Source organism: Nonomuraea fuscirosea (assembly GCF_003001935.1).
In the GTDB taxonomy this organism is placed as follows: Bacteria; Actinomycetota; Actinomycetes; order Streptosporangiales; family Streptosporangiaceae; genus Nonomuraea; species Nonomuraea fuscirosea.
This window is the reverse complement of record NZ_PVNG01000034.1, coordinates 56,749-97,641: the sequence shown is the minus strand read 5'-3', so window position 1 is coordinate 97,641 and position 40,893 is coordinate 56,749. Positions and strand designations below refer to the sequence as shown.

39 protein-coding genes and 1 pseudogene (1 of these 40 only partly in view) are annotated in these 40,893 nt (G+C 69.8%); 17 read left to right on the top strand and 23 right to left on the bottom strand.

The features are described 5' to 3' along the window. Positions 1-329 precede the first annotated feature (329 nt). The gene (locus B0I32_RS51270) at positions 330-1,514 is read left to right on the top strand and encodes a cytochrome P450 (protein ID WP_106252258.1); all 1,185 of its coding nucleotides are present in this window, start codon (positions 330-332) and stop codon (positions 1,512-1,514) included. 35 nt (positions 1,515-1,549) lie between these two features. Here B0I32_RS51270 and B0I32_RS51265 read toward each other — a convergent pair whose 3' ends face one another. Beyond that, positions 1,550-2,662 carry an endonuclease domain-containing protein gene (locus tag B0I32_RS51265; RefSeq protein WP_106252257.1) on the bottom strand — a complete coding sequence of 371 codons (1,113 nt, stop codon included), beginning with the start codon at positions 2,660-2,662 and terminating at the stop codon, positions 1,550-1,552. Positions 2,663-3,382: 720 nt separating this feature from the next. On the opposite strand from B0I32_RS51265, the pseudogene B0I32_RS51260 reads away from it, so the two are divergent. Further along, positions 3,383-3,694 (top strand): annotated as a pseudogene (locus B0I32_RS51260) (methyltransferase family protein); the annotation flags it as partial. A 53-nt stretch (positions 3,695-3,747) separates the two neighbouring features. Here the strand turns inward: B0I32_RS51260 and B0I32_RS51255 are convergent. From B0I32_RS51255 to B0I32_RS51245, 3 genes are read right to left on the bottom strand one after another with little or no spacing between them, the layout of a single operon-like run. Next, the gene (locus B0I32_RS51255; protein ID WP_106252274.1) at positions 3,748-4,158 is read right to left on the bottom strand and encodes a DUF2000 domain-containing protein; all 411 of its coding nucleotides are present in this window, start codon (positions 4,156-4,158) and stop codon (positions 3,748-3,750) included. A 51-nt stretch (positions 4,159-4,209) separates the two neighbouring features. Further along, complete coding sequence (locus tag B0I32_RS51250) at positions 4,210-5,052, bottom strand: SRPBCC family protein (RefSeq protein WP_106252254.1); 843 nt, start codon at positions 5,050-5,052, stop codon at positions 4,210-4,212. Then, positions 5,045-5,620: an ArsR/SmtB family transcription factor gene (locus tag B0I32_RS51245; protein WP_106252252.1), complete on the bottom strand. Its 576-nt coding sequence runs from the start codon at positions 5,618-5,620 to the stop codon at positions 5,045-5,047. Before B0I32_RS51245 ends, B0I32_RS51250 begins: the two co-directional genes overlap by 8 nt. 53 nt (positions 5,621-5,673) lie before the next feature. Between B0I32_RS51245 and B0I32_RS51240 the strand changes: the two genes are divergently transcribed. Beyond that, positions 5,674-6,513: an AraC family transcriptional regulator gene (locus B0I32_RS51240; RefSeq protein ID WP_106252250.1), complete on the top strand. Its 840-nt coding sequence runs from the start codon at positions 5,674-5,676 to the stop codon at positions 6,511-6,513. Between the two features lie 31 nt (positions 6,514-6,544). Here B0I32_RS51240 and B0I32_RS51235 read toward each other — a convergent pair whose 3' ends face one another. Next, positions 6,545-7,567 (bottom strand): GDP-mannose 4,6-dehydratase, encoded by a 1,023-nt coding sequence (locus tag B0I32_RS51235; protein WP_106252248.1) that lies wholly within the window; start codon positions 7,565-7,567, stop codon positions 6,545-6,547. A 251-nt stretch (positions 7,568-7,818) separates the two neighbouring features. Between B0I32_RS51235 and B0I32_RS51230 the strand changes: the two genes are divergently transcribed. From B0I32_RS51230 to B0I32_RS51215, 4 genes are all read left to right on the top strand, one after another. After that, positions 7,819-9,066: a glycosyltransferase family 4 protein gene (locus tag B0I32_RS51230; protein ID WP_106252246.1), complete on the top strand. Its 1,248-nt coding sequence runs from the start codon at positions 7,819-7,821 to the stop codon at positions 9,064-9,066. A 3-nt stretch (positions 9,067-9,069) separates the two neighbouring features. Then, complete coding sequence (locus tag B0I32_RS51225) at positions 9,070-9,780, top strand: class I SAM-dependent methyltransferase (protein ID WP_181308710.1); 711 nt, start codon at positions 9,070-9,072, stop codon at positions 9,778-9,780. Then, complete coding sequence (locus B0I32_RS51220; protein WP_181308708.1) at positions 9,777-10,838, top strand: glycoside hydrolase family 15 protein; 1,062 nt, start codon at positions 9,777-9,779, stop codon at positions 10,836-10,838. The genes B0I32_RS51225 and B0I32_RS51220 overlap by 4 nt, the downstream gene beginning before the upstream one ends. A 118-nt stretch (positions 10,839-10,956) precedes the next feature. Then, entirely contained in the window at positions 10,957-11,964 is a 1,008-nt protein-coding gene (locus B0I32_RS51215; protein ID WP_342751849.1) for a DUF1702 family protein, read from the top strand. 14 nt (positions 11,965-11,978) lie between these two features. Here B0I32_RS51215 and B0I32_RS51210 read toward each other — a convergent pair whose 3' ends face one another. Further along, positions 11,979-12,608 (bottom strand): class I SAM-dependent methyltransferase, encoded by a 630-nt coding sequence (locus B0I32_RS51210; protein WP_181308714.1) that lies wholly within the window; start codon positions 12,606-12,608, stop codon positions 11,979-11,981. Positions 12,609-12,693: 85 nt separating this feature from the next. Here B0I32_RS51210 and B0I32_RS51205 point away from each other — a divergent pair, with 85 nt between their 5' ends. From B0I32_RS51205 to B0I32_RS51195, 3 genes are read left to right on the top strand one after another with little or no spacing between them, the layout of a single operon-like run. Beyond that, complete coding sequence (locus tag B0I32_RS51205; RefSeq protein WP_106252241.1) at positions 12,694-13,146, top strand: pyridoxamine 5'-phosphate oxidase family protein; 453 nt, start codon at positions 12,694-12,696, stop codon at positions 13,144-13,146. After that, positions 13,143-13,334: a ferredoxin gene (locus B0I32_RS51200; RefSeq protein ID WP_106252239.1), complete on the top strand. Its 192-nt coding sequence runs from the start codon at positions 13,143-13,145 to the stop codon at positions 13,332-13,334. The genes B0I32_RS51205 and B0I32_RS51200 overlap by 4 nt, the downstream gene beginning before the upstream one ends. A gap of 22 nt (positions 13,335-13,356) precedes the next feature. Continuing rightward, entirely contained in the window at positions 13,357-14,445 is a 1,089-nt protein-coding gene (locus tag B0I32_RS51195) for a Zn-dependent alcohol dehydrogenase (RefSeq protein WP_106252237.1), read from the top strand. Between the two features lie 107 nt (positions 14,446-14,552). On the opposite strand, the gene B0I32_RS51190 is transcribed toward B0I32_RS51195, so the two are convergent. The 9 genes from B0I32_RS51190 to B0I32_RS51150 form a co-directional block, all read right to left on the bottom strand. Beyond that, positions 14,553-15,848 (bottom strand): Fic family protein, encoded by a 1,296-nt coding sequence (locus tag B0I32_RS51190; RefSeq protein ID WP_106252236.1) that lies wholly within the window; start codon positions 15,846-15,848, stop codon positions 14,553-14,555. Positions 15,849-15,984: 136 nt separating this feature from the next. Continuing rightward, positions 15,985-16,992 (bottom strand): sugar phosphate isomerase/epimerase family protein, encoded by a 1,008-nt coding sequence (locus B0I32_RS51185; protein WP_106252234.1) that lies wholly within the window; start codon positions 16,990-16,992, stop codon positions 15,985-15,987. Then, positions 16,989-18,140 (bottom strand): Gfo/Idh/MocA family protein, encoded by a 1,152-nt coding sequence (locus B0I32_RS51180; protein ID WP_106252232.1) that lies wholly within the window; start codon positions 18,138-18,140, stop codon positions 16,989-16,991. The genes B0I32_RS51185 and B0I32_RS51180 overlap by 4 nt, the downstream gene beginning before the upstream one ends. A 17-nt stretch (positions 18,141-18,157) precedes the next feature. After that, a complete protein-coding gene (locus B0I32_RS51175) occupies positions 18,158-19,213 on the bottom strand; it encodes an ABC transporter substrate-binding protein (protein WP_106252231.1) in 1,056 nt (351 codons plus the stop codon). Next, entirely contained in the window at positions 19,210-20,217 is a 1,008-nt protein-coding gene (locus B0I32_RS51170) for an ABC transporter permease (protein ID WP_106252229.1), read from the bottom strand. The genes B0I32_RS51175 and B0I32_RS51170 overlap by 4 nt, the downstream gene beginning before the upstream one ends. After that, positions 20,217-21,701, bottom strand: coding sequence for a sugar ABC transporter ATP-binding protein (locus tag B0I32_RS51165; protein WP_219912441.1), 1,485 nt, complete (start codon positions 21,699-21,701; stop codon positions 20,217-20,219). The genes B0I32_RS51170 and B0I32_RS51165 overlap by 1 nt, the downstream gene beginning before the upstream one ends. A gap of 11 nt (positions 21,702-21,712) precedes the next feature. Continuing rightward, the gene (locus B0I32_RS51160) at positions 21,713-22,870 is read right to left on the bottom strand and encodes an ROK family transcriptional regulator (RefSeq protein ID WP_106252228.1); all 1,158 of its coding nucleotides are present in this window, start codon (positions 22,868-22,870) and stop codon (positions 21,713-21,715) included. A gap of 386 nt (positions 22,871-23,256) precedes the next feature. Continuing rightward, positions 23,257-24,129 (bottom strand): SDR family oxidoreductase, encoded by an 873-nt coding sequence (locus tag B0I32_RS51155; RefSeq protein WP_106252226.1) that lies wholly within the window; start codon positions 24,127-24,129, stop codon positions 23,257-23,259. Positions 24,130-24,180: 51 nt separating this feature from the next. Further along, entirely contained in the window at positions 24,181-25,239 is a 1,059-nt protein-coding gene (locus B0I32_RS51150) for an MBL fold metallo-hydrolase (protein ID WP_245956661.1), read from the bottom strand. A 45-nt stretch (positions 25,240-25,284) separates the two neighbouring features. Between B0I32_RS51150 and B0I32_RS51145 the strand changes: the two genes are divergently transcribed. After that, positions 25,285-26,130: a glutathione S-transferase family protein gene (locus B0I32_RS51145; RefSeq protein ID WP_106252223.1), complete on the top strand. Its 846-nt coding sequence runs from the start codon at positions 25,285-25,287 to the stop codon at positions 26,128-26,130. Here B0I32_RS51145 and B0I32_RS51140 read toward each other — a convergent pair. Next, the gene (locus B0I32_RS51140; RefSeq protein ID WP_106252221.1) at positions 26,078-27,394 is read right to left on the bottom strand and encodes an MFS transporter; all 1,317 of its coding nucleotides are present in this window, start codon (positions 27,392-27,394) and stop codon (positions 26,078-26,080) included. The genes B0I32_RS51145 and B0I32_RS51140 overlap by 53 nt on opposite strands. Beyond that, positions 27,391-27,957 (bottom strand): winged helix-turn-helix domain-containing protein, encoded by a 567-nt coding sequence (locus B0I32_RS51135; protein WP_106252267.1) that lies wholly within the window; start codon positions 27,955-27,957, stop codon positions 27,391-27,393. The genes B0I32_RS51140 and B0I32_RS51135 overlap by 4 nt, the downstream gene beginning before the upstream one ends. 87 nt (positions 27,958-28,044) lie before the next feature. On the opposite strand from B0I32_RS51135, the gene B0I32_RS51130 reads away from it, so the two are divergent. The 5 genes from B0I32_RS51130 (at position 28,045) to B0I32_RS51115 (ending at position 34,524) form a co-directional block, all read left to right on the top strand. Beyond that, positions 28,045-28,689 carry a B3/B4 domain-containing protein gene (locus B0I32_RS51130; protein ID WP_106252219.1) on the top strand — a complete coding sequence of 215 codons (645 nt, stop codon included), beginning with the start codon at positions 28,045-28,047 and terminating at the stop codon, positions 28,687-28,689. A gap of 204 nt (positions 28,690-28,893) precedes the next feature. Then, entirely contained in the window at positions 28,894-32,541 is a 3,648-nt protein-coding gene (locus tag B0I32_RS51125) for a multifunctional oxoglutarate decarboxylase/oxoglutarate dehydrogenase thiamine pyrophosphate-binding subunit/dihydrolipoyllysine-residue succinyltransferase subunit (RefSeq protein WP_106252265.1), read from the top strand. Between the two features lie 94 nt (positions 32,542-32,635). Continuing rightward, entirely contained in the window at positions 32,636-32,812 is a 177-nt protein-coding gene (locus B0I32_RS58450; RefSeq protein WP_181308704.1) for a DUF6104 family protein, read from the top strand. A 159-nt stretch (positions 32,813-32,971) separates the two neighbouring features. Continuing rightward, entirely contained in the window at positions 32,972-33,775 is an 804-nt protein-coding gene (locus B0I32_RS51120) for a DUF4097 family beta strand repeat-containing protein (RefSeq protein WP_106252218.1), read from the top strand. Continuing rightward, the gene (locus tag B0I32_RS51115; RefSeq protein ID WP_106252216.1) at positions 33,772-34,524 is read left to right on the top strand and encodes a PadR family transcriptional regulator; all 753 of its coding nucleotides are present in this window, start codon (positions 33,772-33,774) and stop codon (positions 34,522-34,524) included. Before B0I32_RS51120 ends, B0I32_RS51115 begins: the two co-directional genes overlap by 4 nt. A gap of 126 nt (positions 34,525-34,650) precedes the next feature. On the opposite strand, the gene B0I32_RS51110 is transcribed toward B0I32_RS51115, so the two are convergent. From B0I32_RS51110 to B0I32_RS51085, 6 genes are all read right to left on the bottom strand, one after another. Beyond that, positions 34,651-35,514: an oxygenase MpaB family protein gene (locus tag B0I32_RS51110; protein ID WP_245956660.1), complete on the bottom strand. Its 864-nt coding sequence runs from the start codon at positions 35,512-35,514 to the stop codon at positions 34,651-34,653. A gap of 73 nt (positions 35,515-35,587) precedes the next feature. Continuing rightward, a complete protein-coding gene (locus B0I32_RS51105) occupies positions 35,588-36,544 on the bottom strand; it encodes a zinc-binding dehydrogenase (protein ID WP_106252214.1) in 957 nt (318 codons plus the stop codon). A 603-nt stretch (positions 36,545-37,147) separates the two neighbouring features. Further along, positions 37,148-38,041, bottom strand: coding sequence for a hypothetical protein (locus B0I32_RS51100; protein ID WP_106252213.1), 894 nt, complete (start codon positions 38,039-38,041; stop codon positions 37,148-37,150). A 47-nt stretch (positions 38,042-38,088) separates the two neighbouring features. Continuing rightward, on the bottom strand, positions 38,089-38,517 hold the full coding sequence (locus B0I32_RS51095; protein ID WP_106252211.1) for a type II toxin-antitoxin system VapC family toxin: 429 nt from the start codon (positions 38,515-38,517) through the stop codon (positions 38,089-38,091). Further along, positions 38,504-38,782, bottom strand: a complete 279-nt coding sequence (locus B0I32_RS51090; protein ID WP_146178624.1) for a hypothetical protein — start codon at positions 38,780-38,782, stop codon at positions 38,504-38,506. Before B0I32_RS51090 ends, B0I32_RS51095 begins: the two co-directional genes overlap by 14 nt. A 96-nt stretch (positions 38,783-38,878) precedes the next feature. Continuing rightward, a complete protein-coding gene (locus tag B0I32_RS51085; protein WP_106252208.1) occupies positions 38,879-40,309 on the bottom strand; it encodes an acetyl-CoA synthetase in 1,431 nt (476 codons plus the stop codon). Positions 40,310-40,592: 283 nt separating this feature from the next. Between B0I32_RS51085 and B0I32_RS51080 the strand changes: the two genes are divergently transcribed. Then, on the top strand, positions 40,593-40,893 hold the beginning of the coding sequence (locus B0I32_RS51080) for a trypsin-like serine peptidase (RefSeq protein ID WP_106252206.1). Its footprint extends 821 nt past the window's final position; only the first 301 of its 1,122 coding nucleotides appear in the window; the start codon lies at positions 40,593-40,595; its stop codon lies beyond the right edge, outside the window.

Sequence of the window (40,893 nt, the reverse complement as noted above, 5' to 3'; positions counted from 1 at the left end):
TGGGCTGGAGAGATGGGGTTCCAGTGGGGGTGGGGAGCGGGGAGCGGGGAGCGGGGAGCGGGGAGCGGGGAGCGGGGAAGGGCGACATTGGGGTTGGTCGTGGGTTGGGGGTCGGGGAGGTACGGCGGGGTGTGATGTGAGGTGGGGGTCGGGGAGGTACGGCGGGGTGTGATGTGGGGTGGGTGGAGGCGACAGGGGGTGGCTTGGCGAGTGGGTTTGGCAGCGATGACCAGGAACGATCCATGACCCTCCTTGACGCCCTTGTGGTCTCGTAATAGAACACGTTTCAGTACCGCGATACCAAGCGCTTGATCAAGAGGTGAACCCGCGTGCGCATAGACCTAGTCGACAGGGACCTTTACGCGACTTCAGGACCACCCCACGCCCAACTGGCCTGGCTTCGCGCGAACTCCCCCGTCCACTGGCACGAGGGCGAGCCGGGGTTCTGGGCCGTGACCCGCTACGACGACGTCGTACACGTGTCGCGGCACTCCGATCTCTTCTCCTCCCACCGTAAGCTCGCCCTCTTCGACGACCTGGAAGAGGACCAGATCGCGCTGCAGCGCCTCATGATGCTCAACCAGGACCCACCCGAGCACACGAGGCGGCGCGCCCTGGTCAACCGGGGCTTCACCCCGCGGACGATCGGCGCGCTCGAACAGCACATCCGCGACATCTGTGACGACCTCCTCGACAAGCTGACCGGCGAGATCGACTTCGTCACCGAAGTCGCCGCGCCCCTGCCCCTCTACGTGATCTGCGAGCTCCTCGGCGCTCCCGTGGCGGACCGCGACAAGCTGTTCAACTGGTCGAACCGCATGATCGGCGCACAGGACCCCGACTACGCCGCCAACCCCGAAGATGGGTCGGGGGCCGCCATGGAGGTCTACGCGTACGCCAACCAGCTCGCCGCGCAACGCAGGGCGAACCCGAAGAACGACATCGTCACCAAGCTCCTCCAGCCCACCGAGAACGGCGAGACCCTCGGCGAGGACGAGTTCGACCTTTTCATCCTCCTTCTGGTGGTCGCCGGCAACGAGACCACCCGCAACGCGGCCTCCGGCGGCATGCTCGCCCTCTTCGAGCACCCCGACCAGTGGGACCGTCTCCTCGCCGATCCCACGCTGGCGAAGACCGCCGCCGACGAGATCGTCCGCTGGGTCTCCCCCGTCAACCTCTTCCGTCGCACCTCCACGGCCGACCAGGTGCTGGGCGGGCAGGAGATCAAGGAGAACGACAAGGTCGTCGTCTTCTACGCCTCCGCCAACCGCGACGCCTCCGTCTTCCCCGACGGCGAGACCTTCGACATCGGCCGCGACCCCAACCCGCACATCGGCTTCGGTGGTGGGGGCGCCCACTTCTGCCTGGGCAACCACCTGGCCAAGCTGGAGCTCCGCATCCTGTTCGAGCAGCTGGCCCGCCGCCGCCCCCGCCTGCGGCAGACGGGCGAGGCACGGCGACTGCGCTCCAATTTCATCAACGGCATCAAGGAACTTCCTGTGACCATCAGCTGACGGTGGGGAAAGTCCCCGTGACCATCAGCCGATGGTCACGGCGACAGGGCGATGCTGATGACACGCCACGGGATTGCCGCTGGTATGTGGGCTGCGTAGTCGCCATACCGGACGTCGGTGTGGCATCGGTAGTAGTGCTGGAGGCGGGCGGCGCATCGGATGAGCATCACCCCGTGGCCCTTCCCACGGCGGTCGGCCTGCGTGATGTTTCGGGTTGGTGGTTCTGGTTGTTCGGCGATGGCTGTGGGCTTGGTGGCCCGGTGGGTGGAGTGCCCCGGCGTGGTGGGGCGGGTGGGTAAGCGGAAGCGGGAGCTGCGGCGGGCCGCGCGGATGCGGCTGAGGATGCGGTTGGTGCCGTGTGGGCCCGGGCGCCAGCCGCGCTCGATCAGGGCGTCGGCCACGTGGTGCAGCAGGTCGGCGACGTGGCCGGGGATGACGTCGCGCCGGACGGCGATCACCCGCCAGCCGCGCCGTCGCAGCTCCTCCCGGCGGTCCGCGTCACGCTGCTGGTCGGCGGCCGAGGTGTGGTGTTGCCGCCCGTCGTACTCGACCGCGACCTTGAACTCCTCCCAGCCCATGTCGAGATAGGCGAACCGGTCTTCGGCCAGCGCGACCCGGATCTGCGTGGTGGGTCTGGGGAGGCCGCCGTCGATGAGGAGAACCCTGAGCCAGCTCTCCCTCGGCGAGGCCGCTCCCCGGTCGGCGAGACTGAGCGTGTCGCGCAGGCGCCAGCTGTTGAGCGGGCGATGCCACAGGGCTGCCAGGTCGATGCCCTTGCGGGCGAACTGGTCGACGATGGCGACGGCCTCCATACGGGGCAACCAGCGGGCGCAGTCGAGGGCGGTGCGTTCCATGGTGGTGATCCGCACGCCCTTGTGGTCGGTGATGTCTTCGTCGGGGAGGGGTGCGAGGTAGGTGACGCAACCGGGGATCACGAGGTGGCCGGGGGCGATCAGCTCGACGGGCCAGTCGGCCTCGGGGGCGGGGAGGACCTGCAGGCCCCAGATGTGCGCCGCCGTCTGGCGGCAGGCCACGACCTGGGGTACGGCGCGGGTGATGCGGGCGGCGCGCCGGGTCAGGGACGGCGGTCCGGGGTTGGTGCTCGACGGTGGTGTCTCTTGCGGGTGTCCGGGGCTTGGCTGGTTCATGGCGTAAGGATGCGCCGGCGGAGGTGGGTGCGAGGGAGCCGAACGGGATTCTGTGGATAACGAAGATGTGTTCGAGACCAGGGGCGGCCGGCTTCTGATTCTGTGGTTGATTGTGCCGTTTCGCGCCTTAGGTGGGGCGGTAGGCAGGTGGGACTGTGGGGACCGCGGGGCCGCGGGGCGGTGGGGCCGCGGGGCGGTGGGGCCGCGGGGCGGTGGGGCCGCGGGGCGGTGGGGCGGTGGCGTAGGTGGTCAGGAGGGCCAAGGAGCCAAGCGGGCTGGAGAGAAACCGGGCCCGGGGAGAGGCGGCGGGCGCGGGCCAACGCCAAGCGGGCTTGGGACTGGGGCAGGCGGGTCGGCACGGGCTGAGCGGGGCCAAGCGATCCGAGCGGGTAAGCAAGTGAGGTGGGGGAGGGTTGACGGGTGGTTGGTGGTCGCGGTGAGAATGCCGGGGTGACGATCACCAGCTGGCTCGCCGTCGCCGGTCTCCTCCTGTGGCTGGGGTACGAGGTCATGCTGCGTCGCCGTAGCGATGCCGGCGCCGCGAGCTCGGACGGCCGCGGCGCCGATCGAGGTAGTACGTTGCTCTGGTCGTCGCCTACAACCTGGCCATCGTGCTGATCATCGTTCTGGGCCTGGCCGGAGTGGGGCGGATGCCCGTGGGCGTGCGCTGAATCGGGCTGGCGATGATGGCCGCCGGGCTCGGGTTACGGGCTCGGGTTACGGGCCTGGGGCATGAGCGTGCTCGGCCGGTTCTACACGCGTACCCTGCACGTCACCGGCGACCAGCGGGTGGTCACCGCCGGGCCGTATCGGCTGATCCGCCATCCCGGGTACGCCGGTAGCCTGCTCGTCTGGACGGGCTACTGCGTGGGCAGCGGGAACTGGATCGCTCTCGTGGTCGTCGCCGCGCTGATGTTCGCCGCTTACGGGTGGCGGATCCGGTCGGAGGAGCTGCTGCTGATCGACACCTTCGGGGAGGAGTACACGGCCTACCAGCGCCGCACCAACCGGCTCGTCCCGCTGGTGTATTGACCGACGAGTGCGGCGCCCCGAGCCTCCTCGCCGCCCAGGACGGACGCGGAAGGTCAGGGGTGCAGGCGGAGGCCCTTCATGACCTTGTCCACCCCGTTCCTCCCCCCGTGCACCGCCACCCCCACCAGATCCAGCTCCTCAGCCCGAACCCCCGCCACAGCCGCCCGGTTGTCCTCGTCGTGACCGGTCTTGAACATCTCCTCGATGTAGACGGCCACGTCCATCCCCCGCCCCATCGCCTTCTCGCGGACCCCGCGCAGCGCCTCCAGGTCCCCCTCGTACACCAGCACGGGCTGCCGGAACAACGCCAGGTACGTGTTCCCCGACGCGTCCTGGTAAGGCTCTCCGACGGCCCCGGCGACCCCGCCGGCCAGGCCGCCGGCGAGGAAGGCGGTGACGTTGAGTCGTTGCCAGGCGGCCAGGTCCGCGCGCACCACGATGGCGATCTTGGTATCGAAACGCATGGCCACCACCCTCCAGCGTCTCCCCCGGCCGGGTCTTGAACGCTCGTGCGGCTACGCCTGGAGGATCGGCCGCCAGTCGGGCACCTCGTGGAAGCGCCGCAGCTCGGCGAGGCCCGACAGGAACCCGCCCCACGCCGCGTGCGGAGGATTCGACTGGTCGAAACCGCTCTGCAACAGCGTCAGCCGCGTCTTGCCCGCAGACCCCTCCAGCTCCCACGTGGCGACGCCGGTCTCGCCCCAGTCGACGCTGAGCTTGCGGCCGGCTTCGAGTTCCAGGACCTTCGCGGGGTCGGGGTTGTTCTCGAAGCCGCCCATCGCGTACCGGCCGCCCACGAACGGCTCGATCTCGATGGGATAGCCGAACCACTTCGTCACCGTCTCCGACGAGGTGATCGACTCGAACACCGCCTCGGGCGAGGCGTCGATGGAGACCTCGACCCGCATCTCCGGCGAGGTGAAGTCCTGCATGGGCGTGGGCTCGCGGCCCTCCAGGTGCTCGCCGAGGATGGTCAGCACCTGGCACCAGTACGTCTGCAGCACGCCCCGGACGCTCTTGCCGGTGATGACGTCCTGGAAGTCGAAGTGCGTCTGCGACACGGTCACCACTGTGCGCCGTTCGTCCGTCTCGTCCGGCGCCAGCGTCAGCTCGGTGGTGGTCTCCTCGCCGTCGAGCAGCCAGGCGAAGCGCAGCGTGCGCTCGTCGGCGTGCAGCAGCCGCTGGTGCGGCGCGTCGCCCTCCGGCGTCGTACGCCCCCAGAACGCGAACCGCTCGGGCAGCTCCACCTCCACGTGCTCGGCCAGCCAGATCCGCAGGACGCCGGGGTCGGTCAGCGCCCGGCGCACCTCCTCGACGGGCGCCGGGATGTTGGCACGCACGATCAGGGGCTCAGTCATCGTCTCGTTCTCCTTGTGCGGGCTCGGCCTGGGGGTAGCAGGCGACGGCCAGTTTGAAGGCGTCGCCCTCGGCGCCGCCGTACCGGGTGAAAAGGTCCTGCAACGTGCTCTGCAGGTCGTTCAGGAACTCCTGCCGCTGCTCCGGACGTACGCGGATCTCTCCGGACACTCCGATGGACGGCAGCTCGGGCGCGGCCCTGTCGAGGGCCGCGATGTCGGCCTGGACCTCCTCCATGAGGTCGAGCAGATAGCCGAGGCTCAGCTCGTCGCGAACCTTGCGCAGCCCGATCCGGCCGACCAGGCGCGGCGACAGCCAGTACGACCGCGCCCCGGCCTGGTAGATGCCCTCGTGGATGCCGCGCACCCTGCGCTCGGAAACCTGGTCCACCAGCCCGGCCTCGACCAGCCGTTTGACGTGGTAGTAGACCCGCTGCGGCGTCTGGCCGAGCCGTTCGGCGACCTCGGAGCAGGTGCGCGGCTCGGCCAGTTGCCGCAGCACCTCCACGCGCTGCGGCTTGAGCAGGGCCTCGGCCTGCTCGATCTCTTCCAGATACAGGACGTCTCTCATCGCAAAAACAATCTTTTACGTAAAAAATCTGCTTGTCAATAGAGAATGGAGGCATGACGCATGACTGGTCCCGCTACTGGCGGTCGCCCGACCTGCCGATCGAGGCCATGCACGCCCACTTCGAGCGGCACGTCTACCACCGGCACAGCCACGAGACCTACTCGTTCGGGCTGACCGAGACCGGCGCGCAGTCGTTCAGCTGCCGGGGCGCCGCGCACACGAGCGCGGCGGGCATGGTCATGGCCTTCAACCCGGACGACCCCCACGACGGCCACGCCGCGGACGCGCTCGGCTTCACCTACCGGATCGTCCACCTCGGTCCGGAACTGGTGGCCGACGCGCTGGCGGACGCGACCGGCCGCCGTACGGGCCTGCCGCTCTTCGACTCCCCCGTGGTGGACGATCCGGCGCTGGCGTACGCACTACGCGCCCTGCACGCGGCCCTGCTCGACGGCGGCACGACGGCGACGGCGCTGCGCCGCGAGGAGCTGCTGACGGCCGCGGTCGCGGGCATCGTCGGACGAGCGGCCACCAAGAAGGCCGGAGACGCCGCAGACGCCGGGAAGCGGGCCGCGCCGAAGATGGCCAGGCGGGCCAGGCAGGCGCTGCACGATCGTCCGATGGACGACCTGACGATCGACGACCTGGCGCGTGAGTGCGGCGCCAGCCGTTACGCCGTCTACCGCGCCTTCCACGCCGAGTACGGCCTGCCGCCCAGCGACTACCAGCGCCAGCTCCGCCTCAGGAGGGCCCGCGCGCTGATCGCCGCGGGCGAACCGATCGGCGAGGTGGCGGCGGCCACGGGCTTCGCCGACCAGAGCCATCTGACGCGCTGGTTCACCCGCTGCTTCGGCCTCACCCCTGGCGCCTACCGCCGCGCCGCCCAGGAGTAGCGCCGTCCGGGAACAGCACAGGGAATGACGATCAGGGCCAGGAGCCTTCGTCGTGCGGGTCGCCGCCGTCGGTGAGCAGCCGCAGATCGGCTTCGACCATCATCGCCACCAGCTCGTCGAACGGCACCCGCGGCTCCCACCCCAGCTGCGCCCGCGCCTTCTTGGGATCGGCGCACAGCAGGTCCACCTCGGCCGGCCGGTGCAGCGCCTGGTCGGTCACCACATACCGCTCCCAGTCCAGCCCGGCGGCGGTGAAGGCCGCCTCCACCAGCTCCCTGACCGACTTCATCCGCCCGGTGCCGATCACGTAGTCCTCGGGCTTGCCGGCCCGCAGCATGAGGTGCATGGCCTTGACGTAGTCGCCGGCGTACCCCCAGTCGCGCCGCGCCTCCAGGTTCCCCAGCCGCAGCTCGGTGGCGAGGCCCAGCTTGATGCGGGCCACCCCGAGCGAGACCTTCCTGGTGACGAACTCGGCTCCGCGGCGCGGCGACTCGTGGTTGAACAGGATCCCGGACACGGCGTACATCCCGTACGACTCGCGGTAGTTCTGGGTCAGGAAGTGCCCGTACGCCTTGGCCACCCCGTACGGCGAGCGCGGGTGGAAGGCGGTGCGCTCGGTCTGCGGCGTCTCGCTGACCTGACCGAACATCTCAGAGGACGAAGCCTGATAAAAGCGGATCTGTCCAGAGGCGGCCCCGCCCCGCGACACGCCCGAGCACACCCGGATCGCCTCGAGCATCCGCAGCACGCCCATCCCGGTCACCTCGGCCGTGAGCTCGGCCTGCTCCCACGACATGGGCACGAAGGAGATCGCCCCCAGGTTGTACACCTCGTCGGGCTGCACCCGCTCCACCGCCGAGATCAGCGACCCCTGGTCCAGCAGGTCGCCGCGCACCACCCGGACCTCGGTGAGCAGCTTGCGCATCCGGGACACGCGCGGGTTCGCCTGTCCTCTGACCAGCCCCCACACCTCGTACCCCTGCTCCAGCAGGTGCTCCGCCAGATAGGAACCGTCCTGGCCGGTGATGCCGGTGATCAGAGCGCGCCTGGCCAAGGGGTCCTCCAACTTTCGCCTACCCCATCCCTTTGGGACGGGAATGTACAGCTAAGCGCCTAGATAGCACATCCACCGACATAGAACACGTTCCACCGAACCACGCTCGGTTACAGCAACGTCGCAGTTCGCACGGCCTGTGGCGGCCGTTGTGAACAATTCCACCCGATCTACCGAATGGTAGCCTTCTCGGACTAAGGTCATCTTTCACGGTACACGCCCGCCTCAGGGCCATACCGGCGGCGAAAGGGGTGTCCGTGGAGCGAAGGCTGCGGATCGCGCTTCTGTCCTACCGCAGCAAGCCCACCTGCGGCGGCCAGGGAGTCTATCTCCGCCACCTCAGCAGGGAGCTGGTCGCGCTCGGCCACCACGTCGAGGTGTTCTCCGGTCAGCCCTATCCCGAGCTGGACGAGGGCGTCGTCCTGCGGGAGGTGCCCAGTCTCGACCTCTACCGCGACGAAGACCCGTTCAGAACGCCCAAGCTGCGCGAATACCGCGACTGGATCGACTGGCTGGAAGTCGGCACCATGTGGACGGCCGGCTTCCCCGAGCCGCTGACCTTCACCCTGCGCGCCCACCGCGAGCTGAAGAAGCGCGTCGGCGACTTCGACGTCGTCCAGGACAACCAGACCCTCGGCTACGGCCTGCTCGGCATCCAGAAGCTGTTCCCCGTGGTCGGCACCATCCACCACCCCATCAGCGTGGACCGGCGGATCGAGCTCGAAGCCGCCAAGGGCGCGAAGAAGCTGACCATGCGCCGCTGGTACGGCTTCGTGAAGATGCAGTCCCGCGTCGCGCCCCGGCTGAGCCCCATCCTGACCGTCAGCGAGTCGTCGCTGGCCGACATCCACCGCGACTTCAACGTCCCGCAGGCCAACATGCGCCTGATCCCGCTGGGTGTGGACACCCGCTACTTCCACCCGCGCCCGGACAAGCCGAAGCGCAAGGGCTCGATGGTCGCCGTGGCCAGCGCGGACTCGCCCATGAAGGGCGTCGCGACGCTGCTGCGGGCCGTGGCCAAGCTGGCCACCGAGCGCGAGGTGCACCTCACGGTCGTCAGCAGGCCCACCCCGGGCGGCCCGACGGAGCAGCTCGTGCAGGAGCTGTCGCTGCAGGAGCAGGTGCGTTTCGTGCACGGCATCTCCGACGACGAGCTCGGCGAGCTGATCGCCACCTCCGAGATCTCGGTCGTGCCCTCGCTGTACGAGGGCTTCTCGCTGCCGGCCGTCGAGCACATGGCCTGCGGCACACCCCTGGTCGCCAGCCGTACGGGCGCGCTGCCCGAGGTCGTCGGCGACGCGGCCGTGCAGGTGCCGCCCGGCGACCCCGAGGAGTTGGCCGCGGCGCTGCGCCGCCTGCTGGACTCGCCCGAGGAGCGCGAGCGGGTGGGCCAGGCGGGATACGACCGGGTCATGGAGCGTTACACCTGGCACGTCGTGGCCAAGAAGACCGTCGAGGCGTACCACGAGGCCATCGAGAACCACAAAAGGAGAGGCTGACCAGTGCTGACCGTGGACTTCGCCCGGCTGCCCGTGGGCCCCGGCGTGCGCGTGCTCGACCTCGGCTGCGGCGGCGGCCGGCACGCGTTCGAGGTGCTGCGCAGGGGCGCGGACGTGATCGCGTTCGACATGGACCAGTCGGAGCTCGACGGCGTGGCGTCCATGTTCGCGGCGATGGACAAGGCGGGCGAGGTGCCCGTGGGCGCCACCGGCGAGATCGTCCAGGGCACCGCCCTGGACATGCCGTTCGAGGACGGCTCCTTCGACCGGGTCATCGCGGCCGAGGTGCTGGAGCACATCCCCGACGACATGGCGGCCATGCGGGAGATCTTCCGCGTGCTCAAGCCGGGCGGCACCGCCGCGATCACCGTGCCGAGCTTCCTGCCCGAGCGGATCTGCTGGGCGCTGGACGAGGACTACCACACGGCCCCCGGCGGTCACGTGCGCATCTACACGCTGGCCGAACTGTCGGCCAAGCTCAAGTCGATCGGGTTCACCATCGGCCCGCACCACCACGCCCACGGCCTGCACGCCCCCTACTGGTGGATCAAGTGCGCGGTCGGGGTCAACAACGACGAGCACCCGCTCGCGAAGGCGTACCACGAGCTGCTGGTCTGGGACATCATGAAGCGCCCGGCCGCGACCAGGATCGCCGAGAGCCTGCTCAATCCGCTCATCGGCAAGAGCGTGGTCCTCTACGTCCGCAAGCCATGATCTCCCGCGAGGAGGTCGTGAAGACCGCGCTGAGCATCGCGGCGATCCAGCAGGACGACGGCGGCGTGCCGTGGCCCGAGGGCCACGTCGACGCGTGGAACCACGTCGAGTGCCTGATGGCGATGACCGTGGCGGGGTTGGACGAGCCGGTACGCCGCGGCTACGCCTGGCTGGCCCGCCACCAGCGCCCCGACGGCTCCTGGCCGATGAAGCTGGCCGGCGGCGTGCCCACGGAGCTGGGCGGCGAGACCAACCACGCCGCCTACGTCGCCGCCGGGGTGTGGCACCACCACCTCGTCACCGGCGACCGGCGCCACACCGAGGAGAGCTGGCCGATGGTCAAGGCCGCGCTCGACTACGTGGCGGGGCTGCAGACCGAACGCGGCGAGATCGTCTGGGAGCGGGACGCGCGGGGCAGGCCATCCACGTACGCGCTGCTCACCGGCTGCTCCTCCATCCACCAGGGGCTGCGCTGCGGCGTGCTGCTCGCCGACCACCTGGGCGACCCGCAGCCGCACTGGGAGCTGGCCGCCGACCGGCTCGCGCACGTGCTCGCCGCCCACCCCGAGGCGTTCGCCGACAAGAGCCGCTACTCCATGGACTGGTACTACCCCGTCCTCGGCGGCGCGGTGCGCGGGCGGCAGGCGGTACAGCTGCTGGACCGCGAGTGGGCCACGTTCGTGGTGCCCGGCCTCGGCATCAGGTGCGTCTCCGACCAGCCGTGGGTCACGGGGGCCGAGACGTGCGAGCTGGTGCTGGCGCTCGACGCGCTGGGCGACAGGGAACGGGCGCTGACGCTGTTCCAGGACATGCAGCACCTGCGGCACGAGGACGGCTCGTACTGGACCGGCTGGCAGTTCGCCAACCGCAAGCACTTCCCGCACGAGCGCTCCGGCTACACCGCCGCCGCCACCGTGCTCGCCGCCGACGCCCTGGCCGGGTATTCGGCGGGGGCGGGGCTGTTCCGCGACATCGCCGGGACCTCCGTGTTCGATCCTGACGTGTGCGGGTGCGCCGGCGTACGCGTGCCGCCGCAGGCGGCCGAAGAGGGTCTCTGAGCGGCGCACAAGGGCTTTTGCCGGTTCTTTGCCGGGGACAACCGGTGCGCCGCCGTCGAACGGCGCATTGGGGTTACTAGCTTCGTGTCTGGCCGTACGAGGCGTCTTCGGGGGAAGCGTGGGCGACACGGGCACAACATCGTTCTTGGACCAGGTCAGGACCCATCCGGCGGCTGAGCCGCAGGTGTCGCGAGCCAGAGGATTGCGAAGGTTTCTGGCCAAGGATCCGCTGGAATCCGATCTGGGCCGGCGCAGGTTCCGGTCCAGAGGCGGGCCTTCGCGGATGGTCTTCACGAAGGCCGAGAGCTCGTACGTCTTCGGCTACAACGCGGTGATGTCACGCGAGACAGAGAAGATCGAGGAGATCCCGCACGAGCAGCGGCCCTTCGGCTACGAGGGAGCGGCCGCCGCCTGCACCGTACTCGACCTGCTCACCCTGACCCGGGGCCGGCGCCTTCACGAGCTACTGGCCGGCCCCGCCCAGCATCACCGCCACGCCGCCTACCTGGGTGCCGGCCGGGGGTACGCGCTCGTCCGGCTGCGCCCGGTGTGGGGCGCGCGCCGGGCCCATCCGCTGCTGCGCTGGCTGGCGGTGGACGGGTTCGGCTTCCAGCTCGCCCTGACCAGGACCGATCGCCTGGTGGGCGAGCGGACCATGCCCGACCTGCTCACCAGGGCCCACTGCGCGGTCTTCGACCAAGGGCTCGGGCGGCTGCTGTGGTACCACGACGGCGCCTCCCCCGACGACGCGGCCACGCGGATCGGCGGATTCCCGGCGCCGCGGCGGGCCGACCTGTGGAGCGGGGTCGGGTTCGCGGCCACGTACACGGGCGGGGCCGAGGCCGACGAGCTGTGGTGGCTGACCGAGCACGCCGGGGCCGACGGGTTCCGCGCGTACTTGGCCCAGGGGTGCGCCTTCGCGGTCGCCGCGCGGCTGCGTTCGGGAGAGCTGCCCGCCCAGGTGGCGCGAGCCGTGCCGATCCTGGCCGGGACCGACCCGGAGGAGGCGGCCGCGTGGACGGACCAGGCGCTCATCGCGCTCGGGCACGAGGCGCACACGCACGAGGACTTCCAGCGCTGGCAGTCGCAGATCCGCCGCTCATGGAACCGCCGCCACCGCTGCTGACGCCGCGCGAAAGCTCAGATGCCCGGCCCGACCCGCTCCAGCACCCGCAGCGACCCCGTCACCGACACCTCCTCGAACGCCCCGGACGCCAGCGCCCGCCGGTAGACCTGGAAGGGCGCCTGCCCGCCGTCGGCCGGATCGGGATAGATGTCGTGGAAGACCAGCGCCCCGCCCGTCATGACGTGCGGGGCCCAGCCCTCGTAGTCGCGCGTCACCGGCTCCTCGGAGTGGCCGCCGTCGATGAACAGCATGGCCAGCGGCGTGCTCCAGAGCGCGGCGACCCGTTCCGACCTCCCGACGACGGCGATCACCTCGTCCTCCAGGCCGGCCGCGGCGATCGTGGTCCTGAACGTCGGCAGGGAGTCCATCTTGCCGAAGCGCGGGTCGACCAGCGTCGGATCGTGGTGCGCCCAGCCCGGCTGGATCTCCTCGGAGCCGCGGTGGTGGTCGACGGTGACGACCACGGAGCCGCACTGCCGGGCCGCCGCGCCGAGGTAGACGGCGGACTTGCCGCAGTAGGTGCCGATCTCGCAGATGGGGCCGAGCTCGCCGTACCGGCAGGCCGTCTCGAACAGGGCCAGGCCCTCGTCCAGCGGCATGAATCCCTTGGCGTGCTTGGCCGCGTGCAGCAGCTCTGACGGCATCGACATAGGCATGCACCCTAGCCGAACCGAATAACATTCCGGCGAGCTCTTGCCGGGCCGTTCTGCAACCTGTTCTACTTGGCACGTGAATCAGCGCGCACGCATCGCCATGTCGGACGACGACGTCACCGCCTTCCTGGAGAGCTCGCGGAAGCTGCAGCTGGCCACCATCAACGCAGACGGCACCCCCCACCTCGTGACCATGTTCTACGGCCTCGCCGACGGGGACATCGCCTTCTGGACCTACGCGAAGGCGCAGAAGGCCCGCAATCTGTCCCGCGACCCCCGGGTGAGCTGCCTGGTCGAGACCGGCGACGACTACGACCAGCTGCGCGGCGTCCTGGTGTACGGCACCGCCCGCCGGGTCGACGACCGCGACCGCGTCATGGACATCGGCATGACCATCGCCCGCAGGATGACGCCCGGCGTCCCGGACGATCTGCTCCGTCCGTACGTGGAGAAGACCGGGCTCAAACGGGTTGCGTACGTCGTCGAGCGCACCAAAGTGGTCTCATGGGATCACAGGAGGCTCACATGAAGGTCAAGCTGGACGAGCTGGTCTGCGAAGCCAACGCCGTGTGCACGGGGCTCGCGCCGGAGGTGTTCGAGCTGGACGACGACGACCAGCTGCACATCCTGCTCCCGGAACCACCCCCCGAGTCGCAGGACCGCGTCCGCCACGCGGTCAGGTCCTGCCCGAAAGCCGCTCTGTCCCTCGAGGAATAGCCCAGGCACGAGGAGGAACCCCATGCGCGCCGCGATCCTGCACGCCGTAGGCAACGACAAGCTCGACATCCGCGATGACGTCACCCTGGCCCCGGTCGGGCCGACCGACGTACGCGTACGGATCAGAGCCACGGGCGTCTGCCACTCGGACCTGTCGGCCATGACCGGCGTGCTGCCGCAACCCGTGCCGCTCATCCCGGGCCACGAGGGCGCCGGCGAGGTGGTCGAGGTGGGCGAGCACGTCAGCTCCGTCAAACCCGGCGACCACGTGGTCATCTCCTGGCGGCCGGCCTGCCAGGAGTGCGAGCTGTGCGTGGGCGGGCAGCCGTACCTGTGCATGAAGTACGTCATCGAGTCCTTCTCCAAGGGCAACTTCCGCCTCGGCGGCGACGACGCGACGGTCTTCGGGATGGCCGGGTGCGGCACCTGGGCGGAGGAGATCATCGTGCCCTGGCAGGGCGCGATCAAGATCGACGAGGACGTGTCCTGGGAGGCGGCGGCCCTGATCGGCTGCGGCATCACGACCGGCGTGGGCGCCGCGATCAACACCGCGAAGGTGCGCCCCGGCTCCACGGTCGTGGTGATCGGCTGCGGCGGCGTCGGCCTGTCCGTCATCCAGGGCGCCCGCGTCTCCGGCGCCAGGACGATCCTCGCGGTGGACCCGCTGGAGTCCAAGCACGCGCTCGCCAAGAAGGTCGGGGCGACGCACGCGGTCACCCCGGAGCAGGTCCCGGAGGCGCTGAGCGAGCTCACCGGCGGCGGGGGCTTCGACTACGGCTTCGAGGTGGTCGGCAAGTCGGCCACGATCCAGAGCGCCTGGCAGCTCACCCGGGCGGGCGGCGACGTCATCGTGGTCGGGGCGGGCGCGATGGACGACATGGTGTCGATCTCGGCCTTCAGCCTCCTCTTCGAGGGCAAGAACCTGCTGTCCAGCCTGTACGGCGAGGCCGACGTCCGCCACGACTTCCCGTACTTCGCCAAGCTGCACAAGACCGGCCTGCTCGACCTGGAATCCATGATCAGCGCCCGCATCCGCCTCGCCGACCTCAACGACGCCGTAGCGGCCCTGCGCGGCGGCGAGGTCCTGCGCCAGATCGTCATCATGAACTGACCGGGCAAATGCCCCAAAAGCCAGCCGTTATCCTTTCACGCCGCCCCCGAGCGTGAAAGGATAACGACTATCCTTTCATCGCCGTGGCAGGGGTGAAAGGATAGTCGTCACTTCTGTGGCCGGGCTGGAACGATGCGGCCCGGCGGCGATTCGCGGGTGTCCCAGCGTGTGCTGGCCAAGCGGCGCTCTGTCAGCGTGAGCAGGTCGAAGACCTCACGCGCCAAGTACCCCCGCGTATTCCTCTCGACCTGCTTGGGGTGCAGGATGCCCGCCCCGGCGAGTTCCTCCAGCGCCTGCCTGGCGGCCGGGTGCGTCACCGAGAGCAGGCACTGCACGGTGCGTGCGGTCAGAAGCGGCGCAGCAGGGAGAAGGTGCAGCAGTCGCGCCACGGCCGAGTCGGCCCTGGGCACCGGTCGCGCCCCTTGCGACTCCCGGTATCGGTGATGCCGTCGCACCCACTCGGCGTTCAGTTCGTCGAGCTCGTCGGCGAATTTCCTGGCCTGCTCGACAGCGGTGTTCGCGGCCGCGAGAAACACCCGGAGCCACGCGTCCGTCCCGCGCTGTGCTTCGGCCGAACGAGAGGCCTTCCCATGCCGGTACGCGGTGAGCCCGTCGATGTAGGCGTCCGACCGGGTGAGCAGCACGAGGCTGATCGGCAGGATCGCATGGGGCGTCAGCCCGCGCCGGGTGAGAATCGTGTGCACCAGCGCCCTGCCCACCCTGCCGTTGCCGTCGGTGAACGGGTGGATCGTCTCGAACTGAGCGTGCGCCAGCGCCGCCTGGACGAGCGGAGCGTGTTCCGCCGTGTTGATGTACGACACGAGATCGTCCATCAGCGGCCGCACCAGCTCAGGCGGCGGAGGGACGAACTCGGCGTCCAGCGGATGCCAGTTGCCGCCACCCACCCAGTTCTGCACCTCGCGCAGTCCGTGATGCTTCTCGTCGGGAAGGAGGACGGTGTGCAGCGCGACGATGTCCGCCGTCGCCACCGTCTCGACGTTCACGAGATCGGTGACCGCCCGCCGGAGGGTCGTCACGTTGTTGGCGACCAGAGCGGCCGTGGTGGTGAACCCCTTGGACACCCCCGTCTCATGAGCGGCCAGCTCAGCCAGGGCCACCTGCTGCGGGGAGGTCTGAAGCCCTTCGATCCGCGAGGAGGCGATGGCCTCCGACCGGAGAAGAAACCGGGCGAGGCCCTCCAGCCCGTGGCCGGCGGAGTGCGCGGCGAGCTGTCGCACCAGACTTTCCGCCTGCGCCGCCTCCCTGGCGACCTCCGGCGACACGGCGACGGTTCCGCCTGTCAGCTGGTCGGGCACGTAAGGGCGATAGGTGCCCCCGCGCCGGTCTCGCTTGCTCGGGGCGTCCCACGCCGCGGACCACGACGCTTCACGATACTCCGCCACGGCGTTATCCTTTCACGCCGACCCCGAGCGTGAAAGGATAACGCGTATCCTTTCATTGCCGTGGCGGCGGTGAAAGGATAAGCAGAAAGGCATGCGCCCCCCGGCCCGAGGGGCCGAGGGGCGCAGAAACAGCCGTTTACGTGGTGGAGAAGGCCGCGTCGAAGGCGGTGGTCGGTGGGGTGATGGCGTTGAGGGTGCGGATGTAGGACAGCGCCTCCTTGGCCCCGTCCAGCCGGTCCATCCCCGCGTCCTCCCACTCGATCGAGATCGGCCCTTCGTACCCGATCGAGTTCAGCGCCCTGAAGCAGTCCTCCCACGGCACGTCGCCGCGGCCGGTCGAGACGAAGTCCCAGCCTCGGCGCATGTCCGCCCACGGCAGGTGCGAGGACAGGCGGCCCTTGCGGCCGTCGCCGACCCGGACCCGCGTGTCCTTGCAGTCCACGTGGTAGATGCGGTCCTTGAAGTCGAGGATGAACCCGACCGGGTCGATGTCCTGCCACACCATGTGCGAGGGGTCCCAGTTGAGGCCGAACGCCGGCCGGTGGCCGATGGCCTCCAGGGTGCGCACGGTGGTGTGGTAGTCGTAGGCGATCTCGCTCGGGTGCACCTCGTGCGCGAACCGCACCCCGACCTCGTCGAAGACGTCGAGGATCGGGTTCCAGCGGTCGGCGAAGTCCTGGTAGCCGGCGTCCACCATGGAGGCGGGCACCGGCGGGAACATCGCGACCGTGTGCCAGATCGACGACCCGGTGAAGCCCACCACGGTGTCCACGCCGAGCAGCGCGGCGGCGCGGGCGGTGTTCTTCAGGTCTTCGGCCGCCGCCTGGCGCACGGACTCGGGATCGCCCGAGCCCCAGATGCGCGCGGGCAGGATGGCCTTGTGCCGCTCGTCGATGGGATGGTCGCACACGGCCTGGCCCACGAGGTGGTTGGAGATCGTCCATACCTTCAGGCCGTGCTTGTCCAGCTGTGCGCGCTTCTGCTCTACGTATGACGGGTCCGACACGGCCTGGGCCACGTCGAAGTGGTCGCCCGAGCAGGCGATCTCCAGGCCGTCGTAGCCCCATTCGGCGGCCAGCCGGCAGACCTCCTCGAAGGGCAGGTCGGCCCACTGTCCGGTGAACAGTGTGACGGGTCTCATCAGTCCTCCACGTTCGTGTAGCGGCTGCCCTCAGCCGCGCTGCGCTCGACCGCCTCCAGTACACGCTGCACCCGCAGCCCGTCGGCGAACGAGGGCGTCGGGTCGGCTCCGGTGGCGACCGCTTCCAGGAAGTCCTTGATCTCGTGGGTGAACGTGTGCTCGTAGCCGAGGCCGTGGCCGGGCGGCCACCAGGCGCCGACGTACGGGTGGTCGGGCTCGGTGACCAGGATGCGCTCGAAGCCGCCGCCGTCGGCGCTGTACCAGAGCTCGTTCATCGCCTCGAAGTCGAAGGCCAGGCTGCCGCGCGAGCCGTTGATCTCGATGCGCATCGCGTTCTTGCGCCCGTAGGCGAAGCGGGTGGCCTCGAACGAGGCCACCGCGCCGCCCGACAGCCGGCCGATGAACAGCGCGGCGTCGTCGACGGTGACGGTGCCCCGGGCCGAGGAGCCGGTGGCTCCCAGCCCGGCCGACTCCGCCGCCAGCGGCCGGTCCTTGATGAACGTCTCCGTCAGCGCGGACACGCCCACCACGTTCTGGCCGGTGATGAACTGGGCGGCGTCCACGATGTGCGAGCCGATGTCGCCGAGCGCGCCGGCGCCCGCCTTGTCCTTCTGCAGCCGCCAGACCAGCGGGAACTCGGGATCGACGATCCAGTCCTGCAGGTACGCGGCGCGTACGTGCCTGATCTCGCCGATCCGGCCCTGCTCGACGTACCGGCGGGCGAGCGCGATCGCGGGCACCCGCCGGTAGTTGAAGGCCACCATGCTCTTGCCCGGCGCCGCGGCGGCGGCCGCCACCATGGCCTCGGCCTCGGCCACGGTGTTGGCCAGCGGCTTCTCGCAGAGGACGTGCTTGCCGGCCTGCAACGCGGCGATGGCGATCTCGGCGTGAGAGTCGCCCGGCGTGCAGATGTCCACGATCTGCACGTCGTCGCGCTTGACCAGCTCTCTCCAGTCGGTCTCGACGTCGTCCCAGCCGAGCTGCGCGGCGGCCGCCTCGGTGCGCTCCTTGGATCTGCCGGAGAGCACCGCCATGCGCGGTGCCAGCGGCAGGTCGAAGAAGGCGCCCACACTACGCCAGGCTTGGGAATGGACACGGCCCATGAAGGCGTAGCCGACCATGCCCACGCCGATGGTGGTTCTGTCTGACATGCAACCCCCGATCAGGATCAGGATTCGAAGCCGAGCGCCAGGTACTTCTCGACGTTGTCCTTGGTGATGGTCTCGGACGCGAGTGTGATCGACTGGGGAACCTGGTTCTCCACCAGATCACTCATGCCCTTCCCCTGTGCTATCAGACGCGCCAGCTTGATCGCCGAGGAGGCCATGGTCGGGCTGTACGTGACCGTAGCCTTGAGCACGGAGGTGCCCGACTGGATCTCCTTCATCGCGTTCAGCGAGCCGGCCCCGCCGACCATGATGAACTCGTCGCGGCTGGCCTCCTTGATCGCGGCGAGCACGCCCACGCCCTGGTCGTCGTCGTGGTTCCAGAGCGCGTCGATCTTCTTGTGCGCCTGCAGCAGCGAGGTGGCCACCTCGTTGCCGGTCTCGACGGTGAACTGGGCGTCCTGCTGGGCCGTGACCTTGAACCCGTAGGTCTTGAGCGCGTCGGCGAAGCCCTTGCTGCGGTCCTGGGTCAGGGGCAGCGTGGCGATGCCCTGGATCTCCACGATCACGGGGTTCGACACGTTCTTGCTCTTGAGCTCCGTGCCGATGTAGTGGCCGGCGGCCACGCCCATGCCGTAGTTGTCGCCGCCGATCCAGGTCCGGTAGGCGAGCTTGTCGGGGAAGATGCGGTCAAGGTTGATCACCGGGATGCCCGCCTCGGTGGCCTGCAGCGCGACCTGGTTGAGCTGCTGGCCGTCGTTGGGCAGGATCACCAGCGCGTTCACCTTGGCCGCGATCAGCGACTCGACCGCGGAGATCTGCTGGTTGATGTCGTTGGTGGGCTCGACGGGCTTGAACTCGATGTCGGAATACTGCTTGGCGGCACTTTCGGCGTTCTTGGCGATGGCCGCGATCCAGCCGTGGTCGGCGGCCGGGGCCGAGAACCCGATCACGACCTTGGTGCCCGGCTGGTCGTTGCCGCCGGTCGCCTGGGCCGGCGCCGGGGCCGCGCTCGACGGAGCGGCCGCGGGCTCGTTGCTGGTGCAGCCGGACGCTAAGAGAACGGCTCCGCCGAGACCGCCGACGAGGAATCCCCTGCGGGCGACGTTGTCACTCATGGTGCTCTCTCCTTCAGGTTCCGCCGCTGGAGAAGGACGGCGACGACGATGATCAGGCCCTTGGCGATCAGCTGGTCGCTGGTGTTGAGGCCGTTGAGGATGAACAGGTTGGTGATGAGGGTGAAGATCAGCAGGCCCAGGATGGAGCCCATGATCGTGCCTCGCCCTCCGGTGAGCAGCGTGCCGCCGATGATCACCGCGGCGATCGCGTCGAGCTCGTACAGGTCGCCGTGGGTGGACGAGCCCGTCGTGGTGCGCGCCATGATCAGGATGGCCGCGATGCCGCAGCACAGCCCGGACAGGGCGTAGAGCAGCATCGTGTGCCTGCGCACGTCGATGCCGGCCAGGCGGGCCGCCTCGGGGTTGCCGCCGACCGCGTACGTACGCCGCCCGAACGTCGTGCGGTTGAGCAGCACCCATCCGAGCACCACGACGAGGGCGAAGACGTAGACCAGCAGCGGGATGCCGGCCACGCGGGTGGTCGACAGGTCCACGAGGGCGGCGTTGTCGGACTGGATCAGCTGCGTCTTGCGGTCGGACATGCGCTGCGCCAGCCCGCGGGCGGCCACCAGCATGGCCAGCGTGGCGATGAACGGCACCAGCCGCCCGTAGGCGATCAGGATGCCGTTGACCAGCCCCGCCCCGGTGCCGACGAGGATCGCGCAGATCGCCATCACCACCGGCCCGTACGACTGCGTGGCCAGCGTCGTCGCCCACACCGAGGCCAGCGCCATGACGGCGCCCACCGACAGGTCGATGCCGCCGCCGATGATGACGAACGTGGCGCCGACCGTGATCACGCCGATGGTGGCCGCCAGCGACAGGATGCTGACCAGGTTGGAGGCGGTCGCGAAGTTGTCCGGCCGGGTGATCAACCCGACCACCACCAGCAGCGCCAGCGCGCCGAACAGGCCGAGGTGGCGCATCTCTCCGACGCCGCGGATCGACGGCAGTGACAGGGCGGCCGTCTTCCCCGGGGGCCGGTCCGTCGTGGGCTCGCTCATCACGCCGCCCTCCCATTCATGATCATGTCCAGTACGCGGTGCTCGTCCAGCCCTTCGGCCTCGCCCTCGTGGATGACGGTCCCTTCGCGCAGCACCAGCACCCGGTCCGCCAGGCCGAGCACCTCGGGCACCTCGCTGGAGACCAGGAGCACACCGATGCCCTGCTCGGCCAGGTCGTGGATGACCGCGTACAGCTCGGCCCTGGCGCCCACGTCCACGCCTCTGGTCGGCTCGTCCAGCAGGAGCAGCTTGGTGCCGCCGAGCAGCCAGCGGGCGAGCACGGCCTTCTGCTGGTTGCCGCCGGAGAGGGTGCGGATCGGGCGTTCCGGGTCGGGTGGCCGGATGTCGAGCAGTTCGGACAGGCGCTTGGCCTCGTCCAGCTCGCGCTTGCGGTCGATCCAGCCGAACTTGGAGAAGCCCGGCAGGGTGCCCAGCGTGATGTTGGCCGTCACGCTCTGGTCGAGGAGCAGGGCCTGGGCCTTGCGTTCCTCGGGGGCCAGGCCCATGCCGCGCTTGACCGTGCCGACGACGCCGCGGCGTGCCTGGCGGCCTTCGAGCAGGACGCGGCCCGAGGCGGGGCGGGCGCCGTACACGGCTTCGAGGATCTCCGAGCGGCCCGAGCCGACGAGCCCGGCCAGGCCGACGATCTCGCCCGCCCGTACCGAGAAGGAGACGTCGGCGAAGACGCCGGGCGAGGTGAGGTTCTCCACGCGGAGGACCTCCTCGCCCGGCTCACGGCCGCCTCTGGGCGGGAAGACGTACTCGACGTTCCGGCCCGTCATCAGGGAGACGATCTGCGTGGTCGGGGTCTCGCTGGCGGACAGGCCGACGGCGACCGTGCGGCCGTCCTTCAGCACCGTGACGCGGTCGCCGATCTCGCGGATCTCCTCCAGGCGGTGGGAGATGTAGACCACGGCCACACCCTGGGCGGTGAGCTCGCGGATGATGCGGAAGAGGTTGGCCACCTCGTCGTGCGCGAGGGCGGCGGACGGCTCGTCCATGATGATCAGGCGCGCGTCGTGCGAGAGCGCGCGGGCCATCGAGACGACCTGCTTGGCCGCCGGCGACAGCCGTCCGACCTCGGCCGACGGACGGATCTCCGGATGGCCCAGGCGTTCGAGCACCTCGCGCGCGGCGCGCCTGCCCTCGCCTCTGTTGACGAAGCCCAGGCGGGCGTGCTCGTGGCCGAGGAAGATGTTCTCGGCCACGGTGAGCCCGTCGACCAGGTCGAGTTCCTGGTAGATGGTGGCGAAGCCGAGTTTGATGGCGTCGATGGGACTCCCGGGACGTACTTCGCTCCCGTTGAACAAAATGGTGCCCTCGTCCGGCTGGTGAACTCCGGCGAGCACTTTGATCAGGGTGGATTTACCGGCGCCGTTCTGGCCGAGCAGGCAGTGCACCTCGCCCGCGCGTACGTCCAGATCGACCCCGTCCAGCGCGCGCACGCCGGGGAACTGCTTGACGATGCCCTTCATGACCAGCATCGGAGTCCCTTTCAGGCGTTGACGATGCGGTTGATGTTGTCGGGTGACAGGTAGTGCTCGATCGCTAGGATTCCGGCGCCGAGCGCGGCGGCGTTGATGCCGGTACGGCTCGGCGTGATGGACAGATGATGCGTGGCCAGCGGCAGCGATCTGCGGTAGACCGTCTCCCTGATCCCGGCCAGCAGATGCTCGTGCACCCGCGACAGCGCGCCGCCGATGACGATGACCTCGGGGTTGAAGAAGTTGACCAGGCCGGCCAGCACCTCGCCGATCAGCCGGCCGGCCTCCCTGACCAGGCGCAGCGCCTGCGTGTCGCCCGCCTGGACGAGCGCCACCACGTCGCCTCCCGACTCGGCGGACAGGCCGAGCTCGCTGAGGCGCCGCGCGATCGCGGCCCCACCGGCCACGGCTTCGAGGCAGGCGCTGTTGCCGCACCGGCAGCCGGCGTCGTCGTGACCGCTGACCCGGATGTGCCCGATGTCACCGGCCGAGCCCTGAGCGCCCCGGTGCAGCGTGCCCTCGGCGATGATGCCGCAGCCGATGCCGGTGCCGACCTTGACGAACAGCAGGTGACTGGCGCCCGGGAAGGCGTTGCGGTGCTCGCCCAGGGCCATCACGTTGACGTCGTTGTCCACCAGAACCTCGACGCCGCCGAAGTACTCGGGGACGGGGTAGTCGTTCCAGCCCGGCATGATCGGCGGGTTGTTCGGCCGTCCTGTGGCGAACTCCACCGGGCCCGGCACGCCGATCCCGATGGCCCGCAGCGCCGCGCGGGGCCGTCCGACCCGGTCGAGCAGGTGGTCGAGCCGCTGGTCCACGTGGGCGAGCACCGTCTCCGGGCCCTCCCCGATCAGCAGCCCGTCCTCGCACTCGGCCAGCACCTCGCCCGAGATGTCCATCAGCGCGACCCGGCAGTGCGTGGCGCCGAGGTCCACGCCGGCGAAGGCGTGCTCCTCGGTGTGCAGGCGCAGCTGGCGCGGCGGCCTTCCGCCGGTGGACTCGCCGCTCTCGGTCTCCTCGACCAGCCCGCGTTCGATCAGCGCGTCGACGCGCTGGGAGATCGTGGATCTGGCCAGGCCGGTCAGCTTCGCCAGATCGGAACGGGTGGTCGCGGAGCCCGCGCTGATCAGCGTCAGCACGTCGCCGGCGGAGCCCGGCAGGGGGGTCATGCCGCGACAATAAGATCACCGATGCGGCAAATCAAGAGTGATAATCGACCAAACCCGCCCAACTTCCGCCGAGGATCGAACAAAGGCGGGGTTCCAACCCGTTCGTATCGATATTTCCGACATCAGGCGGATGCGCGGAGCGCCGGTCCCTGTCAGAGGACCGGCGCCGGGAAACCGCGGCTTCACCTGCGGCGGAACCCGCCGCTACGGCATCTGGGGGTGGTCCGTGACCGCGCCGTTGTCAGAGCGTCGCGGCCCTGCGCCACGCTGTCAGCGCGGCGCGGACGCCGTACATCACGATCGGAGCACGTTGGACGGCCGCGGCCCGATCAGCCCGATCAGAGCAGCCGTGCCGTCAGAGCAGCGTCGCCGGAGGAGCGGTGCCGTCAGAGCATCGCCTTCATCGAGTCGCCGGCCGTCAGCACGTACGGCTGCTCGGCCATGACCGCCTCCCAGTTGGCCTCGATCGCCTCGGGCGTGACGTCGTCGGTCTTCCAGCCGGGCCCCTCGGCCACGAACACCCGCGCCACCCGGCCGGCGCCGACGGTGAAGACCTCGCCGCTCGTCTCGCACGACTCGTGCACCAGGTAGGCGACCAGCGCGCTGACCCGCTCGGGCGTGAACTTGGCCTCGAACTCGGCCGGCAGCAGCGCCTCCGTCATCCGGGTCCAGGCGACGGGGGCGATCGCGTTGGCCTTGATGCCGTTGCGCGCGCCCTCGATGCCGATCGTCTTGGTCAGGCCGACCAGGCCCATCTTGGCGGTGGAGTAGTTGGCCTGCCCGAAGTTGCCGAAGAGCCCGGCCGGGCTGGAGGTGTTGACGACGCGCCCGTAACCGGCCGCCTTCATCAGCGGGTAGGCGGCCTGGCTGACCAGGTAGGAGCCGCGTACGTGCACGGCCAGCACCGCGTCGAACTCCTCGACCGTCATCTTCCCGAACGACTTGTCGCGCAGGATGCCGGCGTTGTTGACGACGATGTCGACCTTGCCGTACGCGTCCACGGCCGCCTGGACGACCGCCCTGGCCCCTTCCGGCGTGGAGATGTCGTCGGCGTTGGCCACGGCCTGGCCGCCGTTCTTCGTGATGAGGTCGGCGACCTCGGCGGCCGGCCCCGTCGAGGCGCCCGTGCCGTCGAGCGCGCCGCCGAGGTCGTTGACGACGACCTTGGCGCCCCGCTCGGCCAGCATGAGGGCGTGGGATCTGCCGAGGCCGTGCCCGGCCCCCGTGATGATCGCGACCCTGTCATCGAACCGAAGCATCGAACCTCCCGCGCAGGAGAACAACATTCTAGTATGAGTACGATAACCGGCTCAGGGCCTCAGCCACAGGTCCGGTTCACCCGCCTGCCGCACTACCCGCCCCTTCGCCTCCAACCAGGCCAGGTGAGCCAGCGTCTCGTTGTTGGCCGAGCGCCGCATGAACGGCGGGATCGTCTCCCAGGGCCGCGACCAGGTCAACCGGGTGGCCACGTCCCAGCACGACGACGGCCCGGCCGCGCCCAGCACGTGCTCGATCTCGGCCAGCCGCTCGTCGTGGTGCGCCATCACGGTGTCCACCCGTTCGGCCAGTTCGAGGAAGCGGAACTCGTGCGCCGGCAGCACCTCGTCCACCTCCAGCTTGCGGACGGCGGCCAGCGAGTCGAGGTAGTCTGCCAGCGGGTTGGGCCCCGACTGGGGATGCACAGCCACGATCGGCGTGATCTTCGCCAGCACGTGGTCACCCGAGAACAGCACCTTGCGCTCGGGCGAGACGAAGCACAGGTGACCGGGTGAGTGGCCGGGCGTCCAGACGGCCCGCAGGTCCCAGCCGGGCAGGCCGAGCTCCTCGCCGTCCTCGACCAGCCGGTCCGGCCTGGCCATCGAGACCATGTGCCTGATCATCATGGACGCCCCGGCCAGCTCGTCCAGCGTCAGCTCGGGGACGCCGCAGCGCTGCAGCAGCGCCCGCTCGCGCTGCACGAGGGAGTCGATGGCCGCGTCGTCGTAGCGCTCGCGGACCAGGCGGGCGTCCGCGGGATGCAGCGCGATCCAGGCGCCGGAATTCTCGCGGACCCGTCCGGCCAGGCCGTAGTGGTCGGGGTGGATGTGGGTGACGAGCACGCCCTTGACGTCGGTGATCGCGTACCCGGCCACGCCCAGGCCCGCGACGAGCGCGTCGTACGCCTCGTCGGTGTTCCAGCCGGCGTCGATGATCGCCACGCCGTCGGGCAGTTCGAGGACGTAGACCAGCACGTACCGGAGGGGGTTGATCGGGATCGGCACCGGGACCGACCACACTCCCGGCCGGACCCGTTCGACGTCGGGGATGGTCCCGCCTACCCACGCCTCTCGCTGTGCCGCGTTCGAGGGTGTCACCACAAATTTCGCCACACGCCCGAATATAGTTCTGTGTCCGAATCGTGTTCTACTGGGGTCATGAAGCCGAGCCGCGAGTTCGACGCCGATGGCCGCTTCGTCCGGCAGCCCAACCGCTTCACGGATCGGCTCGGCCCTCCCGAGCCGGGCCGCTACCGGCTCTACGCCTCCTACGCCTGCCCGTGGGCCCAGCGGGTGCTGATCGTCCGCGCGCTGCTCGGCCTGGAGGACCTGCTGGACGTCACGATCGTGGACCCCATCAGGGACGAGAAGGGCTGGCGGGTCCCCGGCGGCGACCCCGAATACCTGTCGGAGCTCTATCACGCCACCGACCCCGGCTACACGGGCCGCTACACCGTTCCCTGCGTCTGGGACGAGCAGGACAAGCGGATCGTCACCAACGACTTCCCCCAGATCACCCTCGACCTGGAGACGTCATGGGGGACCTCCCCCGACCTCTATCCGGAACGCCTGCGCCCCGACATCGACATCATGAACGACCGCCTCTACCACGGCCTCAACAATGCGGTCTACGAGGCGGGCTTCTCCCGTGACCAGCAGGTGTACGAGGAGGCGGTCGCGCGGGTGTTCACCACCCTCGACCTGCTGGAGGTGCGCCTGGCCGGGTCGGACTTCCTCTTCGACACGCTCACCGACAGCGATGTGCGCCTCTACACGACCCTGGCCAGGTTCGACGTCGTCTATCACACGCACTTCAAGTGCTCGGTCCGCCGGCTGGCCGACTATCCGGCGCTCTGGGCGTACGCGCGCCGGTTGCATGCCATCCCGGCCTTCGGCGAAACCACCGACTTCGACCAGATCAAGCGTCATTACTACCTCACCCAGCCCGGCATCAACCCGAGCCGGATCGTGCCGGTAGGGCCTGATCTGGACTGGAGCCTGTGACCTCGGGGTCCGTGACCGCCTGATCGCCCGGCGGCAGGGGCATCCGGACGAACACCAGCACCGAGGCCAGCGCCACCGCCGCCGTGATCCCCCACGCCACCGGCAGCCCCGCCTGGGCGGCCAGGGCGCCGAGCGCGAGGTTGGCCGCGGCCCCGCCGCCTTGCAGGGACAGCGAACTGGTCGAGGTGACCGTGGTGCGCTCGGCCGCGGTGACCGCCCTGTGCGTCATCTCCAGGCACAGCACGCCCGCCACCGCGAGGCCCACGAAGAGCACCACGTAGGCCAGCCCAGCGCTCACCAGCCCCGCGACGCCGGCGAGGCCCGCCGTGGCGGCCAGCGCGGCGACGGAGAGCGCCGTCAGCACCGTGCCCGCGATGGCGCCCCTCGCGGAGCCGCCCGCCAGCCGCGCGGCGCGGGGCGCGAGCGAACTGCCCGCCGCGCTGCCGGCGAACCCGAGCGCCGCCACCACCGCGTAGGCCAGACTGCCGCTCTCCGCCGTGCCCGCCAGCTCGGCCAGCCGGCCGGGCGTGAGCAGCTCGATGCTGGTCAGGACGACGCCGGAGACGACGGCGGCGAGCATGAGCCGGCGCAGCACCGCGCCCCGCAGCGCGAGCCTGATGCCACCGGCCACCGTGGCCGGCACCTCGCGCAGGACACCGCCGAACGAGCGGCGCTCGTGGGCCGGCTCGGGCATCGCGAAGATCACCACAACCAGCAGCACCAGCGCCGCCACCGCGCCCACCAGGGGCGGCGCGGCCAGCGGGAAGATCAGCGAGGGCGGCACCAGGAGCGGCAGGGCGCCACCCGCCAGCACGCCCGCGCACAGGGCCACGGACTCCATCGCGCTGCCCCCGGCCAGGCCCGGCTTGAGGTCGGCGTCCCGGCCCTCGATGCCGTGCAGCGTGTCGACGTACCAGGAGGTGGCCGGGCCGCTGGACAGCGCCCTGGCCACGCCCTTCAGCACGCCGCAGGCCACGAACATCCAGAACGTCGTGGACACGCTGATCAGCGCGAGCGCCGCCACCGTGACCGCGGCCGAGGCGGCCAGCACCACGCGCCGCCCCACGACGTCGGCGAAGCCGCCCGTGGGCAGCTCCAGGCTCACGGCCACGAGCGAGAAGACGGTGACCACCAGGCCGATCTGGGCCAGGCCGAGCCCCCGCTCGGTCATCAGCAGCACCATGCTGGCCGCCATGAGCCCCACGGGCAGCCAGGTCAGGAAACTGACGAGCAGATAACGCCGGAACGCCGAACGCGCGGTCATGACCTCTCCTCCCTGGCCCGGGGGAAGCCCCCGACCCAGATCCGTACCTGCTCGATGTCGGGAGCGCCCGCGTGGCGGGCGATCAGCTCGCGCAGGACCTCGTCCGTCCGCGCCATGAACTCCGCCAGCCCGGCCGGGGGCAGCTCGGCGATGTGGTCGCTCAGGCCGGCCGTCTCCACCCACTCGGGAGACCACCCGGACTCGTCGAACTCCTGCACGATCTGCCCGAGCGCCTCGGCCTGCCACAGCCGCATGACCCTGATCACCTCGCGCCCCTCGGCGGTGTCGGCCATCTCCCTGCTGTTCCACGAGGTGTAGCGGTGGCGGGCCCGCCAGCGGCGCTCACGGCCGTCGCGCCGGTCGTCGTCCTCCTCGATGAAGCCGAACTTGAACAGCTCGCGCAGGTGGTAGCTGGTGGAGCCCGAACTCTCGCCCATCTTGCGGCCGAGCTCGCTCGCGGTGGCCGGCCCGTCGGCGCGCAGCAGCCCGAGCATCCGGGCTCGGAGCGGATGGGTGACCGCCCTGAGCACCTGCGGATCAGTGATCTTGTACGACTCCTGCATGCCACCGACGATAAACCGCAAAACGAATTTTGCAAAGTGGATTTTGCGGTTTCCGCTCCTGGGTTTCCCGCCTCCTAAACTGTGGGGATGCTCGACGACATCTGGGTGGACGACTCCGTCCTCGCGCTGCGACCCGACTTCGCGGTGCTGGTCATGACCGCACACGGCCTGAGCAACGGGCCCACCGACGACCGCACCCGGGCCTGGCTGGCCGAGGCCTCGGAGGCGGAGGTGCAGGCGGACAAGATCGACGCCTGGAAGGACGCCTACCGCGCCTTCGGCGCCAAGCCGCAGCGCACCCGGCCCTCGGTCGACGCGCTCACCCGCCGCATGCCGCTGCCGGAGATCAACCGCGCGGTCGACGCGTACAACTCGATCAGCGTCAAGCACGCGCTGCCCATCGGCGGCGAGGACCTCGACCGCTACGTCGGCCCGGCCCGGCTGGTCAGGGCCATCGGCGACGAGCCGTCGGAGGAGGCGCTCGGGCAGCCGGAGCCCGGCGAGGTGATCTGGCGCGACGACGCCGGCGTCACCTGCCGCCGGTGGAACTGGCGCCAGGTGGTGCGCACCCGCCTCACCGAGGAGACCACCAACGCGATCTTCCTGCTCGAACGGCTGGAGCCCATGTCGCTGGAGGAGCTCAAGCAGGCGGGCGAGGAGCTTGCGGACCTCCTGTCCGAGTTGTCCCCAGAGGTACGGATCACCAGCCGGTTGCTGTCCAGCGTGAAATAAACCTCAGGGCTGGACGTTGATACCAAAGAGTAATAAATGGCGCACAACCCGGATTGACTAGGCGAGCGTGACCTCTTCGCGCTGTCCTGAGAGGATCGTTCGAGGCGGCGCGGGCTCTTCGGCGCGCGTTGCCGGTCCGGGCGAGTAGCCTTGGACAGGTTCTCTAACATCAACGCCGATCTGCGGAAGAGGGCGATTTCCGCCGTGTCGTCTGAGTCGTCGCGGACAAACCCGCTGGCAAGCTTTGGTCAGAACGAGTGGCTTGTCGACGAGCTGTACCAGAAGTACCTCCAAGATCCTGAGTCTGTCGACAAGGCCTGGTGGAACTTCTTCGCTGACTACAACCCTGATTACGGACCGGGCCGAACCCCGGTCAGGGAGGCGGCGAACGGCACTGTCACCGCGCCGCCTCCACCGGCACCGGCCAAGGCCGCGCCCAAGGCGCAGCCCGCGGCCGAGAAGCCGAAGCAGCCGGCCACTCCGGTGCCCAAGGGCGCCGAAGAGGTCAAGCTGCGCGGCGCCGCCGCACGCACGGCCGCCAACATGGACCTGTCGCTGACGGTTCCGACGGCGACGAGCGTGCGGGCCATCCCGGCCAAGCTGCTCATCGACAACCGCATCGTGATCAACAATCACCTCAAGCGGGGTCGTGGCGGCAAGATCTCCTTCACCCATCTGATCGGCTTCGCGATCGTCAAGGCGCTGCGCGCCATGCCGGAGATGAACTACTCCTACGCGGAGATCGACGGCAAGCCGACCCTGGTCAAGCCCGAGCACGTCGGCTTCGGCCTGGCCATCGACGTGCAGAAGAGCAACGGCGACCGCCAGCTGCTCGTGCCCTCCATCAAGGGCGCCGAGGAGATGGACTTCCGCCAGTTCTGGGTCGCCTACGAAGAGGTCGTCCGCAAGGCTCGCTCCGGCAAGCTGGGCGTCGACGACTTCGCCGGCACCACGATCTCGCTGACCAACCCCGGCACGATCGGCACGGTCCACTCCGTTCCGCGCCTCATGCCCGGTCAGGGCACGATCATCGGCGTCGGCGCGATGGAATACCCGGCCGAATACCAGGGGGCCTCCCCCGACACGCTCTCGCGCCTGGCCGTCTCCAAGGTCATGACGCTGACCAGCACCTACGATCACCGGATCATCCAGGGCGCCCAGTCGGGCGACTTCCTGCGCCAGATCCACCGGCTGCTGCTCGGCGAGGACGGCTTCTACGACGAGATCTTCGAGGCGCTGCGGATCCCGTACGAGCCGGTCCGCTGGGTCCAGGACATCTCGGCCTCCCACGACGACGACGTGGCCAAATCCGCGCGCGTCATCGAGCTCATCCACGCCTACCGCGTGCGCGGGCACCTGATGGCCGAGACCGACCCGCTCGAATACAAGCAGCGCAAGCACCCCGACCTCGACATCCAGTCCCACGGCCTGACGCTGTGGGACCTGGAGCGCGAGTTCGCCACCGGCGGGTTCGGCGGCCGGCCGCTGATGAAGCTGCGCGAGATCCTGGGCGTGCTGCGTGACTCCTACTGCCGCACCGTCGGCATCGAGTACATGCACATCCAGAACCCCGAGGAGCGGGCCTGGATCCAGGCGCGGGTGGAGAAGCCGCACAAGTCGCCCGAGCGCGACGAGCAGCTCAACATCCTGTCGCGGCTCAATACCGCCGAGGCGTTCGAGACGTTCCTGCAGACGAAGTTCGTCGGCCAGAAGCGCTTCTCGCTGGAGGGCGGCGAGTCCCTGATCCCGCTGCTCGACTCGGTGATCAGCGACGCCGCCGACGAGGACCTCGACGAGGTCGTCATCGGCATGGCCCACCGCGGCCGCCTCAACGTGCTGGCCAACATCGTGGGCAAGTCCTACGCCCAGATCTTCGGCGAGTTCGAGGGCAACATCGACCCGCGCACCGCGCACGGCTCGGGCGACGTGAAGTACCACCTGGGCGCGAGCGGCGAGTTCACCGCGCCGAGCGGCAAGACCATCACCGCCTCCGTGGTCGCCAACCCCTCCCACCTGGAGGCCGTCGACCCGGTCCTCGAAGGCGTGGTCCGCGCCAAGCAGGACCTCCTGGAGCGCGGCGAGGAGGGCTTCACGGTCCTGCCGGTCCTCGTCCACGGTGACGCGGCCTTCGCCGGCCAGGGCGTCGTGGCCGAGACGCTCAACCTGTCGCAGCTGCGCGGCTACCGCACCGGCGGCACCGTGCACGTGGTGGTCAACAACCAGGTCGGCTTCACCACCTCGCCCGCCTCCTCCCGCTCCTCGGTCTACGCGACCGACGTGGCGCGGATGATCCAGGCGCCGATCTTCCACGTCAACGGCGACGACCCCGAGGCCGTGGTACGCGTGGGCGAGCTGGCCTACGAATACCGCCAGGCGTTCCGCAAGGACGTCGTCATCGACCTCATCTGCTACCGCCGCCGCGGCCACAACGAGGGCGACAACCCCGCCTTCACCCAGCCGCTGATGTACGACCTCATCGACGCCAAGCGCTCGACCCGCAAGCTCTACACCGAGGCCCTGATCGGCCGCGGCGACATCACGGTCGAAGAGGCCGAGCAGGCGCTGCGCGACTACCAGGCCAAGCTGGAGCAGGCGTTCACCGAGACCCGCGAGGCGGCGAAGAAGCCGCTGGAGGCGGGCGCGATGCGGGTGCCGCCGACCGAGGTCGTCAAGTGGTCCCACGAGGACACGCCGACCGCGATCAGCGACGAGACGCTCAAGCGCATCGTCGACACCCAGCTCAACCTGCCCGAGGGCTTCACGCCGCATCCCCGGCTCGCGCCGGTGCTGCAGCGCCGCGGCCAGAGCGTCGAGCAGGACGCGATCGACTGGGCGATGGGCGAGACGCTGGCGTTCGGCTCGCTGCTGATCGACGGCCACCCGGTGCGCCTGGTCGGCCAGGACTCCCGCCGCGGCACGTTCACCCAGCGGCACGCCGTTCTGGTGGACCGGATGACCGGCGCCGACCACACGCCGCTCAAGACGTTCAACCAGGGCACCACGAAGTTCTACGTCTACGACTCGCTGCTCAGCGAGTTCGCGGCGCTGGGCTTCGAGTACGGCTACAGCGTGGTCCGTCCCGACGCGCTGGTCCTCTGGGAGGCGCAGTTCGGCGACTTCGTCAACGGCGCCCAGACGATCATCGACGAGTTCATCTCGTCGGGCGAGCAGAAGTGGGGCCAGAAGTCCTCGGTCGTGCTGCTGCTGCCGCACGGTTTCGAGGGCCAGGGCCCCGACCACTCCTCGGCCCGCATCGAGCGCTTCCTCCAGGTCTGCGCGCTCGACAACATGACGGTCGCGCAGCCCACCACTCCGGCCAACTACTTCCACCTGCTGCGCTGGCAGGTGGAGTCGGAGCGGCACAAGCCGATGGTGGTCTTCACGCCCAAGTGGCTGCTGCGCCACAAGGCGGCCACGTCCAGGGCGGCCGACTTCACCTCGGGCACCTTCCAGCCGGTCCTCGGTGACACCACCGTCGATCCCGGCAAGGTGACCAAGGTCGTGCTCACCTCCGGCAAGCTCTACTACGAGCTGGCCGCGGCGCGCGACAAGTCGGGCCGCGACGACGTCGCCCTCGTGCGGCTGGAGCGGCTCTACCCGTTCCCGTCGGACGAGCTGGCGGCCGAGCTGGGGCGCTACGGGGACCAGGTCGAGCTGGTGTGGGCCCAGGACGAGCCGACCAACATGGGGCCGTGGCCGTACCTGACCCTCAAGCTGGCCGAGGACCCGGGGACGCTGGGCGGACGGACCGTGCGGCGCGTATCGCGCGCGGCCAACAGCTCGCCGGCCACGGGTTCGCACAACTCGCACGACACCGAGCTCGAAGAGATCCAGCAGCAGATCTTCGGCTGACCGGTCTGACCAGCGAGCCCCCGGTTCTCGCCGGGGGCTCGCTGCTTGTCCGGCCACACATCGCAGCCGGGCCCACAGATGGAAGGGGAACACGATGTACTTCACCGATCGGGGGATCGAGGAGCTGGTCGAACGGCGGGGCGAGGAAGAGGTCAGCCTGCTGTGGCTCGGGGAACGGCTGCGCGAGTTCGTCGACCTCAACCCGGAGTTCGAGACGCCGATCGAGCGCCTGGCCACCTGGCTGGCCCGCCTCGACGACGAGGACGACTGACCCTCCCTTGCGACGGGAGGCACGGTCGCGTCCGTACGGTTCGTCCCGCGATGGGGGCCGTGGCACCGTTCATAACGCGATACATCTTGAGTTTCCCTCGAACGCGACATATCGTGAAATGTAGTAGGAGCGTACCCACAACGAGAGGGCCGGCGGAGCATGCAGCAGTGGACGATCGAAGAGCCGGGGCAACTGACCTTCGGCGACGTGGACTCACTCGACGTGCGCATCGTCGCCGGCCGCCTCGACGTGCTGGCCAGCGACGGCCCACCCACCCTGGAGGTGGCCGAGTTCGACTCCGCCTCCCCGCTCCTGGTCACCTACGACGAGGCGAACAAAGAGCTCACCGTCGCCTATCGTGACCTCACCTGGGACGGCCTGCTCGGCTGGCTGCGCCGGGACAAGCGCAGAACGGTCCTGTCCATCACCGTGCCCAAGCACTGCCGGGTCAAGGCGGGCGTGGTGACCGCACCCGCGCTGGTGGCCGGGTTCGAGAAGGCGACCAACGTCAAGAGCGTCTCCGGCGACATCGTGCTCGACGGGGTCAGCGGCGATGTGGCCGCCAACACCGTCTCGGGCGCCGTGGAGAGCCGGGCGCTGGGCGGCGACCTGTCGTTCGTCAGCGTCTCGGGCGACCTGACCGTGGCCCACGGCACGCCACGCCGGCTGAAGGCCAACAGCGTCTCCGGCCGCATCACCGCCGATCTCTTCCTGCGTCCCACGGGTCACGTGACACTCAACAGTGTTTCCGGTGACATCCTGGTCAGGCTGCCCAAGAACGTGGAGGCGGACGTCAGCTTCAGATCCACCTCCGGCAGGCTGGTCAGCACCTTCGACGGACTGTCCAACACGAACAACCCCGGCTCCAAGACGCTGTCGGGACGGCTGGGTGGCGGCATGGCCTCGCTGTCGGCGATCACGGTCTCAGGCGAGGTCACGCTGCTCAAGGGAGAGAAGGAATGAGCCCTGTCTTCGGTCACGGCCGGCTCCGGCTGTACCTGCTCAAGCTGCTGGAGGAGAGCCCGCGCCACGGCTACGAGGTCATCCGGCTGCTGCAGGACCGCTTCCTCGGCGTCTACTCGCCCTCCCCCGGCACGATCTATCCGCGCCTGGCCCGCCTGGAGGAGGAGGGCCTCGTGACGCACGAGGTGGTCGAGGGCAAGAAGGTGTTCTCGATCACCGACAAGGGCCGCGAGGAGCTGAACGCCCGGCTCGACGAGCTCGACGACCTGGAGCAGGAGATCTCCGCCTCCGTGCGCGACATCGCCCGCGAGGTCAAGGAGGACGTCCGCGACACGGTCAAGTCGCTGCGCGACGAGCTGACCCGGATGGCCAAGGACGTGCGCACGGGCGCGGCCGAGGACACCAGGCGGATGCGCCAGAAGCAGAAAGAGGACATCAGGCGCCTGCGGGAGCAGCAGAAGCGGCAGTGGATGGAACACGCCACCCACTGGCAGGACGAGGGCGAGCGGCTCAGCGGCGAGTGGCGCCGGATCTGGTCGGAGGTCTGGGCGACGCTCGGCGGCCAACCGTCCGGCGGGCCGGCCAACCGGGCCGAACTGGACGCCGAGCTGGGCGAACTGCTGGCCGACTTCGTCGCCCAGGTCCGCGAGGAGGCGTCGCAGGCCCGGCTCACTCCGGAGCAGCTGAACGAGCTGCGTACGACGCTGCACGAGACCAGCCGCACCATCCACGACATCCTCGACCGCTGACCCCGTTCCGCCCGCACCCCCGCATCCAGGCGGAGCGAACCGGTGACCGCCGGGGCGAGCGTGAGCCGGAGGCCGCTGGGACGAGCGTGAGCGGTTGGCCGCCGGGGCGACGTGAGCCGGGGGCCGTCAAGCGGAGCGGAGCTGGTCGCGGCCGGCGCGACGGGAGCTCCGGGCGGCCTTGCGGGCGTGATAGGCGATGGGCATGTAACGCAGACGCTCAGGCAGGCGCGGGGTCAGCATGGCCACGGCGTGCCCGAGATGCCGCAGCCGCCGCTCCTCCCGGCCCGTCCACCGCAGCCCGAGCTTCCGTCGTACGGCGGAAGGCAGGGTGCCGACGGTGAGGAAATAGCTGAACTCCCCCGCCCCGGCCCCGACCGGCGTCCACAACCGGCGCAGCGGAGCGGGCAGCCCCGGCGGCGCCGGGGTGCCGCGCATGACCGAGAGCACGTCGAGCGCCGTCGGATGCGCCTCCAGCCGCTCGGCCACCATCCGGTCGAAGTAGCGCCAGAACCCGTCGAGGTCCTCGGGCAGCTCCCGCTCGGGCACCCGTAGGATCGCGCCGAGCTGCCGCGACTCGGCGTAGAAGCGCCGCTCCTGCTCGCGGGTGAACGGGGTGCCGAAATAGCGGTTGAGCACGATGAACCGCTCGAACAGCGACAGGTGCACCCAGGTCCACGCCTCGCCGTTCAGCGCGTGGTAGTGCCGGCCGCTCTCGTCCACTCCGCTGATCGGCTTGTGCAGCTCCCTGAGCCGCCGGCCCTCGGCCGGGCCGTCGGCGCCGCCGTACACCCATTTCTGCACGGACACCAGCGTGCGCTCCAGCCGCCCCCACGGATCGCTCTTGTACGTGGAGTGCTCGGCCACCGCCGCGCCGACCGCCGGATGCATGGTCTGGAGCACGAGCGCGCTGCCGGCCACGAGCAGGTTGCGGTATTCGCCGGTCGTGTCCCAGTGCATCGACCCGGGGCCGAAGGGCTCGATGTCCATCATGACAACCTCCCGGGTGACACCACCGCTTACCTCTTGTATCACCCGGAAGCGTCAGAAGTAACCCGTCACTTATTCAGACGGTGAAGACGATCTTGCCGAAGATCTCCCCCGACGCCATGGCGGCGAACCCGTCGCGCGCCTCGGCCAGCGGCAGCACCCGGTCGATCTCCGGCCGCAGCCCCGTCTGCTCCAGGAACACCGCCAGCCGCCCCAGCTGCTCCCGCGTCCCCATCGTGGAACCGACCACGGACAGCTGCAGGAAGAAGACCCGGTTCAGGTCGGCGGGCGGAACCGCGCCGCTGGTGGCGCCGGAGACGACGATGCGCCCGCCGGGCTTGAGCGACTTGAGCGAGTGGTCCCAGGTGGCCTGGCCGACGGTCTCCATGACCGCGTCCACCCGTTCCGGCAGCCGCGCGCCCGGCTCGAAGACCTGGTCGGCGCCGAGTTGCCGGGCCCGTTCCCGCTTGCTCTCCGAACGGCTGGTGGCCCAGATCCGGTATCCGGCGGCCCGGCCGAGCGCGATCACCGCGGTGGCCACGCCGCCGCCGGCGCCCTGCACCAGCACGGTGGAGCCGGGCTCCAGCCCGGCCTTGTCGAACAACATCCGGTACGCGGTCAGCCACGCCGTCGGCAGGCAGGCCGCGTGCTCGAAGCCTAGCGAGGCCGGCTTGGGCACCAGGTTGCGGCGCGGCACGGCCACCCGCTCGGCGAACGTGCCGTCATGCTGCTCGGACAGCAGTGTGCGCTTGGGATCGAGCGTCTCGTCGGCGCCGGTGCCGATCACGGAGTGCACGATGACCTCGTTGCCGTCCTCGTCCACCCCGGCGGCGTCGCAGCCGAGCACGATCGGCAGCCGGTCCTGCCGGATGCCGACGCCCTTGAGCGTCCACACGTCGTGATGGTTGAGCGCGGCAGCACGCACCGAAACGGTCGTCCACCCCTCAGGCGCCTCCGGCTCGGGGCGCTCACCCAGCGTCAGGCCGGCGAGCGGGTTGTCGGGATCGGTCTGTGTGGCGGTTACGGCGAACATGGCCGCACCCTACTTCAACCCGATCACCCCACCCCGCCCACACCCCGGACCCGCCCGCCCTCACCACCCATCAAACGCCCTCAACCCACCTCAGCTAGACACTCCCCCAACAGCCCCCGCCAACCCCGACTCCACTCCGACGCTTCCCAGCACCACTCGACCAAGTCCGGCCCCACCGGCACCACCCGCCCAGAGCCGTCGGACCCCGACTCCACCCAGCACTCCCTCGGCCCACCCGGCCACGCCCCGCACTACGGCACCACTCCACCGAGTCCTCCTAAACCCGACTCGACTCGACACCACCCGACACTCCCCAGCACCACCCGACCAAGCCCCGCTCCATCGGCACCGCCCGACCAAGCCCCGCTCCACTCGGCACCACCCGACCGAGTCCGCCGGACCCCGACTCCACTCGGCTTCCACCGCACCAACCCACCAAGCCCGGCCCCGTCGGCACCGCCCGCCCATGTCCGCTGTCGCCCAGCGCCATCCGCCTAACGCCCGACGGACTCGACGTCGCCCAGCAAAACCTTGGCAGGGCCCCAACACCACTCAGGCGAAGCACCCGACAGATTCCCGGCATCGCCCGGCGAGTGGGTGGGGTCATTTCACCGTGACCCGGATCCCCTCGATCGCCTTCTCTCTGAACTCCGTCGACCCCGTGACGGCGATCAGCATGTCGCCACGGCACACCGTGTCGGACGGACGGCCTCGGCCTTCGATGACCTCCGGCAACGCGCGGTGGCCGGCGCAGTCGGGGGTCGGGACGAGGGCCAGCATCTGGCCCGCCCCGCCGCCGAACCACAGCTGTGGCCCGACCGGATGGCCCTGGACCCGCTCCCCCGGTCGGGTCAGCCGGATGTCACGGCGGGCCGAAAGCACGAGGTAGCCCTCCTTGGTCACCCGTCCGCGCAGGTTGCGGGCCAGCGACATCCGCTGGTCGAAGGTCAGCCCCTCCCCCCGGTCGTACATCGCCAGCCGCCACGGCCCGAACTCGAACAGCAGCACCTGCCCGTAGAAGCCGCTGCCCGCCTGGCGCGGCCAGAGGGTCACGTTGGGGGCGTAGTTTCTGATTGGCTGCCCGCCACGGGTGACCTCCAGCTGACCGCCGTACGGGGCGACGAACTGGCGGAACCGTCCCTCGACCCACGCCCCCTGGAACGGCCGCAACCCCAGGGCGTCGAGATTCAGCTCGGCCGGATACCGCACCTCGGCCCGCACGCCGTGGGGGAACACCACCTGGATGACCTCGTCCCCCTGCTTGCGCACGGCGGGCGGGTTGACGATGTTGGGCGCGTTGTCGAGCCGGGTGAGCGATCTGATGGGCTCAGGGGTCGCGGTCGCGGCGGGAGACTCCGCCTCGGCTTCAGGGTCGGCGTCCCGGCTCACGAGCAGACCGATGACGGGGATGAGCAGGAGCGCCAGCACCACCAGCAGCACTGTCCACCGGCGGCGCCCACGCTCGCCTGCCTCGATGACGTCGAACTGTTCCGCCACGACGTTCCTAGCCGAGTCGGTGCCGGCTTGCGCCCTTGAACTCCAGTTCAGTTCAGGGGCGACCTCCAGCGCAAGCCCTCGAACTTGGCGAAATCCTGGTCGCAGGTCACGAATTCACAACCGTGCTCGATGGCGAGTGCGGCGAGATAGGCGTCGGGGATGAGATTGGCGGTGGCGCCGACCTGACGGCTGAGCCGAGTGAAGATCTCCCAGTGCCGGTCCTCGGCCGCGACCACCGACGCGTGCGGCTGGTTGCGATAGGCCGCGGCGAAGGTGAGGGCGTCTTCGAGCCGATCGGGTTTGAGGTAGATGCGCCGGTTGGTCACCATCCGGAGGAACCCGTTGACGACGAAGTCGCTCACGGCGTAGCTGGAGTCGCCGTTCACCATCTCGTCGACGATGGCCAGGCAGCGATCGTGGTCGGCGGATTCGCGCCGGAACGCGTTGACGAGGACGTTGGTGTCAGCGAGGAGCATCGAACGCCTCCGGGAGTCGCTCCGCGTCGCCCAGATCGTAGGCGATGTGCTCCAGCGTGTCGCCGGCGTCGAGCCTCTGCTGCACCCATGCGTGGTAGCCGGGCTCGCACGGGGAGGTGATCAACTCCACGCGGGGCCGCTGGGCCACCTCCGTGGAGCGGTTGAGCAGTTGTCGCAAGGCATCCTCCATGACCGAGGTGAGACTTCGTCCGTTTTTCGCCGCGTACGCCTTCGCCTCGTTGAGGAGCGTTTCGTCGATGCGCACCGTTGTCCTCCGCATGACTCCAGCGTCCGCCGCTGACATAAAAATGTCAACACCAGATAGTAGTCATCCGGTCACAGATTTGACTGCAAGTTTAAGTCACCAGGAGGCCACATTGACCTTCCCGTCGGTCGCCACCCGCACCTCCCGCCCCACCAGCTCCCGTTCCTCCGCCTCCGCGAGCAGGTCCGCCTCCTCCACCACCGCGTACGCCCGCCCTCCCGGCACCTCCACCACCAGGAACCCCTTCTCGGCCGCGCCGCCCGGCCCGTGCGCCACCGTGTAGCCGGCCACCTTCCCCACCCCTGAGTACGACGCCACGACCGGCACCTCCTCGGCCGTGTGCACCGGCGTCGCCCCGCCCAGCCGCCCGCCCGGCTCGCTCGACCACACCGCGTACGTGTGCTTGGTCAGGTGCATCCCCACCCCGGTGACCAGCCCGTGCCCCGACTGGGCGCGCAGCAGCCCCGCCATCGTCGCCGTCGAGTGCAGCACGTAGTCGCTGGCCGGCCCGCCCGCGTACGGCAGCCCGCCGGTGACCGTGAGCCCGCGCGGGTCCAGCGGGTCGAGCCCGATCGCGTCGCACGCCTGCCGCAGCGCGATCGCGAAACAGCTGTAGACGTCGAGCGCGTGCATGTCGTCCAGTCCGAGCCCGGCCCGTTCGAACGCGGCCCGCGCGGCGGCGGCGACGGCCGGCGATGAGCCGAGCGCGGGCCGCGCCGCCACCTCCCAGGTGTCCTCCGCGTACGCCCATCCGCGCAGGTAGACCCGCCGATCCTGAGGCACACCGAGCCGGTCGGCCAGCCGCGAGCTGGCCAGCACGACGGCCGCCGCCTGGTCCACCTCCAGCACGGCCACGGTGCTCCTGGTGTACGGCCAGCCGACGAAGCGGTCGAGCAGCTCGTCGGGGGTGCGCGCGACCCTGCGCCAGGCGTACGGGTTCGCCGCCGCAACCTCGGTCATCGGGGCCATGATGCGGGCCCGTTCGCGCATCTCGTCCTGGATGGCGAGCCCGACGGCCGCCCGCCGCGCCGTCTCCATGATCGGATAGGTGTGCACCGGGAGGAACAGCCCGTGCGCCAGCGCGGAGGGATGCGGCGGCCGCTCCCACCCGTACGGCGGCCGCGGATCGGCGGCGTGACTCCAGGGCGCGTGCTCGCCCGCCTTCCGGTACGCCCGCCGCGTGGCCAGCGCCTCGGCCCCCGCGACCAGCGCGGACTCCAGTTCGCCCGCCGCGATCCCGGCCGCCGCGGCGCCGATGAGCAGTTGCGGGGCCGTACCGCTGACCTTGGAGTAGACCTGGTGGCGCGGCGTGGCGCCGAGGCGTTCCGCGAGGCGGCCGACCGGCGCGTCGTACTGCCACGAGTCGGTGTGGACGATCTGGATCGAGTCGAGCCGCCCGACGGGCAGCCGCGCGTCGTCCGCGGCGGCGCGGGCGACCGACTCCCACAGATCCAGCGGTTCCGGGCCCGGCTGCTCGCGAATGGTGCGTTGGGCGATGCCAATGAGACAGGGCGTGCGAGGATCCATGCCGCCATCTAACCAGAACAACGTTCGGTTGATAAGGAGTGGCGCTTGATAATTGGCGTTACCGCTGTTGTCAGAGAAAATAAAACGCGGCCTCGACCTGCGGAAATGCTAATTCCGAATACATGCGAACTCGCTATTTCCATAACGGAACGGAACCGGCCCATGCTTTTTGGCGTCGTTTCCTGGCGGCCGGATCGGGCCGTTCATTAGCGTTCTCAACGTTTTCCTGGCCCACCGGGGCGCAGTCCCCCGCTCTGGGCCGCCGAAAGCTGAGAGGAGCTCCATGTATTCCCGAGCAAGGCGCATCGCGATCCCCCTCGCCGGCCTCGTGGCCATCGGACTGGCGGCGGGAATGGTCAGCGGCGGCGCGGCGAGCGCGACCGCACCCTCGGACGTCGTGTCCAGGAACTCGGCCACCCCTGCTGAGCAGGCGGTCCAGTTCTGGACGCCGGACCGCATCAAGCTGGCCACCGACTACGACGACGGCGTCGACCTGTCCACCAAGGGCGTCAAGGGCAGGAACGACTCCCCTGACGGTCCCGCAGGCTCCGTTCCGCCGATCGGCGCGGAGAAGACGAAGAGCA

Coding starts and splice junctions, on each gene's coding strand:
- B0I32_RS51265 (WP_106252257.1), bottom strand. CDS start 2,662: ATGAACCAGCCAAGCCCCGGACACCCGCAAGAGACACCACCGTCGAGC.
- B0I32_RS51255 (WP_106252274.1), bottom strand. CDS start 4,158: ATGCGTTTCGATACCAAGATCGCCATCGTGGTGCGCGCGGACCTGGCC.
- B0I32_RS51250 (WP_106252254.1), bottom strand. CDS start 5,052: ATGACTGAGCCCCTGATCGTGCGTGCCAACATCCCGGCGCCCGTCGAG.
- B0I32_RS51245 (WP_106252252.1), bottom strand. CDS start 5,620: ATGAGAGACGTCCTGTATCTGGAAGAGATCGAGCAGGCCGAGGCCCTG.
- B0I32_RS51240 (WP_106252250.1), top strand. CDS start 5,674: ATGACGCATGACTGGTCCCGCTACTGGCGGTCGCCCGACCTGCCGATC.
- B0I32_RS51220 (WP_181308708.1), top strand. CDS start 9,777: ATGATCTCCCGCGAGGAGGTCGTGAAGACCGCGCTGAGCATCGCGGCG.
- B0I32_RS51210 (WP_181308714.1), bottom strand. CDS start 12,608: ATGCCGTCAGAGCTGCTGCACGCGGCCAAGCACGCCAAGGGATTCATG.
- B0I32_RS51200 (WP_106252239.1), top strand. CDS start 13,143: ATGAAGGTCAAGCTGGACGAGCTGGTCTGCGAAGCCAACGCCGTGTGC.
- B0I32_RS51195 (WP_106252237.1), top strand. CDS start 13,357: ATGCGCGCCGCGATCCTGCACGCCGTAGGCAACGACAAGCTCGACATC.
- B0I32_RS51180 (WP_106252232.1), bottom strand. CDS start 18,140: ATGTCAGACAGAACCACCATCGGCGTGGGCATGGTCGGCTACGCCTTC.
- B0I32_RS51175 (WP_106252231.1), bottom strand. CDS start 19,213: ATGAGTGACAACGTCGCCCGCAGGGGATTCCTCGTCGGCGGTCTCGGC.
- B0I32_RS51170 (WP_106252229.1), bottom strand. CDS start 20,217: ATGAGCGAGCCCACGACGGACCGGCCCCCGGGGAAGACGGCCGCCCTG.
- B0I32_RS51165 (WP_219912441.1), bottom strand. CDS start 21,701: ATGCTGGTCATGAAGGGCATCGTCAAGCAGTTCCCCGGCGTGCGCGCG.
- B0I32_RS51160 (WP_106252228.1), bottom strand. CDS start 22,870: ATGACCCCCCTGCCGGGCTCCGCCGGCGACGTGCTGACGCTGATCAGC.
- B0I32_RS51155 (WP_106252226.1), bottom strand. CDS start 24,129: ATGCTTCGGTTCGATGACAGGGTCGCGATCATCACGGGGGCCGGGCAC.
- B0I32_RS51145 (WP_106252223.1), top strand. CDS start 25,285: ATGAAGCCGAGCCGCGAGTTCGACGCCGATGGCCGCTTCGTCCGGCAG.
- B0I32_RS51140 (WP_106252221.1), bottom strand. CDS start 27,394: ATGACCGCGCGTTCGGCGTTCCGGCGTTATCTGCTCGTCAGTTTCCTG.
- B0I32_RS51135 (WP_106252267.1), bottom strand. CDS start 27,957: ATGCAGGAGTCGTACAAGATCACTGATCCGCAGGTGCTCAGGGCGGTC.
- B0I32_RS51130 (WP_106252219.1), top strand. CDS start 28,045: ATGCTCGACGACATCTGGGTGGACGACTCCGTCCTCGCGCTGCGACCC.
- B0I32_RS58450 (WP_181308704.1), top strand. CDS start 32,636: ATGTACTTCACCGATCGGGGGATCGAGGAGCTGGTCGAACGGCGGGGC.
- B0I32_RS51120 (WP_106252218.1), top strand. CDS start 32,972: ATGCAGCAGTGGACGATCGAAGAGCCGGGGCAACTGACCTTCGGCGAC.
- B0I32_RS51115 (WP_106252216.1), top strand. CDS start 33,772: ATGAGCCCTGTCTTCGGTCACGGCCGGCTCCGGCTGTACCTGCTCAAG.
- B0I32_RS51110 (WP_245956660.1), bottom strand. CDS start 35,514: ATGATGGACATCGAGCCCTTCGGCCCCGGGTCGATGCACTGGGACACG.
- B0I32_RS51105 (WP_106252214.1), bottom strand. CDS start 36,544: ATGTTCGCCGTAACCGCCACACAGACCGATCCCGACAACCCGCTCGCC.
- B0I32_RS51095 (WP_106252211.1), bottom strand. CDS start 38,517: ATGCTCCTCGCTGACACCAACGTCCTCGTCAACGCGTTCCGGCGCGAA.
- B0I32_RS51085 (WP_106252208.1), bottom strand. CDS start 40,309: ATGGATCCTCGCACGCCCTGTCTCATTGGCATCGCCCAACGCACCATT.